This is a genomic window from Sphingopyxis sp. (assembly GCF_035998905.1).
GTDB lineage: Bacteria > Pseudomonadota > Alphaproteobacteria > Sphingomonadales > Sphingomonadaceae > Sphingopyxis.
In genome coordinates, this window is record NZ_DASYHG010000016.1 from 226,524 (window position 1) to 284,194 (window position 57,671).

Consider the following 57,671-nt stretch of genomic DNA (forward strand, 5'->3'; position numbering starts at 1 on the left):
TCGGCGAATACCATTCGGGGGTCCAGTTGAGCGCGCCGAGGATCGTCAGCACCGCGATCCTCACATTCAGGCTCTGATCGAACACACCCTCGGCGATGCCGTCCTCGAGGATGCGAATGAAGGCCCGCTCATAGCGCTGACGCTTGGCGATCGCCGCCTCGCGATAATCGTCGCCGAGAAAGCGCCACTGATGGAAGACGACGAGCGAGCGCTCGGGATTCTCGGTGACGACGATGATATGCGCGCGGATCGCATCGCGCAGCCGCATGCCCGCCGATCCCTCGGCCGCGGCGATCGGCTCGACCGCTTCGAGGAAATGATTGATCCCGGTCTCGACGATCTCGACGAGCAGCGTCTCCTTGCTGTCGATATGCGCATAGAGGCTCCCGGGCAGGACGCCGAAGGCCTTGGCGATATCGCGCATCGAGGTGCCCGTATAACCCTGGCTGCCGAACAGCCGGACGGCGATGTCGAGGATCGACGACCGCGGCGTCGATGGGGATATTGCTGGAGCCGTGCCCATGGGAAGTATCTGTTGCCTAATCCTGGTCGCGCCCCGATGTCGGAGGCACGCAATTGCCGTACATCCGTTCCGATTACTACCGAAGGCGCCCCAACGGCAAGCCGCGCGCGCAAAGCGATTTCAATCGCACCAGCGCGCGTTGGCGGCCGCCACTTCCGTGCTAGGGTGAACGGATTGCCGAAGGCCTTATTGTGTCCTCGGCCCGATCGCGCTATGCGAATAAAACAACTGTTTGTTTGAGGATCGATGACAATGGCCAGCACGAGCGAAAGCGCGACCGAGGAGCAGCATCTCGCAAGCGAGGCCGCGCGGGCCTTCCCCACCCCGGCCGAGGAGCAATATCCGCTGCCGCCAAGCGTGGTCGATGCCAAAAACTATACCGATCCGGCGCTGTTCGACCGCGAAATGAAGGCGGTCTTCCACAAGAGCTGGTTCCCCGCCTGCCCGTCGGTCGATCTCAAGGAGCCGCGCGACTATGTGGTTTGGGACCGGCTCGGCCAGTCGATCGTCATCTCGCGGCTCGACGACGGCTCGGTCTCGGCGTGGCACAATGTCTGCCAGCATCGCGGCGCGCGGCTGCTCAAGGAGTCGGGCTCGTGCAAGGGCGGCCGCTTCGCCTGCCCCTGGCACGGTTTCCAATATGATCTCAGCGGCAAGGTGAAGATGGTGCCGCTCAAGGGCTCGTTCGAGGCCGAACGGCTCGAGGACCTCCGCGCGCCCGCGGTGCGGGTCAAGGAATGGGGCAGTTTTGTGTGGATCTGCCTCTCCGACGAGGTGCCCGACCTTCTTCCCTATCTGGGGACGATCGGCGAGGAACTGAGCTTCTACGGTCTCGAGAATTTCGAGACGCGCTACCGCTTCACGCTCGAGCTCAACGCGAACTGGAAGATGGTCGTCGATGCCTTCAACGAGACCTGGCACGTCCCCTTCACCCATCCGCGCACCCTCGGCAAGCTCGTCCACTGGCGCGACGCGCATTTGCGCATAGCCAATCCCCATAGCTGGATGACGCTGCCGCTCGAAGGCTTCACCGACCGGATGGGCGATGTCGACCACCGGCTGAAGAACATCTGCCACTATCTCGCTTTCCCGAACACGATCTTCAGCTGCTTCCCGACACATTTGCAGAGCTGGAACATCTGGCCGGTCAGTGTCGACAAGACCTTGTTCACCGCCTGGGGCGTCGTCGGTCCGACCCCCGAGGGTCTGCGCGACGAGGAATGGCAGGCGCAGAATGACCGCGACTGGAAGCATTTCTGCGCGGTCTCGGCCGAAGATGCCGAGGTCCTCAACGACTGGGGCACCGTGTCGCAGTCGCTCGGCGCGAGCCAATATATGTTCAACACCGCCGAGAGCCGGCTGACCGCCTTCCATGCCGAGGTCGCGCGCCGCGTCGCCCTCGAACAGTGATGGCCGCGCGCGAGTATCGGCAATGAGCCGCATCGGCGTCGGCATTATCGGGCTCAGCGCCGGCGCAGGCTGGGCGGCGCGCTCGCATCTCCCCGCGCTGCGCGCGCTCGGCGACCGGTTCGCGATCACCGCGGTCGCGGGCTCGTCGCCCGAGCGCTCGCGCGCCGCTGCGAGCGACTATGCTATCCCCTTTGCGGCGGATTCGGCCGATGCGCTGGCCGCGCACGCCGACGTCGACCTCGTCGTCGTCGCGGTGAAGGTCCCCGAGCACCGCCGGCTCGTCGAAGCGGCGCTTGCCGCGGGCAAGGCGGTGCTGTGCGAATGGCCGCTCGCGGTCGATGCCGCCGAGGCCGATCGTCTCGCCCGCGCCGCGGCAGACGCCCGCATAAAGACCTTCGTCGGGCTCCAGGCGCGCGGCACGGCAGCGGTGCAGCGCCTTGCCCAGCTGATAGCCGACGGCGCGATCGGCGATATCCTCGCCTCGAACATCAGCGCGGCGGTCGGTGTGCCATGGGCCGGCGTCACCGACAGCAGCCGCACCTATCTCAATCGCACCGCCTCGGGTGCGACGATGCTCACCATTCCCTTCGGCCATTGTCTCGATGCCATGACCTTGGTGCTCGGCGATTATGCGCAGTGGAGCGCCGAGCTTGTCACGCGCCGCACCGAGACGCTCGTCAAGGACGAGGGGGTGATAATCCCGACCGACGTCGCCGACCAGATCATGGTCGCGGGCCGCCTCGCGAGCGGCGCCGCCGCCTCGCTCCACTACCGTGGCGGTCTGTCGGCGGCGGGCAATTTCCGCTGGGAGATCAACGGCACCAAGGGGGATATCCTCGTCACCGGCGGCGATGGCCATCTGCAATATGGGCTGGTCGAGATCGCGCTCGCAAAGACCGGCAAGGCTCTCGCGCCGCTCGCCCTTCCCGCCGACCCGCTGCCGCCGCATGCGCGCGCGATCGCCGCGCAATATCGGGCGATCCACGCCGCGCTTGCGGGCGCGCCCTCTACCGTTCCGGACTTCGCCCATGCCGCCGCGCTGCACCACAAGCTCGGCGCGATCGCCGCCAAGGGCACCGCCAGCTGACAGGAGCCGACATATGGACACCGACTTCGAGACGATGGTTCGCACCCTCTGGGACCGGCAGCAGATCCACGATTGCCTCATGACCTATTCGCGCGCGGTCGACCGTCTCGACCGCGAACTCCTGCTTTCGGTCTATCATGACGATGCGATCGACGATCATGGCGTCTTCGTCGGCAGCCCGGTCGAGTTCGCCGACTGGGTGATCGACATGCACAGCCGCGCGCATCTCTCGCATCAGCATTGCCAGTTCAATTCGACGATCGAGCTCGACGGCGACACCGCCCATGCCGAGACCTATTATATGTTCGTCGGCCTCAACCGCGCCGGCACTCCGCTTGCCAGGTCGGGCGGGCGTTATATCGACCGCCTCGAAAAGCGCGACGGCCGCTGGGCCATCGCCGCGCGCCTCTGCTTGCGCGACTGGGCGCCGCTCACCGAGATTCCGGAAACGCTCGACCAATCGACCCTGACCGTCGTCGCGCTCGACGAAGCGACGCGGGCGCGGATGCGCGCCGGACCGCAGCCGGCGCGCGATCGCTCGGACCCCAGCTACGCGCGCCCGCTCCCCATCTCGCTGCCTTGAAATTATCTGTCAGCACCGGTGTTGACGCTCCACCCAAGCCCCGTTATCAACACTCTCGTTGACTACGCGAACACAAGCTCTCGCGAGTCCCGACACGATGCCTGGAGAGAGGATCAGCGGCATGGACTGCGGAATATTTCATACCCCCTATAATTTGCCGAACCGGTCGCCCAAGCAGCTCTTCGAATGGTCGCTCGACATGGCGCGGACCGCCGACGAGGCCGGTTTTCGCGACTTCCTGATCGGCGAGCATTTCACGCTGGCCCGCGAAAATATCCCCTGCCCCGATTCGGTGATCGCGGCGGCGGCGACGATGACCGAAACGCTGCGCTTCGCGCCGATGGCGCATCTCCTGCCCTATCACGATCCCGCCACCCTCGCGGTGCGCGTCGCCTGGCTGAGCCGTGTTCTCGAGGATCGCTATTATCTCGGCGTCGCGCCGGGGGGCCACCACACCGACGCCATCCTCCACGGCTATGACGGCATCGCACCGTTGCCGCCGCGCCAGCTCGAAGCGCTCCACCTGATGGAACGCGTCTGGAAGAACGAGCCGTTCCAGGAGATCGGCGAATATTTTCAGGCGGGTTTCCCGGGACCCGACAATATGCCCGGCTATCATGTCGAGATCGCGGATTCGACGCCCTGGCCGGGCATGGAGATTGCGGTGACCGGTCTCTCGGCCAATTCGAACTCGATGAAGTTCGCGGGAGAGCGCAACTATACGCCGATCTCCTTCTTCGGCGGCACCGAGCAGATGCGCCTCCATTATGAAACCTGGGCCGCGGCGATGGAATCGAAGGGCCACACGCCCGAGCGCAAGCGTTTCTCGATCTGCCGCGAGGTCTTCGTCGCCGATACCGACGCCGAGGCAAAACGCCTCGCGCTCAAGAGCGGCATGGCCGAGAGCTGGGAGCATTATCTCTTCCCCATCTACAAGAAGTTCAATCTCTTCCCCGGCATCATCGCGGACTCGGGCAAGGATCTCTCGCCCGACGACCTCGACATGGATTTCCTTGCCGATCATGTCTGGCTCTGCGGCTCGCCCGAAACGGTGGCCGAGAAGATTGCTTGGGTGGTCGAGAAGGCCGGCAGCTTTGGCCAGCTATGCGTCAATTCGCACGACAGCATCGACGATCCCGAGCCGACCCGCGAGTCGCTCCGCCGGTTGTCGCAGGAGGTGATGCCGCTGCTCGACAAATAAGGGGGGACCCGGCGGGGCCGCGAGGTCCCCCCGCGGTTTTTGGCCCGCAAGACGGCTTGCTGCGGCAGGCCAGGTAATTGGGAGACGCCGAGATGGCAACCGAAGCACCCGCAACCGACGACCGTGCACGCACCGAACGGCCGCCGCACGTCCCGGCCGACCGGGTCTATGAGATCGACATGTACAAGCCCGACGGCATCGAGACCGAGGGCTATCTCAAATCGTGGAAGACGCTGCAGGACAAGGATTTGCCGGGCCTCGTCTGGTCGCCGTTCAACGGCGGCCACTGGGTCGCGACGCGCGGCGCGCTGATCAGCGAAATCTACAAGGATCCCGAGCGCTTTTCGAGCCAGGTTCTCTTCATCCCGAAAGCCGCTGGCGAGGCCTATTCGATGGTCCCCTCGAAGATGGATCCGCCCGAGCATCGCTCGTACCGCGAAGTCGTCGACCGCGGCCTCAACCTTCGTTCGATCCGCGAACGCGAGCCGCAGGTCCGTGCGATCGCGGTCGAGCTGCTCGATTCCTTCGCGAAGCGCGGCCATTGCGATTTCGGGAAGGACTTTTCGGACGAGTTCCCGATCCGCGTCTTCATGGCGATCGCCGACCTGCCAATGGCCGACGCCCCGAAGCTCCGCGCCTTCGCCTCGGGCATGACGCGTCCCGGCGGCAACACGCCCGAGGAAATGGCCGCCAATCTCGACCGCGCGAACAAGAGCTTCTTCGACTATGTCGAAGTGCTGATCCAGGAGCGCCGCGGCAAGGGCGGCACCGACATCATCAGCCTGTGCATCCACAGCGAAATCGACGGCAAGCCGATGCCGCACCAGAAATTGCTCGGCATGATCTCGCTGCTCCTGCTCGCAGGTCTCGATTCGGTCACCAACTTCATGAACATGATGATGGATTTCCTCGCGCGGCACCCCGGCACCGTCCGCCAGCTCGCCGACAATCCGGCCGACATCAAGCGTGCGGTGGAGGAGATGTTCCGCCGCTTCCCGCTCGTGGCCGCGGCGCGGATGATCGCGCGCGACATCGAACTCGACGGTGTCGAACTCAAGGCGGGCGAAATGGTGCTCCTGCCGACCGCGCTCTCGGGCCTCGACGAGCGGCAGAATCCCGATCCCTGGAAGCTCGACGTCAAGCGCGGCCGCCCTGCCCATTCGACCTTCGGCGAAGGACCGCACCGCTGCGCAGGCCTGCATCTCGCGCGGCTCGAGACGACGATCCTTCTCGAGGAATGGATCCAGCGCATTCCCGAATTCCGTGCGAAGGCCGGATCCGAGCCGCATTATGAATCGGGCGTCGTCGCCTCGGTCGAGAATATTCATCTCGAATGGGATGTCGCTTGACGGGCCTTCCTCCCCAGCCCGCGAACGACGATCGCTCACCCCAGCCGCGCGGCCTGCCATGAAGGCGGTGATCTGCGAGGCCTATGGCCCGCCGAGCGAGCTCAAGGTCGCCGAAATGACGCCCGCACCGCTTGCCCCCGACTGCGTGCGGGTGCGGGTCGCCGCCGCGGGCATCAATTTCCCCGACACGCTGATCATCAAGGGCGGCTACCAGCTTCGCCCCGACTTCCCCTTCGCGCCGGGGTTCGAAGTGGCGGGGAGCATCGTCGAATGCGGCGCCGACGTTCGTGACCTGGCGCCCGGCGATTATGTCGTCGGGCTTACCGCCGCAGGTTATGGCGGCTTCGCCGAATATGCCGACGTCCGCGCCGCCGAGGCGGTTCGCGTCCCCGACAGCATCGACGAGATAACTGCCGCCGCCATCTATACCGCCTATGGCACCGCCTATCACGCCCTCGTCCAACGCGGCGGCGTGAAAGCGGGCGACTGGGTGGTGGTGCTGGGCGCGACGGGCGGCGTTGGTCTCGCCGCAGTCGATATCGCCTCGGCGCTCGGCGCCAAGGTCGTCGCGGTCGGCTCTTCGGAAGAGAAGCTAGCGCTCGCCAGCAAGGCGGGGGCGTCGGCGACGCTCGTCTACCGCGAGGGACAGCTGTCTGCCGATGTCCGCGCAGCGACCGGCGGCGCCGCCGACATCTGCATCGACCTCGTCGGCGGATCGGCCTTCACCGAAATGACGCGCGCGATGGCTTGGGAGGGCCGGCTCCTCGTCATTGGCTTCACCAGCGGCGAAATCCCGTCGCTCGCGGTCAACCTGCTTCTGCTCAAGGGCTTTTCGGCGGTCGGCGTCTATTGGGGCCGGTTCGCCGAACGCGATCCCGAGGGCAACGCACGCAACTTCGCGCATCTCTGGGAGCTGCTCGCGTCCCGGCAAATCGCGCCGCACATCCATCGCGTGTTGCCGATGGAGCGGGCGGCCGAAGCGCTCGACGAGCTTCTGGCCCGCAAGGTCGCCGGCAAACTCGTCCTCGCGCCGTTTGGCACCTGACAGGTTGAAAGGCGAACTATGGCCGATCTCGACGAACTTCTCGCCAAGCAGGATATCATCGAAGTCCTGCATATGTACTGCCGCGGAGTCGATCGCCTCGACGAGGAACTCGTACGCGGTATCTACCATGAGGATGCGTATGACGATCACGGCTACTGGAAGGGCCGCGGCTGGGATTTCGCGCCCTTCGTGGTTGGCCGGCTGCGCGAGGCGAACGACTGGACGACACATTCGATCACCAATGCCCTGATCGAACTGCGCGGCGACAAGGCGCTGTGCGAGTCCCAGGTGATGGTGCATCTGAAGCGACGCGGCGCGGGTCCTGTGCTCGTGGACGTGATGGGGGCGCGCTATGTCGACCGTTTCTCGCGCCGCGACGGGGTTTGGAAGATCGACGAGCGCACCGTGGTGCTCGATTGGCACAAGGTCGAGAGCTGGGGCGCCGAGAGCGCGCCGATCCCGCTCGATGATTTCACCACGGGTCAGCGCGACCGCGGCGACGCAATTTATATCATGCAGGAAAAGTTGACGCGGCGCTGAGCAGCGGCCCACGAGGAGAGAAAGATGATCATCGGCGTCCATCACACCGCGATCTCGACACATGATATCGAGGCACTCTCGGCCTGGTATATCGAGATGTTCGGGCTCGAGAAGCTGTGCGACGACGGCTGGTCCGACGCTCCGGAACTCGACAAGATTGTCGGCCTCGACAATTCCGCGGCACGCTTCATGCTTCTGAGCGGCGGCAATCATTGCATCGAGCTGTTCGAGTTCAGTTCGCCCGAGCGCGGCGAGCACACGCCGAGCCGCCCCGTCTGCAAGCCGGGCTTCACGCACATCTGCTTCGCGGTCGACGACATCGTCGCGGAGCATGCGCGGCTCAGCGCCGCAGGCATGGAATTTTTCTCGGCTCCGACGGTAGCCGGCGGGCGTCCGCTCGTTGCGACCTACGGCCGCGACCCCGACGGAAATGTTGTCGAGCTGCTGCAAGTGATCGACGATGGTCCATTCGCGTTCCCGACGACGCAGCCGCAGTGGAAGGTCGGGCGGAAGGACTGAGAGGAAAGAGCCATGACCGCAATCCGGCCCGAAAAAGACGTCGACATCATCTTGGTGCACGGGCTGTTTATCGGCCCATGGGCATGGGACCGGGTACGCGAACATCTGCCCGACGAGTTCACCGTCCATACGCCCGAACTGCCGTTTCAATCGCTTGCCTCCGACGCCGCGCTGGTACGCGGCCAGGTCGCATCATCGGTTGCTGCCGGTCGCGCCGTCCTGCTCATCGGCCATAGCTATGGCGGGATGGTGATTTCCGAGGCCGGCCATGACGCGACCCATCTTGCGTATCTCGCCGCGCTCGCTCCTGAGCCCGGGCAGACCACCGCCGACGTCGCGGCTGGCTGCGTAACCGATCTGTGCAATGCCGCTATGATCCCGTCCGACGACGGCCAGACGATCAGCATCGACCCGGAGCAAGCGCCGGCAGCCTGGTACCATCTCAGCAGTTCCGAGGACGCGGCGGCGAGCATTGCCCGTCACCGTTCGGCGCAGGCCTCGATTTTCGGCGAGGCGGTCGCGCGCCCAGCCTGGCTCGAGCGCCCGTCGACCTATATTCAGTGCACAGAGGATCGCGCAGTCGATCCAGGATATCAGAGCAGCATGAGCCGAAGGATGGTCACCTCGGCCAGCGTGAGCGGTGACCACTCCGCTTTTATCTCGGTGCCTTCCAAGGTCGCCGCTGTCATCGAGATGCTCGCAAGGTCCTGCGGTGCGAGTAGCATCGGCCGCTCGCCGGGCCAGGAGAAGCGTCTCACTCCGCCATAAGCCCGGCATCGATCAGATGATCGCTGGCGGTGATGTAGGACGCAGCGTCTGACGCCAGGAAAAGGACGAGTTCCGATACCTCGCCCGGCTCACCGATCCGCCTGAGCATCGTCATCTGCTCGCGAAGCCCCCGCTGTGACCCCACCGCGGTAGCCATCGGCGTTTCGATAAAGCCCGGAAGCACTGCGTTGGCGCGGATCCCATGTTTCCCATATTGCCCCGCGACGAGCTTCGTCATGCCGCGCACGGCAAACTTGCTTGCGACATATGCCAGGTTGGGCGCGCCGCGCGGGACGCCCGTACCCGCAACCGAAGAGATGTTGACGATCGATCCTATGCCGGCGCGCAGCATCGAGGGTATGACGCTGCGCATACCGTAGAAGACACCCGTCTGGTTTATTGCGATGATGCGGTCCCAATCCTCGTCGGACAGGTCCGCGGTCATCGCGGAAGGACCGAGAACCCCGGCGTTGTTCACCGCTATCGTTATCGGACCGAAGCGGGCCTCGCTTTCGCCCACAACTCGGGTCCAGTCATCCCTGCTGGCGACATCATGTTTGAGAAACAAGGCGTCGCTTCCGAGCTCAGCCGCTAAAGCCTCCCCCTCGTCTTCGAGCATGTCGGTTAGGACCACCCGTGACCCCTCGGACACGAACAGGCGGGCATGCGCTGCACCCATCCCACGCGCTCCACCCGTTATGAGCGACACCTTGCCTGCCAAGCGATCCATCGAGAATACTCCTGAAACGAACATTTGTTTGTTTAAAGATGCACGTCATCGAGCCCTTACGCAAGGTCGCTCGTCTCAATTTCCTCGTGCCTTCGCGAGGCGGTACGTGCCGAACCCGACGCGCTCCAGAATGCCCTCCTCGCACATCATCGTCATGTACTGGCGGGGCACGCCGATGGCCTCAAAATCCTTCGTCCGAACTGTTAATCGGGAGGCCGCGAGTTCTGCCGCCCGGTCCCGAAGAGAGATTTGGGCCACTTTTTTTGTAACAGTTTTGGGGTCAGAAAGGAGTGATTTTTTAGACGTAACCTCTTGAAGTTCCGGGGCTTCTATATCATCTACCCAGTGGTGCCCTCTGCTATCCACCTTGGGGAGCCATTTCTTTCCAGACGCACCCGAAACGACGCCAAGGCGCAAGCCTTTCGCGTGCCGGCCGTCCAGCCCGCATATTCGCGGTCCATCCGCACCCGTATTCGAGAGGTTCCGCCGGGCGACCGATGCCGCGCCGGCGGAGGTGTTTCGGCTCAATCAGCCTTGTCGTATGAAAACTGGATTCCGGCGGTGCCGCCCGTCTCGATGAACAGGTTCATGAAGGCGGGGACGGTTTCGCTGCGTTTCCAGTCGCGCTGCAATTCGCAGAACAGCTGCGAGACCGAAATCATCTTGCCCCCCGCCTGCTCGATCCGCCGCAGCGCGGCCTCGTGCGCGGCGAGCGAGGTGCCGCCCACCGCATCGACCGGGACATAGACCTCATAGCCTTCGGCAAGCGCGTCGAGTGCGGGAAAGGTCAGGCAAGCCTCGGTCCAGAGCGCGGTCATGATCAGTTTCTTGCGCCCGGTGGCTTCGACCGCTTTCCGGAATTCGATATCTTCCCAGCTGTTGATCGTCGTGCGGTCATAGGTCGGATAGTCGCCCAGCACTTTGCGAACCTGCGGCACCGGCGGCTTGTTGAGGCCGGTTTCGACATTCACCGTCGAATGGACGATCGGCAGGTCGTAAGCGACCGCCGCGCGGGCGCAGCCGGCAATATTGTTGAGCAGCAACTGCCGGTCCATCGAGGCGATCGAATTCACCTGCACCGGTTGGTAGTCGATGATGATGAAGGCGGAATTCTGCGGCGTCAGCAGATGGTCGGCCTTCGGGTCGCGGATGGCTTCGCTTGTCATGGGTCTTCTCCTGCATAAGGGCGCGCCGAAGGGCCGGCAGAGGGCTGCCGTCGCGGCGGGGCACGCGGGTCCACCGTCAATTCATCGAGGGGAGAGAGGGACCCGGCTCCCGGGAGGTGGGGGAGGGAGCCGGGTCCGGGTCAGGCTGCGACGGGCGCGAGCCTGCCGTTGTTGAAGTCGTCGATGGCCTGCCGGATTTCAGCTTCGCTGTTCATCACGAAAGGCCCGTAGCCGACGATCGGTTCGTCGATCGGTTCGCCGGTCAGGACGAGGATCGTCGCATCGCCGTCGGCGTGGATCGCGATCGATCCCCCTTCCCGGCTCAGCAACACCATCTCGGCCTCGCCCGCTTCCTCGCTGCCGCCCACGGTGACGTGACCGGCGAGCACCACCAGCATCGCGGTGTGGCCTTCGGGCAGGTCGAGCGTCAGGTCGGCATCGCGGTTCAGCCGGACGTCCCAGACGTTGATCGGGGTGAAGGTCCGCGCCGGGCCCTTCACGCCGAGCATGTCGCCCGCGATCACCCGGCCGAGGCCGGCGCCACCGGGCAGCTCGACGGCCGGGATGTCCGCCGCCGTGATGCCCTGGTAGCCACCGGGCGCCATCTTGTCCTTCGCGGGCAGGTTGACCCACAGCTGGACCATCCGGAAGGGGCCACCCGTCTTGCCGAACGCTGGCGAATGATATTCCTCGTGCAGGATCCCGCCGGCCGCCGTCATCCACTGGACGTCGCCGGGGCCGATAATACCGCCGTTGCCCGCCGAATCCTTGTGCTCGACCTCGCCGTCATAGACGATCGTGACCGTTTCGAACCCGCGGTGCGGATGCTGGCCGACCCCGCGCCGGTCGGTCGTCGGCGCGAAATTATAGGGGCCGGCATAGTCGAGCAGCAGGAACGGGCTGACCCGGTCGCCGAGGCTGTTGTACGAAAAGAGCGAGCGGACCGGAAAGCCGTCGCCGACCCAATGCTGGTTGGGATTGCTGTAAGTGCCAAGGATCGTCTTCATCGTGCATCTCCTGCGCCTCCAGGGGGAGGCATCTGTTGAATGCACAATAATCCTTCGCCAAAGACGCCAAAAGATTGCAAAAATGGACTCACAGTCCTAAAAATAGGACAATGCAGGACCTCAACGACCTCTATCTCTTTGTGCAGGCGGTCGATCATGGCGGGTTCGCCGCGGCCGCGCGCGCACTGGGCTTACAAAAATCGAAGGTCAGCCGCCGCATCGGCCTGCTCGAAGACCGGCTGGGCGTGCGCCTGATCCAGCGCTCGACGCGGCGCTTTTCGGTGACCGAGATCGGCCAGGAATATTACCGCCGCTGCGTCGCCATGCTCGTCGAGGCCGAAGGCGCCCAAAGCGTCATCGACCAGTCGCGCGCCGAGCCGTGCGGCGTCGTGCGGCTGAGCTGCCCCACGGGCCTGCTCGCCTTCCAGTTCGGCGCGCTGTTCGGCCGCTTCATGGCGCTCTATCCCGACGTCGAGCTCCATGTCGAAAGCACCAACCGCCGCGTCGATGTCATCGGCGAAGGCTTCGACCTAGCGATCCGCGTCCGTCCGCCGCCGCTTGCCGAGAGCGAACTCGTCATGCGGCGTTTCGACGAGCGCACGATCCGGATCGTCGCCAGCCCCGACCTGCTCAAGCAACGGGCGATCACCCTGCCCGCCGACCTCGCCGGCCTGCCCAGCGTCGACTTCGGGCCGGCGGGCGGCGAGCATCGCTGGCGGCTGACCCATGCCGACGGCAGCATCGCCGAGGTGCGCCACGCGCCGCGGCTGATCACCGACGACATGGCGGTGCTGCGCGACGCCGCGCTCGCCGGGGCCGGCGCCGCGCGCCTGCCGACGCTGGTCGTTTGGGACGATCTGCAAGCCGGACGGCTGGTGACGTTGCTGCCCGACTGGAAACCGTCGAACGAAATCGTCCATGCGGTCTTTCCATCGCGGCGCGGGCTGCTTCCCTCGGTCCGGGCGCTGCTCGACTTCCTCGCCGACGAATGCGCGGCGCAGCGGCGGCGGGTGCCCGAAACCGGTCACGACTGACGCCGCCGTCCTTCATCGCGAAACATGGCTCTGCCGGGCGGCTGCGAAAAAATTTGGATTTCAGGTGTCCCGCTCGCGCGCTCGCGCGTCTACAGCCTCATGCCCATAGTTTCGCAGGACACGCCGCCTTCCCATGCAGCCCGCTAAAGACCAGCTGGACCTTGGTCGCCGTTGGCGGCCCGCGCTGCTGTCCTATTTCCTCCGGCGCGTACGCGACCATGCCGAGGCCGAGGATTTGACGCAGGAACTGATTGCGAAGCTCCTCAAGCATGAAGGCGACCAATTCGCTTCGCCCGAGGCCTATATATTCCAGATGGCGTCCAACCTGCTCGCCGACCGGTCGCGCCGGATGAAGGTGCGCGCGCAGTACCGCGAATTGCTCGGCCGCAGCGAAGACGCCGGGATCGACCCGATCGATCCGTTTCGCGTTGCCGCAGGCCGCGCCGAGCTGTCGGTGCTGGCGACGGCGTTGGCATCGCTGCCCGAGCGCACGCAGACCATCTTCATCCTCTACCGGCTCGAAAACCTGGGGCAGGACAAGATCGCCGAAACCTTCGGCATTTCGGTGAGCGCGGTCAAAAAACATGTCGCACGCGCAATGGCGGGATTGATGAAGGAAATGAGGAGCGCGCCATGAGCAGCGAAACGACTGCCATGCCCGCCGCCGACGAGGCGATCGAAGCCGCCGCGCTCTGGTGCATCGAGCTGTCCGAAGGCGCGTTGAGCGAGAGCCAATGGGCCGAGTTCGAAGCCTGGCTCGCGGTCCCCGGCCACGCCGACCTGTTCCAGGAAGCAGGCGCGCTTTGGCAGGATTCGGGCGCGGTTGCCGACTGGCCGCAGGTCATCGCGCTGCGGACGAAGGCGCTCACGCAATTCCGCAAGGCGAACCAGCGCCATTGGCTCGCGGCATCGCCGCGGCGGCTGGCCTCGATTTCCGCCCTCGCCGCCGCCCTGCTGCTTGCGGTCACGCTCGCGCTGTTCTGGCACCTCGACCGGCCGCGCGAATATGAAACCGGGATCGGCGAGCGGCAGGTCGCGGTGCTCGACGACGGATCGCGCGTATCGCTCGATGCCGTGACCGTGATGAATGTCCGCATGAAGGACGAAGCCCGCCAGGTCGAACTCGTCGGCGGCCGCGCCAAATTCGACGTCGCGAAGGATCCGCTGCGCCCGTTCACCGTGGCGGCCGGCGACAAGCTGGTGGTGGCGGTGGGGACATCGTTCAGCGTCGAGCTGATCGACGGCGAGGTGCGCGTCATCCTTTACGAAGGCCAGGTCGAAGTCCGCGACCGGTCCGACACCGCAAGCTCGGCGGCCGCGGCGCCGCAGCGGCTGATGATGCGGCCCGGCAGCGAGCTCGTCGATTCGGTCGGTTCGGCCACACCGGCGCAGGTCATCCGGCCCGACCTCACCCAATCGCTGAGCTGGGAGCAGGGCCTGATCAATTTCGACGGCGAGCCGCTGGCGAGCGCGGTCGAACGCATGAACCGCTATTCGACGAAGCAGATCCGGATATCCGACCCCGCGCTCGGCGAGATCCCGGTCGACGGCATGTTCAAGGCAGGCGACGTCGATGCGTTCGTCGAAGGCATCGCCGCGCTGCACCCGCTCCGGCCGAAAAATATCGGCGGCGAAATCATATTGGAACGCCGATGACCCTTTTTTGTCGCCGCGCCGATGTCCCTCGGGCGGCGTCGTGCGTCCTTGTCCTGTGACTGCCCGGCAAAAGCCAGGCGCAGCAGGGGGGATTATCATGCCGTTTTTCAGATCCGCACTCCGTGGCTCGATCGCCACCACCGCGCTCGTCGCATCGGCGCTCGCCGTTCCGGCGATCGCGCAGGAACGCACCTTCAGCTTTTCAATCCCGGCGCAGGACATGAAGTCGAGCCTGCGCGCGCTCGCCCGCGCATCGGGCCAGCAGATCACCTTCGACAGCGGCGCGCTCAAGGGCAAGCGGGCGCCGGCACTCCGCGGGACGTTCACGGTGCGCGACGGCGTGGCACGCCTGCTCGCCGGGTCGGGACTCGAGGCGAGCTGGGGCCGGTCGGGCGTGCTGGTCGTCCGCGCCGCATCGCGGGTCGCCGACGCATCGGGTGCGGCCTATGCCGCCGTGCCGGCGAGCGCGGCGGTGCAGGAAGCCGACCGCGACATCATCGTGACGGGCAGCCGTATCGCACGCCCGGTCGTCACCGACTCGCCCGTGCCGATCATCGGGATCAGCGAAGAGGATATCCAGGCGTCGGGGGCGACCGAACTGTCGGAAATCCTCGCCGACTATCCGGGTGTCACGCCAAGCCTGAACCTCGCCAACTCGAACAACCAGATCAATGGCGCCGGGACCTCGTCGGTCGACCTGCGCAGCCTCGGTTCGGATCGCACGCTGACGCTCATCGACGGGCGGCGGACGGTGTCGAACCGCATCACCGGCAATGCGGTCAGCCTGAGCTCGATCCCGACGATGTTCGTCGAGCGCGTCGAGGTCATCACCGGCGGCCAATCGGCAGTCTATGGCTCCGACGCGATCGCGGGCGTCATCAACATCATCACGCGCCGCAAGTTCGACGGCGTCCGGGTCGGCGGCCGTGCGGGCATTTCGAGCCAAGGCGACAGCCAGCGGCTCAACCTCGACCTCCTCGTCGGCAAGCGCTTCTTCGACGACCGCGTGTCCGTCATCCTTGGCGCGAGCTATGAAAAGGAAGACGGGATCATGGGCTATCAACGCGCCCGCTCGCTCGAATCGCTGTCCTATAGCCAGTCCGCTGACGCCAATCCGCTCAATCAGGGCGACCTTGGCATCACGCGCCCCGCGAAGAGCAGCAGCGTCCCCGGCGGACGCTTCCTGTCGAGCTCGACCACGGGCGGCGGCTATTTCTATTACGACGCCAACGGCAATCTCGCCCGCAGCGCGTCGAGTGCCGTCTATGGCTGGGAAACGCGCCCCGACCTGCAGATCAGCGGACCGCGCACCTCGTACCTCGCGGCGGGCAAGCTTTCGGTCGACCTCGGCAGCGACATCGAATTTTTCGGTCAGGTCCAATATTCGAAGGTGAAGACATCGTCCGAACGCGGCGGCGCCGAAACCGCGGCCTATGACGACGAGTTCGGCGATCCGAACAATCTCGAGACGATCGGCCGCATTCCACGCAACAGCCCCTATGTTCCCGCCGCGATCCGCGCGCTGGCCTCGTCTTCTGGCGTGCAATGGTCGCGCCGGTTCAGCGAGCTCGGCCATTATCGCGTCCTCAACGATCGCCAGACGTGGCGCGCCTGGACCGGGCTGCGGGGCACGCTCGCCGACGACTGGAAGTGGGAAATCAGCTACGGTTACGGCCGCTTCCATCAGGATCAGGATCGCGTCAACGTCCTGAACCTCAAGAACCTGCAAAATGCGATCAACACCGAGTTCGACCCCGCCGCGCCCGGCGACCTCAGCCGCGTCCGCTGCGTCAATGCGGCGGCGCGCGCTGCGGGCTGCGTCCCGGTCAACCTGTTCGGCCCCGGATCGATCACCCCGCAGGCGGCGGACTATATCCGCGCCAACCTGAACCTCGACGGCATCATGCGGCAGGACGTGGTGCAGGGTTATATGAGCGGTTCGCTTTTCGACCTGCCGGCAGGTCCCGTGTCGGTCGCGTTCGGCGGCGAATATCGCCGCGATGCGCAAAGCTCGACCACCGACGAGACAACCCGTCGCGGGTTCGGGTCGGCGTCGTTCATCGCCGAATATGAAGGCAACGTCAAAGCGAAGGAAGTCTTCGGCGAAATCAACGTTCCGCTGTTGCGCGAACAGCCGTTCGCCCATCGCCTCGCCCTCGATGCCGCAGTGCGCGTCGGCGACTATAACATCACCAACGTCGGCTCGGTGCTCAGCTACCGCGTCGGCGGCGAATGGGCGCCGATCGAGGATCTGCGTTTCCGCGCGCAATATGCCCGCGCCCAGCGCGCCCCGACCGTCACCAACCTCTATTCGCCGCCGCGCGACGACGCCGACGACGTCGTCGACCTGTGCGATGGCGTGACCGCCGCGACGGCAGGCACTGTCGCGACCAATTGCCGCTCGATCCCGGCCATCGCGGCGGCGATCGCGGCGAACGGCGTGTTCACCCAGATCACCGACAATATCGAAGGCCCCTCGGCGGGGAACCCCAACCTCAAGGAAGAAACCGCCGACACGATCACGCTCGGCGCGGTGCTCATGCCCCGCGCGCTTCCGGGGCTGTCGCTGACGGTCGATTATTTCAAGATCAAGGTGAAGGATGCCATTTCGGCGCTCGAACCCGATGAACTGCTGCGCGAATGCCTCGGCAATCCCGACGGCCTGACCGACAACTTCTTCTGCAACGAGATTACGCGCAATAACGAAGGGCAGATCACCCGCATCCTCAACCGCGATCTCAATCTCAACCAGATCGTCCGCTCGGGCGTCGATGTCGCGCTCGAATACCGCTTCGATGCGCCGCAATTCCTGTCGTCGACGGGCAAGTTCGATATCCGGCTGCTCTATTCGCGCCTGCTCGATTTCTACACCGTCTTCGACGGCGTCAACGGCGTGTCGCGGACGAACGAAAAGGGCCAGATCGGATCGTGGCTCAATACCGGGCAGGCTCAGCTCGGCTATCGCAACGGGGGCCTCCGGCTGCGCTGGAAGCTCCGTTATACGGGCAAGGCGGTCGACAGCAACCTGCGCCTCGCGGCGGCTGAAAAGGCCGGATCGAACCCGCCCTTCCTGCGGATCGGCGACCGGATACGCCATGATTTCTATGCCAGCGTCGACGTGCCGTCGGCGGGCAACGACTTCCGCGCCTATGCCGGCGTCAACAATGCCTTCAACAGCGTCAGCCCGTTCCTCCCGTCGGGAACCGCGTCGGGCAGCTCACAGAATATCTCGGGCGATTATGACGTGATCGGCCGCTATTTCTATCTCGGGTTCGAAGCCAAATTCTGACCCTCCCCCGCGCCATCGTCGCCCTTGTCGGCGACGACGGCGCGGCCCTTCTGCTGGAGTTCCCCCGATGACCCGTCGCAGGATCACCCTTTGCCTCGCCGCCCTGTCGCTGGCGCTCGCCGCCTCGCCCGCTGCGGGCCAGTCGCTCGAAGGGGTGAAGCGCCCCGAAGGCGAAGCGAAGCCCGTCGGCTATCTGCCCAAGGACAGCACCGACTATCGCCTTCTCGTCGGGCCGCCGCCCGCGCCCGGTTCGGTCCTCGACCAGCTCGACATGGCGGTGTCGCAGCGCTTTCAGGCGGAGATCGCACCCGATCGCTGGGACACCGCCGAGCTCGACAGCAAGATGGTCTATCCGCGTTTCGCCGACGCGTTCGGAAAGCCGATCGATCGCGCGAGCAGCCCGCGGCTCGTCCAGTTGCTCAACCGCGTGATGCGCGATGCCGCCGACCCGGTCTGGACCGCCAAGGATACGTTCCAGCGTCCGCGTCCCTATCAACGCTACCAGCTGACGCGCCGCTGCGGCAGCAGCCCCATCCCCGCACCCGATCGCGAACCGCGCGGCGGCTCTTCCTATCCTTCGGGCCACACCGTCTATGGCTGGGCGACCGCCCTCCTCCTTGCCGACGTGGCGCCCGGCCGCGCACCGCTGATCCTCGAACGCGGCCGCGACTATGCGCTGAGCCGGGTGATCTGCGGCTATCATTTCCCGACCGACACCGAGGCTGCGCGAACGGTTGCCGCCGCCGTCCTGACCCGGCTGCACGGCGACGAGGCCTTCCTCGCCGACCTGCGTGCCGCGCAGTCCGAATATGGCGCCAGCCCGGCCGCGCCGGTCGAAGCCGAACGGGCAAGCCCCGCCCGCGACGTCAAACCCGCCGAAGCGCAGGCCGACTGATGATCAGCGCTGGGGCGGCGCGCGATAGATGGATTGATCGAGCTCGCCTTCCCACCGCGCGACGGTCGTCGCGACGGTCAGGTTGGCGCTCGCGCTCGGCACGGTGCGCGTCATGTCGAGCAACCGGTCGAACGGCAGGACAAAGCCGACGATCAGCGCCGTTTGCTCGGGCGCGACCCCGACGGCCGATAGCACCGCCGCCAGCATGAAGAGCGACGCCGACGGCACCGGCGCGGTGCCAAAGGCGGCGAGCGCGCCGGTCAGCAGCACAATCGCAAGAACCCCCGCATCGATCGGCACGCCGAAAGCCTGAAGGCTGAAGATGCTGAGCAGCCCGACGTACATTGCGGTGCCGTCCTTGCCGATGCTCGCGCCGAGCGGCAGCACGGTCGAATAGACGCTGGACGACACGCCCAGATTCTTGCCCGCGACGGTCATCGCGACAGGCAGCGTCGCCGACGAAGAGGCGGTCGAGAAAGCGACCACCAGCGCGTCGATGATGCCGCGGAAAAAGGGGATCACCGGCAGCCGCGCCAGAAGCCGCAGGATCAGGCTGTGGACGAGGATGATCTGGATCAGCGAGCCGATAACGACGGCGAGCGCCAGCCAGCCGATATTGACGAACACCGCGGCGCCGTTCGCCGCGACGGCATTGGCGATCAACGCGAAGACGCCGATCGGGGTCATTTCCATCACCAGCCCAACGATCTTCAGCAGCACCGCCGACAGCGATTGCAACACGCCGGCAAAGGGCTTGCCCGCCTCGCCCGCGAGCACGGTGCCGACCCCGACGAGGATCGCAACGAAGATCAGCGCGAGCATGTCGCCCTTCGCCAGCGCCTCGACGATGTTGAGCGGGATGATACCGATGAGCTGGTCGTAAAGCGGCACCGGATCGCCGAGCGCCTTCGGCACCGCGTCGCCGACGGGGACGCCGACCCCGGGCTGGATAAGCAGCGCGACCGCCATGCCGACCGACACCGCGATCGCCGTCGTCAGCGCGAACAGCCCGACCGTTCGCCCGCCCAGCGGCCCGAGGCGCTTCGGATCGGCGAGCGAGGTGATCCCCGCCGCGATGGTGACGAGCACGATCGGCGCGACGAGCATCCGGATCGCACGGACGAACAGGTCGCCGAAAACCGCGACCTTCGGCGCGGCGTCGGGCCAGACCAGCGCGAGCAGGAGCCCGGCAACCAGCCCGCCTAGCACGCGCTTCCACAGCGGGACGGCAAACCACCAGCGCATCAGGACGCGGACCTCTGCGCGGCGGGCACGATTGCTGGAAGAGCGGGCCTATATGTCATCGCCCGCCAGCCTAGGCGGACAGGCTTCCCGCCCCGCATATCGATTGTGCGCGCCCCCATAACCATTTTCTATATCCCGTCGATCACCTGTGCGACCACCTTCAGGAAGTCGGTCGCGAGCGCGGTCGGCGGCCGGTTGTTCAGGTACATCGCATAGAGGTCGAAGGTCAGCGGCGGCGTCAGCGGACGGATCGCCAGCCCCGGTGCCAGCGCGGCCTGCGCGGTAAAGCTGTCGACCACCGTCAGCCCGACGCCTGCGCGCACCAGCGCGGTCGCGATGTAAAAGGTCCGGGCCGACATCGCATGGTCGAACTCGAGCCCCAGCCGGCGCTGTTCCTCGACGAACATCTGCCCGATCGGGCCGCTGGCGGCGACGCTGATGAAATGATGTTCGCGCAGGTCGCGCAGCGCGAGGCGCGGCGGCGCGCCCGGAATGTCCGCCTCGCGGTACAGTACGACCAGTTCGCCCTCGCCCAGCCAGCGGCTGCCGATCGGCGCATTTTGCGGCACTTCGACCGCGATCGCGACGTCGGTCTCGCGTTCGTGGAGTTTGCGGACGAGATCGTCGTGATGCACGGTCTGCAGGTCGAAATTCACATTGGGATGGTCGGGCAGGAAGCGCGCGACTGCCTCCGGCAGCACCCCCAGCGCCAGCGAGGGAAGCGCCGAAATGCGCAGCATCATCCCCGCACCGCGCCGCAGGTTGCGCGCGCCTTCGCGCAGCGCATGGACACGCCCCTGGATTTCGCTGACCTCGTCGAACAGCGCATGGGCGTCTTCGGTCGCGACAAGGCGGCCATTGGCGCGCTCGAACAACGGAAAGCCCAGGATCGATTCGGCGTGGCGAAGCGTCTTCGACACCGACGGCTGCGAAATGTTCAGCGCACGCGCGGCGGCGCTGACCGACCCGTTGGTATAGACGGCGTAGAATATCTCGATGTGACGCAGGTTCATCCCGGCCATCGTGACCGCCGTCCCGCTGCGCGGCAAGTCAATTTGTGCCGCATGGCGTTATCCGGGTGTGCGGAGCAGCACCCGGCCATAACGTTCGGCGGCGGGTTTGCCCTTTACCAACGCGGCGCGACCGTTGACGAAGACATAGTCCATCCCGACCGAATAGGCGTGCGGCTTTTCATAGGTCGCGGCATCGCCAACCGTCGCGGGCTCGAAGACTATCACGTCGGCGAACGCGCCGTCGCGCAGCACCCCGCGATCGGGGATCGCAAAGATCTTCGCGGGCAATCCGGTCGCGGCATAGATGGCCTTCTGCATGCTGATCACGGGCGTATCGAGCACATATTTGCGCAGCTTGCGCGGAAAGGCGCCATAGGCACGCGGATGCTCCGACGTCTCGCCAAAGGGCGGCAGGCCCCCGTCGGTCGAGGTCATCGTCCATGGCTGCCGCATGAAGGCGGCGACATCGTCGTCGCTCATGTTGAACGACACGGTCGGCGCGCCGCCGCGTTTCAGCATGTCGATCGCCGCGTCGAGCGGGTCCTTGCCCTGCAGCTTGCCGATTTCGTCGAGGCGTTTGCCCTCCAGCGCCGGTTCGGGCGGGAAGCCGCGGATCATGATCGCGTGCGGTCCCGCGCGCCGTTCGAGGTTCGGGACCATCTCGGCGCGGATCTTTGCCCGCATCGCCGGGTCTTCGAGCCGCTTGGCCAGCGCCTCGGCACCGCCCTCCTGCGCCCAGCCGGGGACGAGCGAGGCCATCAGGCTCGATCCCGAGGCGGTATAGGGATATTGATCGGCCCAGATTTGCAACCCCGACGCACGCGCCGCGTCGATCCGCGCGATGACGTCGGCCGACTTGCCCCAGACCTGCGGCCCGAGCACCTTGATGTGCGTGACGACGCCCGGAATCTTGGCCTCGCGCGCGACCGCAATCACCTCGTCGACCGCGGCGACGACACCGATGTCGTAATTGCCCTCGTCGCGGATGTGGCTGATGTAAATCGCGTCGGGGAAATGCGCTGCCGCCTTGGCGAGGCCGACGATCTCGGCGGTGTTCGAATATTTGCTCGGAATATAGAAGGGTCCGTCCGACAGGCCATAGGCGCCCGCCTGCATCGCCGCGGTGACCAGCGCTTCCATCTTGGCCTGTTCGGCGGGCGTCGCGAGGCGCGCGACATTGCCCATCGCCTCGCGCCGCACGGCGTTGTGCCCGATCAGCGGGATGACATTCACCCCCGGAACGTTCGTGCGAAGGTCGGCGATCTGCGGGCCGAGCTCGGCCGGCCCGCCGCCATCGGGGTTGATCGCCAGCGTCGTGATGCCCTGGTGCAGCATCGGCAGCGCCGCCGCGAGCTTCGCGGTCTGGATGTTCGGCGCGGCGTGCGAATGCGGATCGATAAAGCCCGGCGCGACGACCTTGCCGGTGGCATCGACCAGCGTTGTGGCCGTCGCCGTGGGCGGGACGAGCCCCACGGCGACGACGCGGTCGCCGGCGATGGCGACATCTGCAACGCGGCCCGGCGTATCGCTGCCGTCATAGACGGTGCCACCGCGGATCAGCACATCATAATGCTGCGCCCACGCGGGAGCGGTGGTGGGGAGCAGTGCGGCAAGCGATAGCAGGGCCCGTTTCATCGTCTTTCTCCCGTCACATCTTGAAGCGGACGCCGACGCGGTACGTCCGGCCGAGCAGGTCGTAGAGCGCCTGATTGGTCGCGGGCGTCGCATAGGCGCTGCCTGCCGGTCCCGGCGCAACGACGGGCGGATCCTTGTCGAACAGATTGTTCGCGCTCAGGAAGAATTGCAGCTCGCGCTCGCCGACCTCGACATCGAAGGACAGGGCGGCGTCGAGGTAGAAGGCGCCCTTAATGCGGTTATTGTCGATCGTCCGGTTGGTGACGGTCGACGCGGGGCAACCCGACGTGCATTCGACGAAGCTGTTGTCATAGACGCCGCTGCTGATGCCGCGGCCGGTCAGGTTGAAGGTGAAACCCTCGTTCGCATAGGTGCCCTGCACGCGGTAAAGCCATTTGGGCGCGCCGCCCGCGGCATTCTGCCCCACCGTATCGGTCGGCGCATCGATGCCATTGTCGAAATAATTCTTGATGTAACGCGTCGCCATTGCGCGCAGCGTCAGGTCGCCCGCCCCCACCGGAACGCGGTACGAGCTTTCGAAGTCGATGCCCTTCGCGCGCTGCGACGCGAAGTTGAACGGGCTTTCGAACACCTGCAGATTGTTGCCGAACGCGTTGGGTCCGCGGACCACCGCGCTGCAGAAGGCCTGCACGCCCTCGGCGCAGCGGTCGACGATCGTCTGCGCCGCGACCGATCCGATCGCGCCCTCGATCTTGATGTCATAATAGTCGGCCGAAAAGGCGAAGCCCGGAATGAAGCGCGGCTGCAGGACCACGCCGACGCCCCATTGGTCGGCGCGTTCGGGCTTGAGCAACGCGTTGCCGCGTGTCGTCCCCGCGAACTGTACCGAGGCGTTATTCTGCGTCGGATCGATCAGGACGTTGATGCGCGTCGACCCCGCCGTGTAGAGTTCGCCGAGGTTGGGCGCACGAATGTCGCGCGAGCGAGTGGCGCGGAAGCGGATGTCGGGGATCGGCTCATAGGTCAGCCCCGCCTTCCACGTCGTGACATAGCCCGAGGTCGAATAGTCGGTGCCGCGCACCGCGCCGTTGAAATCGAGTCCGTCGATGACGGGAACGAGCAGTTCGAGATAGGCTTCGCTGACATTATATTTGCCGAAGCTCGGCAGGAAATTGCCGACGAACCAGCCCGACTGGAATTCGGTCGGCACCTCGCCCGACACCTTCTCGCGCCGATGCTCGCCGCCGATCGCGACCGACACCGGCCCCGCGGGCAGGTCGAAGGCGTCGAACGACAGGTTGGCGGCAAGGACGTCCTGCTGGAATTTCTGCTCGCGGAACGGATTGCCGAGGACATAGTCGAGCCCCGCCTGGCTCGCGACCCCGATGCCGAGCCGGTTGTACGGGACGCAGCCGTTGGTCGGGCTGGTCAGCGACGAGCGGCAGACGATCGTGCCCGCGGGGACGCCGAGCGCATTGCCCGCGGGCGCGAACACCGCGTCCTGCGCCAGCGCGAGGCGGGCGTTGTTCGTGATATCGCGCGCCATTTCGCGCGTCTTGCTGATGCCCTTTTGATAATAGACGTCCCACCGCGCGGTCGACCCGAACAGGTCGAATTCGCCGTTCGCGCCGACGACATAGCGCTGCAATTCGCGCTTCGTGTCATTCTTGCGGATCGGCAGGTCGGCGTTCGTCGTCCCGAGCGTGAACTGGGCGACCCCGGCATTGGCGAGCTGCGTACGCAGCGGTTCGGGGATGAAGGCGTTGTCGGAGCGGATCGTCACATTCGCCTGATTGAGCTGGACACCCAGCCAGCCGAGGTTCTTCGACTTGGCGTAGGAGGCCTGGACAAACAGGTTCAGCCCCTCGGTTACCTCGAAGCTCAATCGGCCAAAGGCGCTCTTGCGATTTTCTTCGGGGTCGAGCGACTGGAAGCCGTTTACCTGCGTCGATTCCCAGTCGCCGCCGATCATCCACGGATCGCGCACCGTGCCATAGTTGAACTGGCTGACCGCGCCGCCCTGCCCGAAGACGGTGCCGCGAAACGCGGTGTTGGTGATGATCCCGCCCGGCGTTGCCTGGCTGAGCCCCGCACCCGACACGATAAGCCGTTCGGGCTGGCCGTTGCCCACGGCGTAGGCGGGATTGTTGATCATGTACCAGCCGCGGTTGTTCCAGTCGCGCGGGACGCCGTGCAAGCCTTCCTTGATCGCTATTTCGCCGCTCAGCAGCAAATGGCCGCGGCCGCCCGCAAAGCCGGTGCCCGCGGTCAGCGACGCGCGATAGCTCGGCGCGTCGCCATATTTGGTGATGCCATATTCGGCGGTGCCCTTGATCCCCGTATATTCCTTGTCGAGGATGAAGTTGACGACCCCCGACACCGCGTCCGATCCATAGGCCGCCGACGCGCCGCCCGTGACGATCTCGACGCTCTTGATCAGCCCTTGCGGAAAGGTGTTGACGTCAACGAGCCCGCCGAGCGTCGATCCGACCGACCGCTGCCCGTCGAGCAGCACGAGCGTGCGCGCCGTGCCGAGCGCGCGCAGGTTGAGCGCGTTGACGCCCGCGGTACCCGCGCTGATGTTGAGGTTCGTGCTCGCCGGCGTGTGGCTTCCGACGAGCGAGGGGATGTCGTTAACATAGTCGGCGATGTTCGCCGGCGCCGAAGTTTCGATATCCTCCGAATTGAGGACGGTGAGCGGGGTCGGCGCGCGATAGCCGTCGCGCTGGATGCGCGTGCCCGTCACGGTGATCTCGGTTGGCGCCTCGGTGACGCTCGCATCGTTGTCGGACAGGTCGTCCTGTGCAAATGCAGGCGCGCTCCAGAGCATCGCCACCGCCAGTGCCGTGGTGGATGCGATCGACGTGGATCTCGACATATCTTCCCCTTTTCCTGTTTTCATGGGCGTGAAGAACGCCCGTTGGACCCGCCTGTCGCGACGGTTTGTCCTCCTGCTCTGATTATTTGCAGCCTGTGCCGGCCGCTTTGCGCGGAAGCGGCCGGCCGCCCGCAAGCCCTGTGGGTGCACCATCTTCGATCGCCAGCGCCCCGTTGACGGTGACGAAGCGCATCCCGGTCGAGAATAAGGTCGGCCGGGCATAGTCGGCGCGCGGCGCGAAGGTCGCCGGGTCGAATGCGATCACGTCGGCAAAGGCACCGGCCTTGAGCTCGCCGCGCCCTTCGAGCCCGAACATCCGCGCCGGGGTGGCGGTGCTCTGCCGGATGAAAGTACGAAGGTCGATGACCGCCTTGTCCTTGACATAGGTCGCATATTTGCGCGCGAAGGAGGCATAATAGCGCGGGTGACCCTGCGAGGCGTCCGAACTGGTCACCACCCACGGCCGCTTCATGAAGGCGGCGATATCCGCCTCGTCCTGGTTGAAGGACGCGACGCCCGCCTCGCGCTGTTTCAGGATGAGGATCGCCGCGTCGACGGGATCGATCGCGCGATCCTTGGCGACCTGCTCAAGCGTCTTGCCCTCGAAACCCGCGGGGCCGGATGTGATCAGCAGCGACGCCGGACCACCGCGACGGCGGAGGTTCTCTGCCATTTCGGGACGCATCCGCGCCATCGCCGCGCTGTCGTCAAAGCGCTTCAGCATCGCCGCACGGCCGCCATCCTGCGCCCAGCGCGGCAGCAGCGCCGCCGACAGCCCGGTCCCCGACGCCGACCAGGGATATTGGTCGGCATGGACGATCTGCCCCGCCTTCTGCGCCGCCTCGATCTGCGCGATGATCGCCGGGGCCTGCCCGTGGACGTCGACGCCGAGCGCCTTGATGTGCGCGATATGGACCGGGATGCGGGCATCGCGCCCGACCGCCAGCGCCTCTTCGACCGCGCCCTTCAGCCCGATCGTATAACTGGATTCATCGCGAATATGGCTGTCATAGACCCCGCCGCGTGCGGCGGCCGCCTTTGCCAGCGTGACGACCTCGTCGCGCTTCGCAAAGCTCTGCGGCGCGTAGAAAAGCCCAGTCGAAAGCCCGAGCGCGCCCTGGCACATCGCGGTGTCGACCAGCGCGGTCATCTGCCCGAGTTCGGCCGGGGTCGGCGCGCGGTCGTCGGCGCCGATCACCTTCGCGCGCACCGCGCCGAGGCCGACATAGGTCGCGAAATTGATCCCGAAGTCGCGCGACGATTGCTCGAGCCCCGCGACGGCGCCCGGCACGCCCGCGCTGGTGATGCCGAAGGTGCGTGCCACATCGGGGTCGCCCGAACCGTCGACGCCGATAAAGGCGGTGGTCACCCCCTGCGTCAGGAACGGCAGGACCAGCCGCGCCGCGGGGTCGCCCGATGCGAGCGCATCGTTCACATGCGCGTGCGGGTCGATGAAGCCGGGTGCGACGATCAGCCCCGTCGCATCGATCGTCTTCGCGGCGGTGCCGGGCGCTTTCGGCCCGACATAGACGATCCGGTCGCCGAGAATGGCGACATCGCCGCGAAACGGAGCCGCATCGCCGGTGTAGATCGTGCCGCCACGGAGGACGAGATCGGCCCCGTCCTGCGGCGCGGCGGCGCCATACGGCACCGCGAGGGCTGTCGCGGACAAAAGCGCGGTCACTGCCGTCGTGGACTTGATATACCGGATCATTGCGACACCCCGTTTTTTGGTTGTTTTACAAAGACGCTAAATCGTTCCCCAAAAGCCCGCTTCCGGCGGCGTCAAGACGCCGTCCACACCCTTGACCCCGCCCGCGCGGTCGGCGGCCAGCCACAGCGGGCCATCGAGATCGACGAAGCTCGACCGCGCCGCGACGACCAGCGCCGGGGCGATCGACAGCGAGGTGGAAATCATGCTGCCCGTCATCACGCCAAGCCCCGCGGCGGCGGCGGCATCGGCGAGCGCGAGCGCGCCGGTCAGCCCGCCCGTCTTGTCGAGCTTGATGTTGATGACCTGATATTTGCTCGCAAGCGCGCCGACGTCGTCAGCGACATGCGCCGATTCATCGGCCGCGATCGGGACGAGCGACCGGAATCCCTCGAGCGCATCGTCCTCGCCCGCAGGCAGCGGCTGCTCGAGCAGGTCGATGCGCAGTTCGGCGAGCAGCGACTGCAACCCTTCGACCTCGGCAATCGTCCAGCTTTCATTGGGGTCGACGATGATCCGCGGGTTCGGCGCCGCGTCGCGCACGACGCGGATCTGCGCCGCGGGATCGGAGCGATCGACCTTGATCTTGATCAGCGGGACATCGGCGAGCGCACGCGCCGCGGCGGCCATCGCATCGAGCGTGTCGAGGCTGACCGTCATCGCGGTGGGGGTGGGCGCGATATCGGGCCGGCCGAGGCGATCGGTGACGCTGCGTCCCGTCAACCGGGTTTCGAGGTCCCACAGCGCGCAATCGACAGCGTTGCGCGCGGCGCCGGCAGGCATGAAGGTGAGGAGTTCGTCGCGCGTCGCCCCGTCGGCAATCGCGCCGCGCGCGTTCGCGATTTCATCGAGCGCGCCCGCGATCGTTTCGCCATAGCGCAGATAAGGCACCGCCTCGCCGCGCCCGGTCGCGCCATCGGCCGCGATCTCGACGGTGACGACATCGGCCACCGTCTTCACCCCCCGCGAAATGCGGAAGGGCTGCGCTAGAGGGAAAGCGTCGCTTCGCGCGACGATGGTTCGAAGCATGCATTGATCCTGTCGATGATGGGGTCCACGCCATGGGCAAAGGGGTCGGTGCACGGCAGTCCGAGCAGATCGGCGGTTTCGGCGCAGAGGCGCACCGCTTCTTCGGGCGAAAGCTTCGAGGTGTTGAGCGCGACGCCGACGGCCTGCACCTGCGGGCTGGTCAGCCGGGCGACCTGCAGGTTCGCTTCCAGCGTCTCCTTGAGACCCGGCATCGGATAATGCGGCAGGCCGCGCATGTGCGGACGCACCGGATCGTGACACAGCAGCAGCGCGTCGGGCTGCGCACCGTGCAGCAGGCCGGTCGACACGCCCGCGAACGACGGGTGGAACAACGAGCCCTGCCCTTCGATCAGGTCCCAGCCGTCATCGTCGCGGGCGGGCGAAATCTGTTCGATCGCGCCCGAGATGAAGTCGGCGATCACCGCGTCGAGCGGCACGCCGCTACCCGCGATCAAAATGCCCGTCTGGCCGGTCGCACGGAAATCGGCCTTCATACCGCGCGCGCGCATCCCCTTTTCGAGGCACAAGGTCGCGTACATCTTGCCGACCGAACAATCGGTGCCGACCGCCAGCAACCGCTTGCCGGCGCGCGGCTTGCCATTGCCGATGGGAATGTCGGGGCGCGGGTCGCGCACGTCGTGGAGCTGGCGGCCATGGCGCGCCGCGGCTTCGACCAGCGCCGGTTCGTCGCGCAGCCGGTTGTGCAGCCCCGATGCGACGTCGAGTCCGGCTTCGACCGCGGCCAGCGCATCGCGCACCAGCGCGTCGCCCATTTTACCACCGGGATTGGCAATGCCGAGGACGAGCGTCTTCGCACCCGCGGCGACCGCTTCGGCAAAGCCCATGCGCGGCAGTCCGAGCGTCAGCTCGCAATCGTCGTGGCGGAATTCGCCGACGCATTCGTCGGGGCGGAACACCGCCAGACCGCGCGAAGTCTTGATACCGACTTCGTCGTTCACATGGCCGAGGTAGAGAAGATAGGGGCTCGCGATCATGAAGTGCCTCTCTGGTGGGGGACAAGGGCATCATGCGAGAAGTTCGGGATCGATGCGCCTTCAAAGACGATGCGAAGCTATAGCCGAAAGTTATACGAAGAAGCCGACGATCGTCGCCGCGCTTGACGCGCCGCCCCGCCTTGCAGAAGGTCGCGCGCTTGACGTCGGCATAGACAAGATCGGGGCAAACGGGTCGATGAGAGGGTTTCTTCGCCGCACATTCGCGGCGCTGTTGCAGCAAGGCATGGTTCACGACGATCGTCCGGTCGCGTGCGGAGCGAGCGCGTGACCGCGTCGGCAATCGACGCGAACGCCGTGACCAGCGCCCTTCCAGTCGATTGGGAGCATCAGCCGCCCGCCAAGCCATCGGCGCGGCGCCTGCTCGGACTCTACCTGCTGCTCGGCTTTGCCGCCGGCCTGCCCTTTTACATGTTCAACGCGGTGCTCGCACTCCGCCTGTCGAAACATGGCGTCGACATCGTCATCATCGGTTTCTTCGCGTGGATCGCGCTGCTGCCGACGTTCAAATTCGCTTGGGCGCCGCTGATCGAGCGCTATGACGTGCCGGGCTTTGCGCGCTTCTGGGGGCGACGGCGCGGCTGGATCATGCTGTCGCAGCTCGGCATCTTTACCGCAATGGTCGCGATGGCCTTCACGTCCAGCGACAAAAGCCTGCCACTGACCGCGTTGTTCGCGATCCTGCTGGCCTTCTGGACGACGACATTGGAGGTCGCCGCCGACGGCTGGCGCATCGAACTCGCCCCCACGCAGGCCGAACAGGCGCCGATCGTCGCGGCCAACCTGTGGGGCTATCGCAGCGCGATGGTCGCGGCGGGCAGCGGCGCGGTCCTGGTTGCCGCCTGGGCCGACTGGACGGTCGCCTATCTGGTCGTCGCCGTGGCGGCCTTCGCACCCTTCCCGATCCTCGCCGCGATGCGGCCCGCGCGCGAAGGCGCGAACGGCCGCGTCACGGCGCTCCTCACGGGTCTGGGCGCCAGCCTCGTCATCCTGCTCGCGGCGACGCTCGTCACGGCAGGCATCGGTTGGCTCCTCCTGTCGGCGGCACAGGGGGCGGGCATTTCGGCGAAGACCAATGTCACCCCCATCGTTCTCGCCGTCGCCCTGCTCCCCTTCGTCCTGCTCGGCCTCGCCCTCCCCCGTATCAACCGCCTGAGCGCCGACGCGATCGCCCGCAAATCGGGTTTCGCCGCGCCTTATGTCGAGCTGTTCTGGCGTTACGGCTATGCCGTGCTCGCGGTGCTTGCCTTCGTGTCGCTCTACCGCATGGGCGACGTGCTGACCTTGACGCTCTCGCAAGTGCTGATGAACGATCGCGGGTACAGCCTGCACCAGATCGGCGTCGCGCAGGGGGTGGTCGCGCTGTCGGCGAGCATGGCGGGCGTCGCGCTCGGCGGTTTTCTGTCGACACGGCTGTCGCTCGGCTGGGCGCTCGGCATCGGCGCGGTGACCGCCGCCGTCGGCAACTGGATCTATGTCTGGCTGGCGTACAGCGCGCCCTCGGATTTCGTCCTCTACACCTCGGTCGCGATCGACCAGTTCGGCAATGGCTTCGCGGGCACCGTGTTCGTCATCTATCTCTCGATGCTCGTCAGCCCGACGCATCCTGCGGCGCAATATGCCCTGCTGTCGGGTTTCGCCTTCCTGCTCCCGCGCCTGCTCGCGGGCGCGTCGGGGTCGATGCAGACGCAGATCGGCTATGACGGATTTTTCCTGCTATCGGGCGCGCTCAGCTTCGCGGCGATCTTCCTGCTACCCGTGATCGCGCGGGTGAAGGGGCGCATCGCGGCATGACGATCGAGACGATTTGCGAACAGGGCTTCGCGCCCGCGCTCGCTGCGGTCGAAAGCGGCCGCATCCGCGGCGCGGCGCTCGGCGTCGTGGGCGCCGACGGCCAAAGCGCCGTGCGCCTCGCCGGAATGGCCGCACTCGTCCCCGAACGCGAGACGCTGACCCGCGACCATTGGTTCGACCTCGCCTCGCTCAGCAAGGTGATCGCGACGACGGTGATGATCCTGAGGCTCGCCGAACAGGGACGCCTCGATCTCGACCGGCCGCTGACCGACGCGATCCCCGACCTCCGCCAATATGACGTCGCGAACGCCGCCGAACGCCGGCTGACCTTTCGCGACTGCCTGATGCACCGCAGCTTCCTACCCGCGGTCGAGCCCCTCTATACCTATGGCGGCGATCCCGCGCGGCTGCGCGCGTTCGTCCTCCAGCGCGAATGGCGGCACGGACCGCCGGTCTATTCGGACATCAACTTCATCCTGCTCGGCATCGCGATCGAGCGCCTGACCGGCGCACCGCTCTCGGACTGGCCGCTCGGCGACGGGCTCGGCTTCGGCCCGCCCCCCGGCCCGGCCGTCGCGACCGAGCATTGCAGCTGGCGCGGCCGCGTCCTGAAGGGCGAAGTGCACGACGAAAATGCCTTCGCACTCGGCGGGGCGCCGGGCCACGCCGGGTTGTTCGGCACCGTCGACGGCGTGCTCGGCTTCGCGCGCGCGCTGATGGCCGGCGAAATCCTGTCGCCGGCGATGCTCGCCGAAATCCGCACCGCGGGCGAGCGCCATCGCACCTGCGGCTGGGAGCGGGCCTTTGCCGGATGGCACGGCGGCGACGCCTGCTCGGCCGATAGCATCGGACATACCGGCTTTACCGGCACGGGCCTGTGGATCGATTTCGAGCGCGGCCTTGCATGGACCCTGCTCACCAACCGGGTCCACCCGACCCGCCACGCCGACAGCGGCATCGCGACGCTCCGCCCTGCCGTGGGCGAGCACGTCATTTCAGCTTGGGACGAACGGACATAATATGACGACATCGATTGGACGCTTCGCCCTCGCATCGGCGCTCGCACTGTCGCTTTCCCTGGCTTCGGCCCATGCCCGGACAGCCCCGGCGCCCGTCCCGCTCCAGACCCTGGTCGAACAGAAGCTGGCCGAAGCCCCCCCGGGTTCGCGCTTCGGCATGCTCGTCACGACGCTCGACGGCGAGATACTGGTGTCGATCGCCCCCGACCAGCGCTTCATCCCCGCATCGAACACCAAGATGTTCACGACCGCGATCGCCTATGCCGAACTGCCTTTGCTCCAGCAGACGGCGAAAGGCGCCGGCGTCCGCCTCGAAGCCGCAGGAAACGGCGCGACCGATGTCGTGCTGCACGGACGCGGCGACGCGGTGCTTTCGAGCGCCGACGACTGCAAGAGCGATTGCCTGCAGACGCTCGCCGACGCGGTCGCCGCAAAAACGCGCCATGTCCGCAACATCGTCGGCGACGACAGCTGGTTCCCCGACGAGCGCTGGAGCCCCGGGATGAGCTGGAACAATATCCAGTCGCGCTACGGCACCGGCGTGTCGGCGCTGACGCTCGACGACAATGAGCTGGTCTTGAAGCTGGCGCCGGGAGCGGTCGGCGCCGCGCCGGCTATTCAGGCGCCGGGCTATTATGCCATCGAAAACCGGATCGTCACCGTCGCGGGCAAGGAAGAGGCGATCGAGGCCGACCGCATGCCGAACAGCCGCATCCTTCGCCTGACCGGCACGGTCGGCGCCGATGTCGCGCCGATGACGCTTCGCTACGGCATCGACGACCCGGCGCATTATGCCGCATGGCGGATGCGCGAGCTGCTCCGCGCGCGCGGCGTCACCGTCGATGGCGAGCCGATGGTCCGCCACCGCCCGCTGACCGCCGCCGACGACCCCGAAAACCGCAAGGGCGCAGCCCCCACCCTGCCCGCCGAGCCCGCGATGCTCGCCGAGCTGCCCGCCCCGTCGCTCGCCGACAATATGGTGCGCATCAACAAGGAGAGCCAGAATCTCCACACCGAGCTGATGCTGCGCCGCGTCGCGCGGCACGCGGGCAGCGGCTCGATCGCCGACGGGCAGGCGGTGATGCACAGGGTGATGACCGAGGCGGGACTCCCCCGGACCAGCTATGACTTTTCGGACGGGTCGGGCATGTCGAGCTACAACCGTATCAGCCCGCGCGCCGCGGTCGGCCTGCTCGGTTGGATCACGCGCCAGTCGTGGAACATGGCATGGCGCGCGACGCTGCCCATCGCGGGGCACGACGGCACGCTGCAGAACCGGTTCAAGGGCACGATCCTCGAGGGCAAGCTGTTCGCCAAGACGGGATCGCTCAACGCATCGCGCGCGCTGTCGGGCTATCTGACGACGCGGAGCGGCAAGACGCTGATCTTCTCGGCGCTCGCCAACGACATGCCCGACGATGACGCCGCGCAGGCCACCGCCGCGGTCGACCGCGCGCTCGTCGCGATCGCCGAAGCGCTCTAGGTCAGTCGGCGGCGGGCGTCAGGGTGAGCCGCGACGCGGCATACCGCTCGACCGCCGCCTTGCTGAACCACAGGGGCTGCATCGCTCCCGCAAGCCACTTGGGATAGAAATCCCGATAGTGCGGTGAGCGCGGATCGGCCGACTGGCCGGGCAGCAGCAGGAAGCGGCTGTTGTCCCACGCGCCGACATCGGCAACGAAGAGATAGCTCGCGCCGTGCGATACGTCGAAGCTGCGTTTGGGGTTGAAACCGCGCGCCATCGGCGTCGTTCCGTCGCCGCCCGACCGGCCGCCCGCGATATTCGGGAAGGCGGCGGCGATTGCGCGGTGCGACGCAGACAGCGGATGCGCGATCGTCACGCGGTGGAGGTCGCCCCATTTCCATCCTGCGGGATCGGCACCGCCGAGTTCGACCGCTTTCTTCCATCCCGCGGCCAGCGCTCCGTCGACCAGCCCATCGCGCGCCGCTGCGGGATCGTCGCCCAGCCTTTTGTCGAGCGAGGCGAGGATGCGCAGCATCTCGGAGAGGTTCACCGAAGGGATCAGGTCGCGCGCCGCGGCGGGCACGATCCGGTCGTAAAAGGCCGTCGATAGCGCCGGCATCACCATTTCATAGAGCAGCGCCGCGGCGCTGTCGGCCTCGATCCCGCAATCCCACCGCCGGAGCAAAGCGGCCGCCGGCGCGGCGTCGGCCGAGGGGCTGGCGGGCAGCAGCTTCAGCAGCGCGCGCGCCGGAAGCGACTGGACGTCGTGCTGGAGCGCGACGCTGTCCTCGATCCGGTGCTTCGGCTGATTGCGCAGCACCTCGGCGATGCGGTCGTAGCGGAAGGGGTCGCTCCAGCTGAAGCTGATGATCCGCTCGCGATACGGATATCCCGCCGGCAGGTTCATCTGGTTCGCCGACGCGAACCAGCCTTCGCGCGGGTTATAGACATGCGGCATATCCTCGACCGGCAAGATACCCGTCCAGTCGAAATCGCCGTCGCCCGGCGCCGGGAACAGCCCGTCGTGCTTCGGCCGGCGCGGCGTGAAACCGATCGTCTGCCAGCCGGTGTTGCCGTCGATGTCGGCATAATGGAGGTTGGTCGGCGACACGTGCAGCTTGCACGACTGCCGCAGCGAGGCCCAGTCTTTCGACAGGTTGATCGCGATGATCGCGAAGCGCTGGTTGGCGCCGGGCAACATGCTGACCGTGGCAAAGGCGACCGCGCGGTTTCGGGCGGCGTCCTGCGACACGATCGGGCGGCCCGCGGCATAGCGCAGCGTAACGCGCTCGCTCGGCGCGCCCTTGACGAGGATTTCGTCCTCGAAGGTCTCGAACGCCTTCCACTCGCCCTTGTGCCAATAGCGACCGGCATCGCCCTCCTTGGTGCGCAGGATAAACAGGTCGGTCTGGTCGATGTGGAAATTGGTGCGCCCGAAGGCGAAGCGATCGGTGTGCCCCTGCATGATGCCGGGCAGCCCCGGCGCGCCCGCCCCGATGACATCGAGCCCCGGCGCCGAGAGGTGGCACATATGACGCGGGCTCGCGCGCCCGATGCCGAGATGGGGGTCGTTGGCGAGGATCGGCCGCCCGGTCGCGCTGCGCGACGGCGAAATGGTCCAGGCATTGCTGCCCAGCGCGAAGCGGTCGGCGCGGCGCCCTTCGGCGTCGAATTGCGCCTCCTGAATGGGGTCGAAAGCGGTCGGACGATTTGCCGGATCGAGGACGCCAAGGTCGGCCTCGCTCACCGCCGCACAGTCGAGCCCTTCGGGAATGGTGAAGGACCATGCGGGGCGCAGCGGCGACATCAACTCGTCGGCTTCGAGAAGCCCGCGCGCCTGGAGCTGCGCCCGGCGCACCTCGTCGTCGGCGTCGCCCATGCCGATCCCGCGGTTGCGCACGAAGTCGGCGATATCCCAGCGCAGCGGGCTGATCCCGAGGATGCCATATTCGAGCGGCAGCGCTGCGGGATCGGCCGCCAGTTCGTCGATCCGCGCGTTCACCCCGGCGACATAACCACGCGCGCATTCGAGCACGTCGGGCGGAAGCGCCGCCAGTTCGGCCTCGACGTCGCCGCGATACAGGAACAGCCGCGCCGCCTTGTCGGCGGCGACGAAACGCGGTCCGAAGGCTTCGGCCATCCGCCCCATGTCGCGGCGATGTTCCATGTCGATCTGGAACAGCCGGTCGCGCGCGACCAGATAGCCCTGCCCGAAGAACGCATCGTGCAGCGACGCCGCGCGGACGTGCGGCACGCCCAGCTCGTCTTCGATCACCTCGACCGGCGCGCGCGCGCCCGACAACCGGGCGGTGCGCGTCGCACCCTTGACCCTCGGTTTCGCCAAAAGGCTTCCGGGCATCGCAACGAGCGCGGCGGAAGCCAGCAGGAACGCACGGCGCTGGATCAACATGTCTCTCCGACAAGGAATGGGGATGGACGAAAGTCCAGCCTATCGCACGGCAGGGCGGCCATGCCATAACAAGCACGCAGCGCCCTATAACTGCAAGCTATCTGCGCGCGGCTCAACGCGTTTCGGCGACATCATTCCCTTGAGCTATATATCCATATATTCAGGTTATTAGCCTAGCTGTTGACCTGCTGCCGCCACCCTGTAACCTCGCTGTCATGGAACCGGCTGTCCGCGCGCCTTGGCCGTCGCGATAGCAGGGCCGTACGAACGGATATCATAGAACATAAGAAGGCGGAGCGAGACATCCGCCGGAACAGTCAGGTGGGACAATAGGGTAAGCCGACCCGGCGCTGCGCCGGGACACGCCTCGGGCGGCGTGCGGCTCATCCCTTGGAAATAAAAAGGGGACTGCATAACATGCGTAATCGTGAACAAATTCGCCTGCCGCTGAGCCGAAAGGCTCGCCTCGGCGCCGCCATGACCGCCATCGCGCTGGTCCATAGCGCCCCGGCGCTGGCGCAGGACGCGGCGACCGCCACGACCGAGAATGTCGAAGCGGCGCCGGGCGACCAGATCATCGTCACCGGATCGCGCGTCGCGCGCGACGGCTTCCAGGCCCCGACCCCGCTCGTCGTGCTGACGCAGCAGGATATTCAGAATACGTCGCCGTCGAACAATATCGCCGACTTCGTCAACCAGATGCCGCAACTCGCCGGCTCGACGCGGCCCGCCAACTCGCGCCTCAACATCTCGAACGGCTCGGCGGGCATCAACGCGCTCAACATGCGCAACCTCGGTGAAAGCCGCGTACTCGTCCTCGTCGATGGCCGCCGCTCGGTCGGTTCGACGATCTTCGGCTGGGTCGACATCAACACGATCCCGCAGGCTCTCGTCGATCGCGTCGAGGTCGTTACGGGCGGCGCATCGTCGGCCTATGGCTCCGACGCCGTCACCGGCGTCGTCAACTTCGTCCTCAACAAGAAGATGGAGGGGCTGCGCATCACCGGCGACATCGGCGTCACCGACAAGGGCGACGGTTTCAACTATTCGGGCAGCGTCGCGGGCGGCCTGTCGTTCGCCGATGGTCGCGGCCACGCCATCTTCAACGCCGAGATCGCGCATCAGGACGGCATCTACGAGATCGATCCGAAGGACCGGCCGTGGAACCATCGCGGCTATCTGGCCTTCGCGAACCCGGCCTATGTCGTGACGAACGGCGTCGGCAACGGCCAGCCGGCCTTCATCACCTTCCGCCAGAACGCCGGCCAGACCAACCAGGCGCCGGGCGGTTTCATCACGGGTTCGGCGGGCAACAACAACGGGCTGCGCGGCCTCTATTTCGGCGACAATGGCCAGGTCAACCAGTTCAACTATGGCTCGTTCAACTCGCCGGCGCTGAACAGCGGCTCTGCAGTGACGCGCACCGTCGGCGGCGACTGGCGCCTCAATGATTCGGGCCGCCGCATCGGCCTCGCGCCCAAGGACGATCGCTGGGGCGTCTTTGGCCGCCTCAGCTACGAGGTCGCCGACGGTGTCGAAATCTTCGCCGAAGGGTCGTACAACAAGCAGGAAGTCTTCTTCAACGCCGGCCCCAACCTCGGTTCGGCCACGCTCGGCACGGTCGGCTGTACCGTCGTCCCCGTCCCCACGACCTGCAACGCCTTCGCGCTGCAAACGCTGGGTGCCGCGCGCCTCGCGGGCGTCAACAGCATCAGCATCACGACGACCGCGGCGGACCTGCCGTTCCGCGGCATCAACAACAAGCGCGCGGTGCAGCGCTACGTCGTTGGCGCCGAGGGCGAGTTCGACGCGTTCGACAAGCCGGCGCGCTGGGACGTTTATGGCCAATATGGCCGCTCGGACCTTCGCGAACAGCTCCGCAACATCATGCACGTCGCGCGCATGACCGCGGCGTCGGACGCCGCCTTCGCCCCCGCCGGTAACGCGGGTGGCTATGCTGCGGGCTCGATCCAGTGCCTGATCAACGTCGACGCCAGCACGACCAACAATGATCCGAACTGCGTCCCGCTCAATCGCCTCGGCATCGGCGTCGCCAATCCGGCGGCGATCGACTATGTGCTCGGCGATCCGTATCGCAAGCAAGTGCTGGAACAGTTCGTCACCGGCGCCAACCTGTCGCTGACGCCCTTCGCTACCTGGGCGGGCGACGTCAGCATCGCGATCGGCGCCGAGTATCGCAAGGAGAAGATCCGCGGCAGCGTTCCGCAGGAATTCCAGCCGATCGCGACGGTCGACGGCACCGGGCGGCCCGGCTTCCGCAACGCCTGGTCGGTCGGCAACTATCTGCCCTTCAAGGGCAGCTACAATGTGAAGGAAGCCTATCTCGAGACCGTGGTCCCGTTGGGCTTTGGCCTCGAGTTCAACGGCGCGGTGCGCGCGACCGATTATTCGACCTCGGGCTATGTCACCACTTGGAAACTCGGCGCGACCTGGGCGCCGATCGAGGATATCCGCTTCCGCGTGACGCGGTCGCGCGACATTCGCGCGCCCAACCTGAACGAGCTGTTCCAGGCGGGTACCGCGAACAGCGATTCGGTACGCAACCCCAAATTCGTCGCGGGCGACCCGACCAGCGGACCGCAATTCTTCCCCTATTCGGGCCTCACGACCGGCAACCCCGACCTGAAGCCTGAAAAGGCGGATTCGTGGAATATCGGCGCGGTGATCACCCCGCGTTTCCTGCCCGGCTTCTCGGCGTCGGTCGATTATTTCCGCATCGATCTCGACGATGCGATCGACACGATCACAGCGCAGGAAATCGTCAACCGCTGCGACGAGGGGCGGCAGGAATATTGCGCTGCGATCACCGAGGATCCGGCGCGTGCGCAGCCCGGCCCGCCGCGCGTGCCGTACCTGCTGATCCGCAGCCAGCCGTTCAACTTCGTCAAAAAGCTGGTGCGCGGCATCGACTTCGACGCCGCCTATCGCCTGCCGGTCGGCGGGGACAGCAGCGTCACGCTGCGCGGCACCGCGACGCGCTATATCGAGAATCTCTCGGACACCGGCATCACCGGCGTCACGCCGGTCAACACCGTCGGCGCGAACGGCGGGCAGGCCAGCACGCCGAAGTGGATTTTCCGCACCAGCCTCAACTACGAGACGCCGACCTTCTCCGGCACCCTCGTCGGCCGCGGGGTCAGCTCGGGTAAATATCTGGCCAATGCGATCGAATGCACGTCAGCGTGCCCGACTTCGACCAGCCAGGCACCGACCTATGACAACAACCACGTCAAGGGGACGTTCTACGTCGACCTCAACCTGACCCAGAAGGTCGCCGTCAAGAGCGGCTCGGAGGCGGAGATCTTCTTCAACGTCACCAATTTGTTCGACGCCGATCCGCTGCTGCTGCCCGAAACCGGCCTCGCCGCGAACAGCACCTTCTCGGACCTGCTCGGCCGTACCTTCCGCCTCGGCGTGCGCTTCAAGATGAAGTGACAAAGCCCCGCTGCGGCGTTGACGTGCAACGCCGCAGCGGGTCGTTCCTTATCGGACGGCTGCCAGCCGCATCGCAGCGCCACCGCCCGGAGCGAGCCACAGCTTGTAGGTGTCGCCCTTCTTCACCTTGATTGTCTCATAGGCGATCCGGTGCCGCGCCTCGGTCAGATAGGTCGCGCCTTCACCGTCCCGGTAAATCGTGGCCGTGTAGGTCATGCCCGGTTCGAGGAAATCGAAGCCGAGCGTCAGCGTGCGTTCGGTGCCGTCATTGACCCCGCCGACATACCAGTCGGCGCCCGCGCGGTCCTTGCGTGCGAAGATGGCATAATCGCCGACCGCGCCCGCGATCAGCTTGCTCTCGGCCCAGTCAGCGGGCACCCGCTTGATGAACTCGAGCTCGCGCGGATATTTCTCCAGCGTCTCGGGAAAATCGGCTGCCATCTGGATCGGCGAATAGATGGCGAGGTAAAGCCCGAGCTGCTTGGCGAGCGTCGAGGCGAGCGGCGCCTTGTTCGCGCCCTCAAGGCTCAGCACCCCGGGGGTGAAGTCCATCGGCCCCGACAGCATCCGCGTATAGACGAGCGTCGGGTCATGCTCGGGGCCGTTCGCGAAGGCGCCCCATGCATTATACTCCATCCCGCGCGCGCCTTCGCGCGCGACCCAATTGGGATAGGTGCGGCGCAGCCCCGTGTCCTTGACGGGTTCGTGCGCGTTGACCGCGACATGATATTTCGCCGCGGTCTCGACGACCTTCAGATGGTGCTGCACCTGACGCTGGCCGTCGTGCCATTCCATCCGCGTCTCCCCCGGTGCGTCGCCCGGCGCTATGATCCCGCCCGCATCGGCGACATAGCCCGTCTTGACCGTCCCGACGCCGAGCCGGCCGTATAGCTTCATCGCATCGTCGAGCTGTGCTTCATAAACCGCAATATTGCCGCCGGTCTCGTGATGCCCGATCAGCTGGACGCGCTTCTTACGTGCATAATCGGTGACCGCCTTCAGGTCGAAATCGGGGGTCGCCTCGGTGAAGCTATATTCGTCGCCATGGCCGAACCAGTTGCCATTCCAGCCCTTGTTCCACCCTTCGACCAGCACCCCGCCGAAGCCGTGCTTCGCCGCGAAATCGATCGTCGCCATGGTGCGCTCGGTCGTCGCGCCATGCTTCGGCCCTTCGGCCCAGCTCCAGTCGCCGCGGATCATGCCCCACCAGATGCCGACATATTTCATCGGCTTGAACCAGCTGACATCGCCGAGCTTGTTCGGTTCGTTGAGGTTGAGCTCAAGATCGCTTTCGACCAGTCCCGCTGCGTCGTCGGCGATGCGGATCGTACGCCAGGGCGTCGCGAACGGCAGGTCGCGAATAACACGCGGCCCGCGCGACGAGGGCGACAGCGTCGCGCGGAACTTCTGCCCATCGGCGCGTTTCAGCCACATGCCCGAATAGTCGACGAGCGCCGCCTCGTGGAACGCAAGGTGCGTGCCGTCGTCGAGCCGCATCGTGATCGGCGTGTGCGCGGTCGCGACCGCGTCGATCGGGGTTTCCTGATAGACCTGCTCGTAGCGGTTCCATTCGCCGCCGGGTATCCACCAGGCGGTGCCCTTCGGCGCGATGTCGAATTCGGTGAATTCGTCGGCGATCTTCGCGGTCTTCAGCCCCGGCTGCTCGGGCAGTTCGTAGCGAAAGCCGATGCCGTCGTCGAACAGGCGGAAGCGGACATTCATCAGATGCCCGCCCCAGCTTTCATTCTGGCGGAAACGGACGAGCAACTCGTTATGATGGTCGCGGACGAAGCGGCGTTCGCCCCACGGCAATTCCCACCGCGCGTCGCCCTTCGCGCGCTCGACGCTTTCGATCGCGAAACCGCGCTGAAGGCCGATCCGGTCGGCGAGGATGAAGCCGAGCTTCGACGGCGCGATCAGCAACTTGCCCTTGCGCGACAGCGACCAGGTTGGGCGCTGGTCGTTGTCGGTCGCGACGGTGAGCGTGATCGACCCGTCGGGCGAGGTCGCGGTCGGCGGCGCTTCCTGCGCCGCGGCGGGGGCCGCGACGGCGGCGGCGAGGAGCAACAGGTTACGCATTTTTCGTTTCTTTCATATCGAGCCACAGCGCACCCGCCGGCGGCAATTCTTCCATGTCAGCGCCGTTCACCGTCAGCATCGGCGCGCCGCCCGCCGTGTGCGCGGCGACCGCCACCGGTGCGGCGCCGAAATTGAAGAGGCAGCGGATATGCTGGCCGCCGGCCACCCGGTCGAAGCCGAGCAGGTCGCCCTCGGTTACCCAACGCGCATTCGCGCCGTGCCGCAGCGCCGGGTTCGCATCGCGCAGCGCGATCAGGCGCCGTGTGAGCGCGAGCATCGATTGCGGGTCGGCGTCCTGCCGGTCGACCGCGAGCGCGGCGTGGTCGGCGCCGAGCGGCAGCCAGGGCGCGGCATCGGAGAAACCGGCATGCGCCGCGCCCGCGACCCACGGCAGCGGCGTGCGCGCGCCGTCGCGCGACAGCGTGAGCGGCCAGTTCTTGAGCGCTTCGGGGTCCTTCACCAGCTCGAACGGGATATCGACCTGCCCCAGCCCCAGCTCTTCTCCATTATAGAGGATGATGCTGCCGCGCAGCGCGCAGAGCAGCGCCATCTTCATCCGCGCAAAGGCTTGGCGGTCGACGCCCTCCGGGGTCCAGCGCGACACCGCGCGCGGCGCATCGTGATTCTCGAACGCCCAGCTCGGCCAGCCCGTACCCGGCGTATCGGGCCAGGCATCGGCGGCCTCGCGCACCAGCTTCGGCGTGAGGCGGTCGGCGTAGAGGAAGTTGAAGCCATAAGCGCTGTTGAGCCGCCCTTCGCCCTCGGTGAAGCTCTTCATCTCGCGCAGCGCATCGTCGCCGCCGACTTCGGCGACGGTGAAACGGCCGGGATATTCGTCGGTCAGCGCGCGGATACGTTCGAGGAACAGTGGGATGTCGGGGTGCGACTGATTGTAGATTTTCTGCTGGAAGTCGAACGGCCGCGTGCGCACCTTGTTCGACGGCGGTGCCGGCGGATTGTCGCGGAGTTCGGGGTCGTGCATCGAAAAGTTGATCGCATCGATGCGGAAGCCGTCGACGCCGCGGTCGAGCCAGAAGCGCACGACCCCCAGCAACGCATCCTGCACCGCGCGGTTGTGGACGTTGAGCTGCGGCTGGCTGGCGAGGAAATTGTGCAGATAATATTGGCCGCGCCGCGCGTCCCACGTCCATGCCGGGCCGCCGAACACCGACTGCCAGTTGGTCGGGGGCGAGCCGTCGGGCTTCGCGTCGGCCCAGACATACCAGTCGGCCTTGTCGCCATGCTTGCCCGCACGGCTTTCGGCGAACCATTGGTGCTGGTCGGACGTGTGCGCAAACACGAGGTCGGTCGTGACCTTCAGCCCCAGCCTGTGGGCTTTCTCCACCAGCGCGTCGAAATCGGCGAGCGTCCCGAAAATCGGATCGACCCCGCAATAATCGGCGATGTCGTATCCGAAATCGTCCATCGGTGAGGGGTAGAAGGGCGACAGCCAGATCGCGTCGACGCCGAGCGAGGCGATATGGCCGAGCCGCGCGGTGATGCCCGCGAGGTCGCCGACGCCGTCGCCGTTCGAATCGGCAAAGCTGCGCGGATAGACCTGATAGATCGCCGCGCCCTTCCACCACGGGGCGGCGGGGCTGGTTGCGATCTGGTCCTGAACGAGGGGGCTGGTCGTGGTCACGCGTACTTTCGCTTATTCGCTGGCCTGGCAGATGGCGGTGCCAAAGGCGGGGATGGAAAGATGGATGCTGCCCGGCGCGGCAGGGCTTACCGGGCAATCGCCATGGAGCGCGGTAAAGCCCGCGCTTTTCATATCGATGGCAATATTCGCCGACAGCGACGCCGCCGACGTATTGAACGCGAGCAGCACTTCGCGCCCGGTGTCGGGATCGAAACGCGACACCGCAAGCAATCCGGGCTTGTCGGAGAAAGCGCGAACCTTCGTCGCCCCGCGCGTCAGCGCGGGGGTCTTACGCCGGATTTCGGACAGCGCCGCGATGTGGCGATAGAGCGGATGCGCGGGATCGAAATTGGCGGTCGCCGTCGTCGCATCGCTGCCGATCAGGTCATTGTCGTTATAGGCTGCGACCTGTGACGCGAACATATCCTCGCGCGCGAGCTGGTCCTTGTCGTCGGAGACGAAGCCCTGCTCGTCGCCATAATAGATGGTCGGCACCCCGCGCAGCGTCAGCAGCATCGAATGGCCGAGCATCACCCGATGAAGCAGTTCGGGTTCGCTCGCCCCCAGGTTCGCCTGCTTAACAAACATCGCAAAACGGCCCATGTCATGGTTGCCGAGGAAGGTCGGAAGCTCCTGCGCCCCGCCTGCTCCGCCCTTGTAGAGCGCATCGCCGTCGAACAGCTTCGCGAACTGTTCTGTGCCTTTCGTCCCGCTCACCGCATCGATCGCCGCGCGCGCGAAACCGAAGTCGAGAACCGCCGGGAGGCCCGCTGCATGCGTGTACCAGGCGAGCGCGCCCGGATCGACGGCATCGACATAGACTTCGCCGAAGATGTGGAAATTCGGAATGCCGCGCGCCTTCGCGCGCGCCAGCATCGCGGGCACGAACGCCTGCCAGAATTCGGGGTTCACATGCTTCGCGGTATCGATGCGGAAACCGTCGATCCCGAATTCGTCGATCCAGCGGCCGTAGATGTCGATGAAGCCCTCGACGACGCGCGGATTCTCGGTCGCAAGGTCGTCGAGCCCGGCGAAGTCGCCATAGAGCGATGATTCGCCGACCCAGTCGCTGTTGCCGCGATTATGGTAGTAAATCGGGTCGTTGAGCCAGGCGGGGACCTTCACCTTCTCCTCGCCCTTCGGCACGACGGGCGTATAGGCAAACGCCGGATCGGTCAGTTTCTGCCAGTTGCCGGCGTCGGCGACATGGTCGCCCGCGAAACCCGGATTGATCGGCGCGCCGTTCACGCCGCCGCGCCGCGAAGCGGGATAATCGGCGAGGCTGCGATAGCGGAAGCCTTCCCCCGCGCCCTCCTTATAGGTGATGACGTCGGCGGTGTGGTTGGCGATGATGTCCATATAGACCTTCATCCCCCGCGCGTGCGCCGCATCGACGAACGTCTTGAATTCCGCATTGGTGCCGAAATGCGGATCGACCTGTGTGAAGTCGGTCACCCAATAGCCGTGATAGCCCGCGCTCTCGTCGCCTTTCGCTCCCTGCACCGGCTTGTTCTTGAAGATCGGCGCGAACCAGATCGCGGTGACCCCCAGGCCCTCGATATAATCGAGCCGTTTCGTGAGCCCCGCAAGGTCGCCGCCGTGGAAGAAGCCCTTGGCCGAAGGGTCGTAACCGGTCGCGAGCCGGTCGCCCTTGAGCCCACCCCGGTCATTCTTCGGATCGCCATTCTCGAAACGGTCGGGAAGGACGAAATAGATCACCTCGTCTTCGGGCGGCCGCTGGCGGAAATCGCTGGCCGGTCCCGCGGCGCCGAGGGTCATTGCGAGTATCGATGCCAAAAGGCTCATGCGGGCACTCCTGCCGCGCAATGCTGCGCGATAAAATCCTCGTGGGCGGGTAGCTGCGACGCAGTGCGCGCGACGATCGTTTCCACATCGGCGAAAAAACCCGCCAGCTCGTCGCGCGTCAGCTGGTCGGCCATCGGGTGATAGCCGCGCGGCACGATATTCTGGCCGGTCAGGACCTGGAACCAACCGATTTCGACGAACAGCTCGTCGGCTTCGCGGACGATCTGGCCCTGACTGCGGAACAGCGCGATCTTCTGCGCCAGCGTATCGGGGATCGCCATCTCGCGGCAGCGGATCCAGAAGGGCGAGTCGGTGCGCTCGTTCGCGTGATAGTGGAGAATGACGAAGTCGCGGACGCGCTCGTAGTCGAAGCGGACGCGCCGGTTATAGGCATCGATATTGGCGGCGTCGAAATCGCGGTCGGGAAAATGCGCGAGCAGCTTGGCGATGCCGTTCTGGATCAGGTGGATGCTCGTCGATTCAAGCGGCTCGAGAAAACCCGAAGCGAGGCCGAGCGCGACGACATTGGCGTTCCACGCCTGCTTGCGCATGCCCGTCCTGAAGCGCAACGTCCGCGGGTCGGCGAGCGGGCGGCCTTCGATATTGGCGAGCAGGGTTGCGGTCGCTTCATCCTCGCTGATGAAATCGCTGCAAAAGACATGCCCGTTGCCGGTCCGGTGCTGGAGCGGGATGCGCCACTGCCAGCCGGCCTTGTGCGCAATCGCCCGCGTATAGGGCCGCGCCGGGCCGACATTTTCGCTCGGCACCGCGATCGCGCGGTCGCAGGGGAGCCACTGCGTCCAATCCTCGAACCCGGTTTCGAGCGCACCTTCGATCAGCAGCGCGCGAAAGCCCGAACAGTCGATGAAAAGCTCGCCTTCGATCGCGGAGCCATTTTCCAGCACGACGGCTTCGACATGGCCGCTTTCGCCGCCCCGCCGGACGCTGGCAATCTTGCCTTCGGTGCGTTCGACCCCGGCCGCCTCGGACACCTTGCGCAGATAGGCCGCATAGAGCGCGGCGTCGAAATGAAAGGCGTAGGCGATGCCGTCGAGGCTGGTGTTCGGGATTTGCGGCAGCCGTGCAAAGCGGTTCTGCCGCCCTGCGGTTTCGTTCAGCGAATAATCGCCGAGCCGACCCGCGGCACCCTCATTCCGGCCGCGAAGCCAATATTGCTGGAACGGCAGCATGCCGAGGCTGCGGCCGATCTGGCCGAAGGCGTGCGTATAGACGTCGCCGATCCGGCCCCAATCGTGAAACTGGATGCCGAGCTTGAACGTCCCGCCCGTTTCGCGGATGAACTCATTCTCGTCGATGCCGATCAGCGCGTTGAACAGGCGGATCGCGGGGATCGTCGCCTCGCCGACCCCGACGGTGCCGATCTCGTCGCTTTCGACCAGGTGGATCGACAGATTGTCCATCGTTCGCGACAGCGCCGCGGCGGCCATCCAGCCCGCGGTTCCGCCGCCGACGATGACGACCTTCGTGATGCGGCTGTCGCCCACCCTGTTCCTTCCCTTTCGTCCGGAAGCGGGCCGGACTTGCCGGCCGGCCCGCCGATCCCGTCAGAACTTATAGGTGATGCCGGCCATGAAGTTGCGACCATAATTCTGATAGTCGCGGATCTGGCGCGGGTCGTTGTTGTAATAGGTCACGAACGGCTCGTTGGTCAGGTTCGACGCCTGGAACAGGATGCCCAGCCCTTCGAGCGCGCCGCTCTGGAAGGTATAGCCGATCTGCGCGTCGACGACGAATTCGCTCTTTGCCATGAACATGTCGCGCGCGAGGCTGATCGTCGACACCTCGGCAAGGAACTTCGAACGATAACGACCCGACGCCCGCACTTGGAAGCCGTCCTTTTCGAAATAGGCGGTTCCGTTGATGACCCATTTCGACAGGCCGGGCATCGAGATCGGATCCTCGCCACCTTCGCGCACGCGGCTCTTGGTATAGGAGGCGCTGCCGAGCACGCCGAAGCCGTCGAGCGACTGGGTGAAATTGGCGAAGGGCAACGAGAAGGAGGCTTCGGCGCCATAGATGCGCCCGGCGTTGCCGTTCAGCCACTGCTTGCTGAGGCCGGCGCGCGTGCCGACCGTTCCGCCATCGGGGACCTCGAAATCGGTGAAGTCGAACGGATTGACCTGCCGATAGATGTAATTTTCGAGATATTTGTAAAAGCCGCCGATCGAGACATAGCCGCCCTGCCCGAAATATTTCTCGAGCCCGATATCGACCGTGTCGGCCATCAGCGGACGCAGCCGTGCGTTGCCGAGGTCGAGCGACCAGGGCGAGGCGTTGACGTCGGTGTTGTTGCGCTTCGACGTGTCGAAATTGACGCCGCCGCCGGGCTTCAGCTGATCCATGCGCGCACGTGCCAGCACGCGGGCGGCGCCGAAGCGCAGGAAAGTGTTGTCGGCAAATTCGACCGACAGGTTCAGGCTCGGCAGGATGTCGGTATATTTGGTACCGTCGGTGACGGGGGTCGACTGGGTCACGCCGCCGACGACCTGCGCATAGAAGCTCGATCCCGTCTGGTCCGAGTGGACGATCTGGACGCCGACATTGCCGCGGATCGGCGTACTGCCCGCATCGGCGTCGAAATTCGCCTGCACGAAGCCGGTGAGCACCTTTTCGCGGATCGTATAGTCGTTGAACACACGCGCCGGATCGAAGCCCGCGCCGTCGGTCAGCGTATAATTGCCGTCGTTATAGTAACGCCAGCTGTCGAACGCGACCATGCCCGGGATGCCGATGAAGTCGAGCGACACCGGATCATAGAGATAGTCGGCGGGTACGGCGGTATTCGCGGGATAATTTTCGCTGGTCAGCACGAAACCGCGGTCGTCGAGGCTCTTCTTGCGGTCCGAATAATTGGCGCCGACACGGATGCTGCTGAGCACGCCGTCCAGTTCCTGCGTCGCCTGCACGCGCAGCGATTTCAGTTCGTCCTTGATACGCGGCGTGTTGACGAAACCGTCCTGGCAGTTGGGCACCGCGCCGCCGCAGCTGTTCCAGCCCTGCGGGTCGGTGATCACGAACAGATTGGGGTCGGAATAGTCGAGCGACGGGTCGAACATGATGCCGCCCTTGCGGCGCATCTCGAAGCCCAGCGCGGTTTCGCGTGCACCGACGCCTGCGCCGCGGCCGGTGCCGAGATAGATTTCGAGATTTTCCTCGGTCTTCTTGACCCGCGAATAGCCAAGATCGAGTTCGAGCGTCAGCTTCTCGTTCGGTTTGAACTGCGTGTTCCAGCCGCCGGCGATTATCGTCGAGTTGCGGTGGACGACGTCGTTGCGCATCACCGCCTCGGTGCCCGTCCACACACCCTTCGTCACGAGCCCGTCCTCGATCGTGAAGCCCGGCTGGAGCGTCGAATTGCCCCAGAAAAGCGGGAATTCGATGCCGCGCAGGCGCTGCTCGTCCTTGAACTTCGACCAATAGCCGTCGATCGTCGTGTGAAACTTGTCGCTCGGCTGCCATTCGACGACCGCCATCACGCCGTCGCGCTTGAGCTCGTTCGATTTCACATAGGGCTTGGCGCCGCCGATGATGAAGCCGGTGTTCGTGCCATCGGTCGCCTCGGGGTAGCCCCACGCGTTGAAACGCTCTTCGGCGGTCGGCGACTGCATGCGTGCATAGCCGATCGCCCAGCCGAGCGTGCCGTCGGCATTCTGGTCGATGTACGAGATATTGGCGCGGTAGCCCTTGTTCGAAATATCGGGGTTGAGCTTGCCGAGGTCGTTGATTTCGAAGCGCGCCCCGGCCGCGATCGCGCGCTTGCCATAGGCGAGCGGACGCACCGTGCGCATGTCGATCGTGCCGCCGATCGCCTGCCCGATCAGCGACGCGTCGGGGGTCTTGTAAACGATGGCGCCGTTGAGCAGTTCGGACGGATATTGGTCGAGCTCGACGCCGCGGTTGTTGTTCGCCGAAACCTGTTCGCGGCCGTTGAGCAGCGTCGTGGTAAAATCGGGGGCGAGGCCGCGGATCGACACGACATTGGCGCGGCCATCGAGGCGCTGCGTCGCGAGGCCCGGCAGGCGCGAGAGCGATTCGGCGATCGAGAGGTCGGGCAGCTTGCCGATATCTTCGGCCGAGACGACCTCAACGATCGAGGTGCTGTTCTTCTTCGCCTGGACCGAATTGTTGATCGCGCTGCGGATGCCGCTGACGACGATCTCGCCTTCGGCCGGCGCCTCATCGACGGGGGCCGTGCCGGCGTCTTGCGCCATCGCGGCGCCGGGCATGAAAGCGGTCAAGGCAAGGCCGAGCGCGATGGCGCTGGCACCGCGGCGAAGATTGGTCGGCATGGTCATAGTGGCTCCCCTGGCACGGACGGGCGGTCTTGACCCATGCACCGGGAGGGGGGCCGCAAGGCGTCCGTCAGGCTCCTCTCCGGCACGTGGGCTTTACCCATCTTGAGCCTCGCAATTGAAACCAATCACGCCGCGCCGCCATAGGGTATACGTATACGCATAATATGCAGTGGGGTACCGTGTCGCCGAAATGTCACGCTTTTGCGCCTGTCGCCGCGGCATCGGGGCCCATGCAAATTCTTGGCATCGACCGGACCAATCGCTAGGCTCGCAGCAAGGCAGCCGCCAGCGACAAGGCCGCCATGACCGGGAGACGAGCATGGGGCGCCAGCCCTCCGCCAAGCCGACGAGCTTCGATATCGCCTATCTGGCGGGCGTCTCGCAGCCCACCGTGTCGCGTGCGCTGCGCGGCAGCAAATCGGTGAGCGCGGCGACGCGCGCGAACATCGAACGCATCGCGCGCGAACTCAACTACACCGTCGACAAGAACGCCTCGAGCCTGCGCTCGCAGCGCACGCACACGCTTGCCCTGCTCTTCTTCGAGGACCCGACTCCCGACCAGTCGATGATCAACCCCTTCTTCCTGTCGATGCTCGGATCGATCACGCGCCAATGCGCGCTGCGCGGCTATGACCTGCTCATCAGTTTCCAGCAGATGCACAACGACTGGCACGTCGCCTATCAGGACAGCCACCGCTCCGACGGCATCATCCTCCTCGGCTACGGCGACTATCAACTCTATCGTTCAAAGCTCGAGCATCTGGTCGAAATGGACACCAAGTTCGTGCGCTGGGGATCGGTGTCGGACGACAGCATCGGGCTGACCGTCGGGTCGGACAATGTCGGCGCGGGGGTGCAGGCGGGCCGGCACCTGATCGAGATCGGGCGGCGCACCATCGCCTTCCTCGGCGATGCGTCGGACCATGCGCCCGAATTCCAGGACCGCTACGCCGGGCTGTGCCGGGCGATGAAGGCGGCGGGGCTGTCGCCCGACCCCGCGTTGCAGCGCGACGCGGTATCGTCCGAGGAATCGGGCCACGCCGCGGCGCGCGCGCTGCTCGCGAGCGGGCGGTCTTTCGACGCCATTTTCGCGGCAAGCGACCTGATCGCGATCGGCGCGATGCGCGCGCTGACCGAAGCGGGACTTCGCTTGCCGCACGATGTTGCGATCATCGGCTTCGACGACATCCCGGCCGCCAACCTCACCTCGCCGACGCTGACCACCGTGATGCAGGATATGAAGAGCGCTGGCGAACTGCTTGTCGACGCGCTGCTCCGCCGCCTCGACGACCTCCCCGTCGAGCGCGCAGTCCTGCCCACACGATTGATCAAGCGGCAGAGCACCGCGGTTTAACGTATTCGTATACGCACCCGCCGCGCGGCTTGCCCTCGCTCCCCCGCGCTGCAATCTTCGCGGCGCGCGAGCCGCATCAGCCGCCGCCGGGGAGAGTGAGATGGAAAAGCCGCGGCAGGGCTTTCGGGGCCTGTGGAACATCAGCTTCGGTTTTCTGGGAATCCAGATCGGCTTCGCGCTGCAAAATGCGAACATGAGCCGCATCTTCCAGACGCTCGGCGCCGAACTCGAATCGCTGCCCGCGCTGTGGATCGCCGCGCCGCTCACCGGCCTGCTCGTCCAGCCGGTCATCGGCCATATGTCCGACCGCACCTGGCTCGGACGCCTCGGGCGCCGCCGCCCCTATTTCCTCGCCGGCGCGATCCTCGCCGCGCTCGCGCTGTTCATCATGCCCGAATCCTCGGTGCTCTGGTTCTCGGTGCTGATGCTCTGGGTGCTCGATGCGTCGATCAATGTTTCGATGGAGCCGTTTCGCGCCTTTGTCGGCGACATGCTGCGCCGCGACCAGCACAGCATCGGCTATGCGGTACAGACCTTCTTCATCGGCGTCGGCGCGGTCGCAGGATCGGCCTTTCCCTGGCTGCTCGACCAGTTCGGCATCGCCAACACCGCGCCGCCGGGGTCGATCCCCGACACGGTGCGCTACAGCTTCTGGGCCGGCGGCCTCGCTTTCTTCCTTTCGGTGCTGTGGACCGTTCTCACGACGCGCGAATATTCGCCCGAAGACATGGCGGCCTTCGCCGAGAGCGATACCGTCGCCGACAGCCCCGACACCCTCCGCCTGCTCGCTGCGCGCGGCTTCACCGGCAGCGCGATTTGGGCGGCCGCCGGCCTTGCCATTGCCTTCCTTGTCGCCGAGTTCCGCCTCGAAAAGGAAATGTATCTGCTCGCCACGCTCGTCGCGGGCTATGGCCTCGCCAGCGCGACCGCGATCGCGCTCGCGCGTGCGGGGCGCAGCAACAACATGCTCGCGCATATCGTCGGCGATTTCGCGGGCATGCCGCCGGTGATGAAGAAACTCGCGCTGGTGCAATTCTTCAGCTGGTCGGCGCTGTTCATCATGTGGATCAACACCACGCCGGTGGTCGCGCAATATATGTTCGGCAGCAGCGATCCCGCGTCGCCCGCCTACCAGGCAGGGGGAAACTGGGTCGGCGTCCTGTTCGCCGCCTATAACGCCGTTGCGGCGATCGCCGCGCTCACCCTCCTCCCCTGGCTGTCGCGGCGCGTCGGGCAGGCGCGCACGCACATGATCTGCCTGCTCGTCGGCGCGGCGGGGTTCGCGAGCTTCCTTTTCCTGCGCGACCCGCAAGCGCTGCTCGTGTCCGAAATCGCGATCGGCATCGCCTGGGCGTCGATCCTCGCCATGCCCTATGCGATCCTCGCCTCGAACCTGCCGCAGGCCAAGCTCGGCATTTATATGGGACTGTTCAACATCTTCGTCGTCGTGCCGCAGCTGCTGGTCGCGACGGTGATGGGGCAGGTCATGAAAGCGCTCTTCCCCGGCGAGCCTGTCTACACGATGGGTTTCGCGGCGGCGGCATGGGTGATCGCGGCCATCGCGATGCTGCGCATCGTCCCGATGGTTCCCCACGGGAACAGCGCAGTCACGGCCCCGCGTTGAATTCGGCCACCAGATCGAAACGGTCGCCGCGGAACAATTGCCGGACATGCGTGACGACGCGGCCCGCGCGCCACGTCGTGCGGTCGAGTTCGAGGCACGCCGCGCCGGGACCGATCCCCAGCAGCGCCGCCTCCTTTCGCACCGGGTTCACCGCCCGGATGACGTGCCGCGCCTGCGTCCAGGGGATATGACCGAGCAGCCAGGTTCCCGGCGCCTCCTTCGCGAAGTCCGCCCCCGCCGCCGCGGGCACTTCACCGAGCGCGATGAAGCGGCGTTCGAGCGCGAAGGGCTCGCCCGCCGCCCGGTGCACGCCCTCGATCCGCAACGCCGGTCCGGCAAACAGGTCGTCAGCCGCGTCCGCAGCTTCGAGCGACGCCAACTCCCAGCAATAGGCCTCGCCGCGCGCCGCGATCAGCTCGGCAAGGTCGGGCACCGTCATCACCGCCGAATGGACTGGCGGATGCGCCACGAAAGTCCCCGCCTTGCGGCGCCGCTCGACCAGCCCCGAGGCGGCGAGTTCGCCGAGCGCCTTGCTCACCGTCGCGCGCGCGCAGCCATAGCGCGCCGCGAGTTCCTGTTCGGTGGGCACGCGGTCGCCGGGGCGCCACTCGCCCGACTGGATCGAGGCGGCGATCTCTTCGCGGATGCGCCGTGCGGGGTTCACGCGAGCAACCGCGCGACGCACGCGCGATAGGCGGCGGCGATGGGTTCGGCATCGACATGACGACCCTTCTCGACGCATTTGACGCCCGCGCGCCACACGCCGTCGATCGCGCCTGCGCGCGCGGCGAAAATCCAGCGATCGAGTAAGGTCGCATCGTCGGTCCCGGCAAAGGCGGGATGATCGAGGTCGAGCGACACGATGTCGGCGGCATGGCCGACGGCGAGACCCGCGGACACGCCGAGCGCGTGCGCGCCCCCCGTCACCGCATGTCCGAACAGGTTCGCCCCGACGAACGGCGCGTCCTCGCGCGCCAGCAACGCGCGTGCGCGCTGCGCCAGCCGCTGCGAATATTCGAGCGCGCGCAGTTCCTGCGCCGCGTCGACGAGGATGTTGCTGTCGGTGCCGATCCCGAAACGCCCGCTCGCAGCGAGGTAATCGACCGCCGGGAAGATGCCGTCGCCCAGATTGCCTTCGGTGATCGGGCACAGCCCCGCGACCGCGCCGCTCGCGGCGAGCCGCACCACTTCGCGCTCGTCGAGATGCGTCGAATGGATCAGGCACCAGCGTTCGTCGACCCCGGTGTTGTCGAGCAGCCATTCGACCGGCCGCGCGCCGCTCCACGCGACGCAATCGGCGACCTCCTTCACCTGCTCGGCGGCGTGGATATGCACCGGCCCCGTCGGCGACATGGTCAGCAATGCGGTCAGTTCTTCGGGCGTCACCGCGCGCAGCGAGTGCGGCGCGACCCCCAAATTCGCGTCGCCCGACAGCTTCGACCGCGAAGCGCCGAGAAGCTTGGCAAAGCCGTCGATGTCATTGAGGAAGCGCCGCTGGCCGGGGCTCGGCGCCGCGGCGCCGAAGTTGCCGTGCGCATAGAAAACGGGAAGCAGCGTCAGCCCGATCCCCGTCGCCGCGCTCGCCTGCGCAATCGCCCCCGCCATCTCGGCCGGGTCGGCATAGGCCGCGCCTGCCGGATCGTGATGCAGGTAATGAAACTCGCCGACGCGCGTGAAGCCCGTTTCGAGCATCTCGGCATAGGCCTGCGCGGTGATCGCCGCGACATCCTCGGGCGTCAGCCGGTCGAGGAAGCGGTACATGATCTCGCGCCAGCTCCAGAAATTGTCGTCGGGACGGCTGCGGCGCTCCGAAAGCCCCGCCATCCCGCGCTGGAAGCCGTGGCTGTGGACGTTGCATAGCCCCGGCAGGCCGACGCGGTGACGATCGTCGCCCTCGGCCGCCTCGACCCCGACCTCGACCTTCGCAATCCGGCCGTCGGCGATGTGCAGGCGCACGTCCTTTTTCCAATCGTTGCGAAGCCACGCGCGTTCGAACCAGAGAGAAGTCATCGTCCGTCCTCATATTATGTCTAGACATAATGGCGCATTCGAACGACACTGTCCAGATGGAGCAGATCTGGATCAACGCCCGACTCGCAACGATGGCCGACGACGCACTCGGCCTGATCGACGATGGCGTCGTGGCGGCAGCGAATGGCCGGATCGTCTACGCTGGCCCCGCCGACGGCGCCCCGGCGACCGCGCAAAAGGTCGTCGACTGCGAAGGCCGGCTGATCACCCCGGGCCTGATCGACTGCCACACGCACCTCGTCCACGGCGGCAACCGCGCGAACGAATGGGCGATGCGCCTCGAAGGCGCGAGCTATGAAGAGATTGCCCGTGCGGGCGGCGGCATCGTCTCGACAATGCGCGCGACGCGCGAAGCTAGCGAAGATGATCTTATCGCAAGCGCCCTGCCCCGCCTCGACGCATTGATCGCCGAGGGCGTCACGACGATCGAAATCAAGTCGGGCTACGGGCTTTCGACCGACGACGAGCTCAAGATGCTGCGCGCCGCGCGCGCGCTCGGCGAGCACCGCAACATCCGCGTCGAGCCGACCTTCCTCGGCGCCCATGCGCTGCCCCCCGAACATAAGGGCGACAGCGACGCCTATATCGACCTCGTCGTCGGCGAGATGATCCCCGCCGCCGCGCCGCTCGCGACCGCGGTCGACGCCTTTTGCGAAGGCATCGGCTTCTCGCCCGCGCAATGCGAGCGCGTGATCGAGGCGGCCAAGGCGCACGGCCTCGCGGTCAAGCTCCACGCCGAACAATTGTCGGCGCTCCACGGCAGCGCACTCGCCGCGCGGCACGGCGCGCTCTCAGCCGACCATCTCGAACATGCGACCGACGACGATGTCCGCGCGATGGCCGCGGCGGGCACCGTCGCGGTGCTGCTTCCCGGCGCCTATTATTTCATGCGCGAGACCAAATTGCCGCCGATCGACGCGATGCGCCGCCACGGGACGCGCATCGCGCTCGCGACCGACAACAACCCCGGCACCTCGCCGACGACTTCGCTGCTGCTGATGCTCAACATGGGCGCGACCTTGTTCGGGCTGACGGTGGTCGAAGCGCTGCGCGGCGTCACGGTCAACGCCGCCGCCGCGCTCGGCCTGTCCGCCGAAACCGGCACGCTCGAGCCCGGCAAGGCGTGCGACCTCGCGATCTGGGACGTCACCGACCCCGCCGAGCTGGTCTACCGCATCGGCTTCAACCCGCTTCACCAACGCATCAAGGACGGACAATGATCATCACCCCCGGCGCCATGACGCTCGCCGACTGGCGCGAAATCTATGAGGGCGCGAGCGCCGAATTGAGCGACGGCGCATGGGACGCGATCGACGCGAGCGCCGCCGCGGTCGCGCGCATCGTCGCGAAGGGCGCGCCCGTCTACGGCATCAACACCGGCTTCGGAAAGCTCGCGAGCGTCCGCATCGCCGACGACGAGCTGTCGACGCTCCAGCGCAATATTGTGCTCAGCCACGCCGCGGGCACCGGCGCGCCGTCGCCCGCCCCCATCGTGCGGCTGATGATGGCGCTCAAGCTCGCGAGCTTCGGCATGGGCGCCTCGGGCGTGCGCCGCGAGACGGTCGCGATGATCGAAGCGATGCTCGAACTGGGCCTCACTCCCGTCGTCCCGTCGCAGGGTTCGGTCGGCGCGAGCGGCGACCTCGCGCCGCTGTCGCACATGGCCGCGGCGATGATCGGCGTCGGCGAAATCGAGGTCGGCGGCCAGACCCTGCCCGCCGCCGACGCGCTGGCGCAGGCTGGCCTCGTCTCGCTCGACCTCGGCCCCAAGGAAGGGCTCGCGCTGCTCAACGGCACGCAATTCTCGACCGCCAACGCGCTCGCCGGCCTGTTCCGCGCCGAAACCATCTTCCGCTCGGCGCTGATTACCGGCGCGCTCTCGACCGAGGCGGCCAAAGGCTCCGACGCACCCTTCGACGCGCGCATCCATGCGCTGCGCGGCCATGCCGGGCAGCGCGAGGTCGGCGATACGTTGCGCACGCTGATGGCGGGATCAGCGATCCGTGCCTCGCACGCTATCGACGATCCGCGCGTGCAGGACCCCTATTGCCTCCGCTGCCAGCCGCAGGTGATGGGCGCCGCCCTCGACCTGCTCCGGCAGGCCGGCACGACACTGGGCATCGAGGCCAACGGCGTGTCGGACAACCCGCTGATCTTCGCCGACACCGACGAGGCGCTGTCGGGCGGCAATTTCCACGCTGAGCCCGTCGCCTTCGCCGCCGACATGATCGCGATGGCATTGTGCGAGATCGGGTCGATTTCGGAGCGCCGCATCGCGATGCTCGTCGACCCCGCGCTCTCGGGTCTCCCCGCCTTCCTCACCCCGCGCCCCGGCCTCAATTCGGGCTTCATGATCCCGCAGGTTACCGCCGCCGCGCTCGTCAGCGAGAACAAGCAGCGCGCCTATCCCGCGAGCGTCGACTCGATCCCGACCTCGGCAAATCAGGAAGACCATGTCTCGATGGCCGCGCACGGCGCGCGCCGCCTGCTCGACATGGCCGACAATGCCAGCGCGGTGATCGGCATCGAACTGCTCGCGGCGTGCCAGGGGATCGATTTCCACGCGCCGCTGAAATCGAGCGACGCGCTCGAAGCCGCGCACCGGCACCTCCGCGCCGCGGTCCCGACGCTCGAAGACGACCGGCATTTCCATCCCGACATGGAAGCCGCGACCGCATTGATCCGCACGGGCAGCCTCGTCGTCGCGGTTCCCGCGCGCCTGCCGGGACTCGCCTGATGGACTGGCTGCGCGTCCATCGCGGCGACGCGCCGCTCATCCTCGCCTTCCCGCACGGCGGCACCGAGCTCGCCGGGCTCGACGACCAGTTCGTTTCGCCCTGGCGCGCACAGCTCGACACCGACTGGTGGATTGCCGAACTTTACGCCTTCGCCGCCGACCTCGGCGCAACATTGGTCGCGACCGACATCTCGCGCAGTGTGATCGACATGAACCGCGACCCGTCGGGCGTGTCGCTCTATCCCGGACAGGCGACAACCGAGCTGTGCCCGACCACGACCTTCGACGGCGAGCCGCTCTATCGCTTCGGCGGCCCCGACGAGACCGAGATCACGCAGCGCCTCCACCTTTATCACCGGCCGTATCACGAAGCGCTCGCGGGCGAGATCGACCGGCTGAAGGCGCAGCATGGCCGCATCGTCCTCTACGACGCGCACTCGATCCGCAGCCATGTGCCGCGCCTGTTCGACGGCGAGCTCCCGCAATTCAACATCGGCAGCAACGATAGCGCGACCTGCGCCCCCGAACTCGAAACCGTGATCGCGAACATCTGCGCGGCGAGCGGCCACAGCCATGTCGTCAACGGCCGCTTCAAGGGCGGCTGGACGACGCGCCACTATGGCCGCCCCGAAGAAGGCGTGCACGCGATCC

The 57,671-nt window shown here is 66.2% G+C and carries 43 protein-coding genes (2 of these 43 cut by a window edge); 23 read left to right on the forward strand and 20 right to left on the reverse strand.

Features of this window, described 5'->3' with window-relative positions; translation table 11 throughout:
* Positions 1–523: the 5' portion of a TetR/AcrR family transcriptional regulator gene (locus tag VGN62_RS08440; RefSeq protein ID WP_067185499.1), read on the reverse strand. It extends 77 nt beyond the left edge of the window; 523 of the gene's 600 nt are visible here — the first part of the coding sequence; it begins with the start codon at positions 521–523; its stop codon lies off the left edge, out of view.
* Between the two features lie 252 nt (positions 524–775).
* Between VGN62_RS08440 and VGN62_RS08445 the strand changes: the two genes are divergently transcribed.
* From VGN62_RS08445 to VGN62_RS08485, 9 genes are all read left to right on the forward strand, one after another.
* Positions 776–1,933 (forward strand): aromatic ring-hydroxylating oxygenase subunit alpha, encoded by a 1,158-nt coding sequence (locus VGN62_RS08445; protein WP_234180748.1) that lies wholly within the window; start codon positions 776–778, stop codon positions 1,931–1,933.
* Between the two features lie 22 nt (positions 1,934–1,955).
* Positions 1,956–3,020: a Gfo/Idh/MocA family protein gene (locus VGN62_RS08450; protein WP_067185502.1), complete on the forward strand. Its 1,065-nt coding sequence runs from the start codon at positions 1,956–1,958 to the stop codon at positions 3,018–3,020.
* A gap of 13 nt (positions 3,021–3,033) precedes the next feature.
* Complete coding sequence (locus VGN62_RS08455; protein WP_067185504.1) at positions 3,034–3,603, forward strand: nuclear transport factor 2 family protein; 570 nt, start codon at positions 3,034–3,036, stop codon at positions 3,601–3,603.
* 121 nt (positions 3,604–3,724) lie between these two features.
* Positions 3,725–4,804, forward strand: a complete 1,080-nt coding sequence (locus VGN62_RS08460) for an LLM class flavin-dependent oxidoreductase (RefSeq protein WP_067185506.1) — start codon at positions 3,725–3,727, stop codon at positions 4,802–4,804.
* A 92-nt stretch (positions 4,805–4,896) separates the two neighbouring features.
* A complete protein-coding gene (locus tag VGN62_RS08465; RefSeq protein ID WP_067185508.1) occupies positions 4,897–6,153 on the forward strand; it encodes a cytochrome P450 in 1,257 nt (418 codons plus the stop codon).
* 58 nt (positions 6,154–6,211) lie between these two features.
* Positions 6,212–7,198: an NADPH:quinone oxidoreductase family protein gene (locus VGN62_RS08470; protein WP_067185509.1), complete on the forward strand. Its 987-nt coding sequence runs from the start codon at positions 6,212–6,214 to the stop codon at positions 7,196–7,198.
* A gap of 18 nt (positions 7,199–7,216) precedes the next feature.
* Positions 7,217–7,738 carry a nuclear transport factor 2 family protein gene (locus tag VGN62_RS08475; RefSeq protein ID WP_067185511.1) on the forward strand — a complete coding sequence of 174 codons (522 nt, stop codon included), beginning with the start codon at positions 7,217–7,219 and terminating at the stop codon, positions 7,736–7,738.
* A gap of 24 nt (positions 7,739–7,762) precedes the next feature.
* The gene (locus tag VGN62_RS08480; RefSeq protein WP_067185513.1) at positions 7,763–8,257 is read left to right on the forward strand and encodes a VOC family protein; all 495 of its coding nucleotides are present in this window, start codon (positions 7,763–7,765) and stop codon (positions 8,255–8,257) included.
* A gap of 12 nt (positions 8,258–8,269) precedes the next feature.
* Positions 8,270–9,025, forward strand: coding sequence for an alpha/beta hydrolase (locus VGN62_RS08485; RefSeq protein ID WP_067185515.1), 756 nt, complete (start codon positions 8,270–8,272; stop codon positions 9,023–9,025).
* Here the strand turns inward: VGN62_RS08485 and VGN62_RS08490 are convergent.
* The 4 genes from VGN62_RS08490 to VGN62_RS08505 all read right to left on the reverse strand — a co-directional run bounded on the left by VGN62_RS08490 (position 9,012) and on the right by VGN62_RS08505 (position 11,928).
* Complete coding sequence (locus tag VGN62_RS08490) at positions 9,012–9,755, reverse strand: SDR family NAD(P)-dependent oxidoreductase (RefSeq protein WP_082737316.1); 744 nt, start codon at positions 9,753–9,755, stop codon at positions 9,012–9,014. The genes VGN62_RS08485 and VGN62_RS08490 overlap by 14 nt on opposite strands.
* A 75-nt stretch (positions 9,756–9,830) precedes the next feature.
* Positions 9,831–10,121, reverse strand: a complete 291-nt coding sequence (locus tag VGN62_RS21355; protein WP_237233546.1) for a type IV toxin-antitoxin system AbiEi family antitoxin domain-containing protein — start codon at positions 10,119–10,121, stop codon at positions 9,831–9,833.
* A gap of 158 nt (positions 10,122–10,279) precedes the next feature.
* Positions 10,280–10,921, reverse strand: a complete 642-nt coding sequence (locus tag VGN62_RS08500; protein WP_327452692.1) for a hydrolase — start codon at positions 10,919–10,921, stop codon at positions 10,280–10,282.
* Positions 10,922–11,061: 140 nt separating this feature from the next.
* Complete coding sequence (locus VGN62_RS08505; protein WP_327452694.1) at positions 11,062–11,928, reverse strand: pirin family protein; 867 nt, start codon at positions 11,926–11,928, stop codon at positions 11,062–11,064.
* A 110-nt stretch (positions 11,929–12,038) separates the two neighbouring features.
* Here VGN62_RS08505 and VGN62_RS08510 point away from each other — a divergent pair, with 110 nt between their 5' ends.
* From VGN62_RS08510 to VGN62_RS08530, 5 genes are all read left to right on the forward strand, one after another.
* Positions 12,039–12,962 carry a LysR substrate-binding domain-containing protein gene (locus VGN62_RS08510; protein WP_327452696.1) on the forward strand — a complete coding sequence of 308 codons (924 nt, stop codon included), beginning with the start codon at positions 12,039–12,041 and terminating at the stop codon, positions 12,960–12,962.
* Positions 12,963–13,095: 133 nt separating this feature from the next.
* A complete protein-coding gene (locus VGN62_RS08515) occupies positions 13,096–13,599 on the forward strand; it encodes an RNA polymerase sigma factor (RefSeq protein WP_327452698.1) in 504 nt (167 codons plus the stop codon).
* Positions 13,596–14,618, forward strand: coding sequence for a FecR family protein (locus VGN62_RS08520; protein ID WP_327452700.1), 1,023 nt, complete (start codon positions 13,596–13,598; stop codon positions 14,616–14,618). Before VGN62_RS08515 ends, VGN62_RS08520 begins: the two co-directional genes overlap by 4 nt.
* A 97-nt stretch (positions 14,619–14,715) precedes the next feature.
* Positions 14,716–17,907: a TonB-dependent receptor gene (locus VGN62_RS08525; RefSeq protein ID WP_327452702.1), complete on the forward strand. Its 3,192-nt coding sequence runs from the start codon at positions 14,716–14,718 to the stop codon at positions 17,905–17,907.
* Between the two features lie 67 nt (positions 17,908–17,974).
* Positions 17,975–18,802 carry a phosphatase PAP2 family protein gene (locus VGN62_RS08530; RefSeq protein WP_327452704.1) on the forward strand — a complete coding sequence of 276 codons (828 nt, stop codon included), beginning with the start codon at positions 17,975–17,977 and terminating at the stop codon, positions 18,800–18,802.
* Between the two features lie 3 nt (positions 18,803–18,805).
* Here the strand turns inward: VGN62_RS08530 and VGN62_RS08535 are convergent, their stop codons facing one another.
* The 7 genes from VGN62_RS08535 to dgcN form a co-directional block, all read right to left on the reverse strand.
* Entirely contained in the window at positions 18,806–20,047 is a 1,242-nt protein-coding gene (locus VGN62_RS08535) for a dicarboxylate/amino acid:cation symporter (protein WP_327452706.1), read from the reverse strand.
* A gap of 128 nt (positions 20,048–20,175) precedes the next feature.
* Positions 20,176–21,060 carry a LysR family transcriptional regulator gene (locus tag VGN62_RS08540; protein ID WP_349256064.1) on the reverse strand — a complete coding sequence of 295 codons (885 nt, stop codon included), beginning with the start codon at positions 21,058–21,060 and terminating at the stop codon, positions 20,176–20,178.
* Positions 21,061–21,117: 57 nt separating this feature from the next.
* Positions 21,118–22,695: an N-acyl-D-amino-acid deacylase family protein gene (locus tag VGN62_RS08545; protein WP_327452710.1), complete on the reverse strand. Its 1,578-nt coding sequence runs from the start codon at positions 22,693–22,695 to the stop codon at positions 21,118–21,120.
* Positions 22,696–22,708: 13 nt separating this feature from the next.
* A complete protein-coding gene (locus tag VGN62_RS08550) occupies positions 22,709–25,534 on the reverse strand; it encodes a TonB-dependent receptor domain-containing protein (RefSeq protein ID WP_327452712.1) in 2,826 nt (941 codons plus the stop codon).
* Positions 25,535–25,616: 82 nt separating this feature from the next.
* Entirely contained in the window at positions 25,617–27,248 is a 1,632-nt protein-coding gene (locus VGN62_RS08555; protein ID WP_327452714.1) for an N-acyl-D-amino-acid deacylase family protein, read from the reverse strand.
* 36 nt (positions 27,249–27,284) lie between these two features.
* Positions 27,285–28,274, reverse strand: coding sequence for an N-acetyl-D-Glu racemase DgcA (gene dgcA, locus VGN62_RS08560; protein WP_327452716.1), 990 nt, complete (start codon positions 28,272–28,274; stop codon positions 27,285–27,287).
* A complete protein-coding gene (gene dgcN, locus VGN62_RS08565) occupies positions 28,232–29,269 on the reverse strand; it encodes an N-acetyltransferase DgcN (RefSeq protein ID WP_327452718.1) in 1,038 nt (345 codons plus the stop codon). The genes dgcA and dgcN overlap by 43 nt, the downstream gene beginning before the upstream one ends.
* Before the next feature lie 285 nt (positions 29,270–29,554).
* Here dgcN and VGN62_RS08570 point away from each other — a divergent pair, with 285 nt between their 5' ends.
* From VGN62_RS08570 to dacB, 3 genes are read left to right on the forward strand one after another with little or no spacing between them, the layout of a single operon-like run.
* The gene (locus tag VGN62_RS08570; protein ID WP_327452720.1) at positions 29,555–31,081 is read left to right on the forward strand and encodes a permease; all 1,527 of its coding nucleotides are present in this window, start codon (positions 29,555–29,557) and stop codon (positions 31,079–31,081) included.
* Positions 31,078–32,100 (forward strand): serine hydrolase domain-containing protein, encoded by a 1,023-nt coding sequence (locus VGN62_RS08575; RefSeq protein ID WP_327452722.1) that lies wholly within the window; start codon positions 31,078–31,080, stop codon positions 32,098–32,100. Before VGN62_RS08570 ends, VGN62_RS08575 begins: the two co-directional genes overlap by 4 nt.
* 1 nt (position 32,101) lies before the next feature.
* The gene (dacB, locus tag VGN62_RS08580; protein ID WP_327452724.1) at positions 32,102–33,583 is read left to right on the forward strand and encodes a D-alanyl-D-alanine carboxypeptidase/D-alanyl-D-alanine endopeptidase; all 1,482 of its coding nucleotides are present in this window, start codon (positions 32,102–32,104) and stop codon (positions 33,581–33,583) included.
* 1 nt (position 33,584) lies between these two features.
* Here the strand turns inward: dacB and VGN62_RS08585 are convergent, their stop codons facing one another.
* The gene (locus VGN62_RS08585) at positions 33,585–35,975 is read right to left on the reverse strand and encodes a penicillin acylase family protein (RefSeq protein WP_327452725.1); all 2,391 of its coding nucleotides are present in this window, start codon (positions 35,973–35,975) and stop codon (positions 33,585–33,587) included.
* 417 nt (positions 35,976–36,392) lie between these two features.
* Here VGN62_RS08585 and VGN62_RS08590 point away from each other — a divergent pair, with 417 nt between their 5' ends.
* Positions 36,393–39,431 carry a TonB-dependent receptor plug domain-containing protein gene (locus tag VGN62_RS08590; protein WP_327452727.1) on the forward strand — a complete coding sequence of 1,013 codons (3,039 nt, stop codon included), beginning with the start codon at positions 36,393–36,395 and terminating at the stop codon, positions 39,429–39,431.
* A gap of 48 nt (positions 39,432–39,479) precedes the next feature.
* On the opposite strand, the gene VGN62_RS08595 is transcribed toward VGN62_RS08590, so the two are convergent.
* The 5 genes from VGN62_RS08595 to VGN62_RS08615 are packed head-to-tail and all read right to left on the reverse strand — an operon-like array spanning position 39,480 to position 49,274.
* Positions 39,480–41,510 carry a glycoside hydrolase family 97 protein gene (locus tag VGN62_RS08595; RefSeq protein WP_327452729.1) on the reverse strand — a complete coding sequence of 677 codons (2,031 nt, stop codon included), beginning with the start codon at positions 41,508–41,510 and terminating at the stop codon, positions 39,480–39,482.
* Entirely contained in the window at positions 41,503–43,152 is a 1,650-nt protein-coding gene (locus tag VGN62_RS08600) for an alpha-amylase family glycosyl hydrolase (protein ID WP_327452731.1), read from the reverse strand. Before VGN62_RS08600 ends, VGN62_RS08595 begins: the two co-directional genes overlap by 8 nt.
* Positions 43,153–43,164: 12 nt before the next feature.
* Entirely contained in the window at positions 43,165–44,958 is a 1,794-nt protein-coding gene (locus tag VGN62_RS08605; protein ID WP_414713260.1) for an alpha-amylase family glycosyl hydrolase, read from the reverse strand.
* On the reverse strand, positions 44,955–46,463 hold the full coding sequence (locus tag VGN62_RS08610; protein WP_327452733.1) for a tryptophan halogenase family protein: 1,509 nt from the start codon (positions 46,461–46,463) through the stop codon (positions 44,955–44,957). Before VGN62_RS08610 ends, VGN62_RS08605 begins: the two co-directional genes overlap by 4 nt.
* A 60-nt stretch (positions 46,464–46,523) precedes the next feature.
* Entirely contained in the window at positions 46,524–49,274 is a 2,751-nt protein-coding gene (locus tag VGN62_RS08615) for a TonB-dependent receptor (protein WP_327452735.1), read from the reverse strand.
* Positions 49,275–49,593: 319 nt separating this feature from the next.
* On the opposite strand from VGN62_RS08615, the gene VGN62_RS08620 reads away from it, so the two are divergent.
* Entirely contained in the window at positions 49,594–50,628 is a 1,035-nt protein-coding gene (locus tag VGN62_RS08620; protein ID WP_327452737.1) for a LacI family DNA-binding transcriptional regulator, read from the forward strand.
* Positions 50,629–50,728: 100 nt separating this feature from the next.
* Positions 50,729–52,252: an MFS transporter gene (locus VGN62_RS08625; RefSeq protein WP_327452740.1), complete on the forward strand. Its 1,524-nt coding sequence runs from the start codon at positions 50,729–50,731 to the stop codon at positions 52,250–52,252.
* Here the strand turns inward: VGN62_RS08625 and VGN62_RS08630 are convergent.
* Complete coding sequence (locus VGN62_RS08630; RefSeq protein WP_327452742.1) at positions 52,236–52,916, reverse strand: UTRA domain-containing protein; 681 nt, start codon at positions 52,914–52,916, stop codon at positions 52,236–52,238. The genes VGN62_RS08625 and VGN62_RS08630 overlap by 17 nt on opposite strands.
* The gene (locus VGN62_RS08635; RefSeq protein WP_327452744.1) at positions 52,913–54,262 is read right to left on the reverse strand and encodes a formimidoylglutamate deiminase; all 1,350 of its coding nucleotides are present in this window, start codon (positions 54,260–54,262) and stop codon (positions 52,913–52,915) included. Before VGN62_RS08635 ends, VGN62_RS08630 begins: the two co-directional genes overlap by 4 nt.
* 29 nt (positions 54,263–54,291) lie before the next feature.
* On the opposite strand from VGN62_RS08635, the gene hutI reads away from it, so the two are divergent.
* The 3 genes in view from hutI to hutG are tightly spaced (each overlapping or abutting the next) and all read left to right on the forward strand, a layout consistent with a single transcriptional unit that may run on beyond the window.
* Positions 54,292–55,503 carry an imidazolonepropionase gene (gene hutI, locus VGN62_RS08640; RefSeq protein WP_327452746.1) on the forward strand — a complete coding sequence of 404 codons (1,212 nt, stop codon included), beginning with the start codon at positions 54,292–54,294 and terminating at the stop codon, positions 55,501–55,503.
* Positions 55,500–57,020, forward strand: coding sequence for a histidine ammonia-lyase (hutH, locus tag VGN62_RS08645; protein WP_327452748.1), 1,521 nt, complete (start codon positions 55,500–55,502; stop codon positions 57,018–57,020). The genes hutI and hutH overlap by 4 nt, the downstream gene beginning before the upstream one ends.
* On the forward strand, positions 57,020–57,671 hold the 5' portion of the coding sequence (gene hutG / locus VGN62_RS08650; RefSeq protein WP_327452750.1) for an N-formylglutamate deformylase. Its footprint extends 143 nt past the window's final position; 652 of the gene's 795 nt are visible here — the first part of the coding sequence; it begins with the start codon at positions 57,020–57,022; its stop codon lies off the right edge, out of view. The genes hutH and hutG overlap by 1 nt, the downstream gene beginning before the upstream one ends.

What these genes read in the sequence shown, in the direction of transcription:
- VGN62_RS08585 (WP_327452725.1), bottom strand. Translation starts at nt 35,975, where the DNA reads ATGTTGATCCAGCGCCGTGCGTTCCTGCTGGCTTCCGCCGCGCTCGTT.
- VGN62_RS08635 (WP_327452744.1), bottom strand. Translation starts at nt 54,262, where the DNA reads ATGACTTCTCTCTGGTTCGAACGCGCGTGGCTTCGCAACGATTGGAAA.
- hutH (WP_327452748.1), top strand. Translation starts at nt 55,500, where the DNA reads ATGATCATCACCCCCGGCGCCATGACGCTCGCCGACTGGCGCGAAATC.
- VGN62_RS08465 (WP_067185508.1), top strand. Translation starts at nt 4,897, where the DNA reads ATGGCAACCGAAGCACCCGCAACCGACGACCGTGCACGCACCGAACGG.
- VGN62_RS08500 (WP_327452692.1), bottom strand. Translation starts at nt 10,921, where the DNA reads ATGACAAGCGAAGCCATCCGCGACCCGAAGGCCGACCATCTGCTGACG.
- VGN62_RS08515 (WP_327452698.1), top strand. Translation starts at nt 13,096, where the DNA reads ATGCAGCCCGCTAAAGACCAGCTGGACCTTGGTCGCCGTTGGCGGCCC.
- VGN62_RS08595 (WP_327452729.1), bottom strand. Translation starts at nt 41,510, where the DNA reads ATGCGTAACCTGTTGCTCCTCGCCGCCGCCGTCGCGGCCCCCGCCGCG.
- VGN62_RS08575 (WP_327452722.1), top strand. Translation starts at nt 31,078, where the DNA reads ATGACGATCGAGACGATTTGCGAACAGGGCTTCGCGCCCGCGCTCGCT.
- VGN62_RS08590 (WP_327452727.1), top strand. Translation starts at nt 36,393, where the DNA reads ATGCGTAATCGTGAACAAATTCGCCTGCCGCTGAGCCGAAAGGCTCGC.
- VGN62_RS08490 (WP_082737316.1), bottom strand. Translation starts at nt 9,755, where the DNA reads ATGGATCGCTTGGCAGGCAAGGTGTCGCTCATAACGGGTGGAGCGCGT.
- VGN62_RS08470 (WP_067185509.1), top strand. Translation starts at nt 6,212, where the DNA reads ATGAAGGCGGTGATCTGCGAGGCCTATGGCCCGCCGAGCGAGCTCAAG.
- VGN62_RS08505 (WP_327452694.1), bottom strand. Translation starts at nt 11,928, where the DNA reads ATGAAGACGATCCTTGGCACTTACAGCAATCCCAACCAGCATTGGGTC.
- VGN62_RS08455 (WP_067185504.1), top strand. Translation starts at nt 3,034, where the DNA reads ATGGACACCGACTTCGAGACGATGGTTCGCACCCTCTGGGACCGGCAG.
- VGN62_RS08625 (WP_327452740.1), top strand. Translation starts at nt 50,729, where the DNA reads ATGGAAAAGCCGCGGCAGGGCTTTCGGGGCCTGTGGAACATCAGCTTC.
- VGN62_RS08550 (WP_327452712.1), bottom strand. Translation starts at nt 25,534, where the DNA reads ATGTCGAGATCCACGTCGATCGCATCCACCACGGCACTGGCGGTGGCG.
- dacB (WP_327452724.1), top strand. Translation starts at nt 32,102, where the DNA reads ATGACGACATCGATTGGACGCTTCGCCCTCGCATCGGCGCTCGCACTG.
- VGN62_RS08530 (WP_327452704.1), top strand. Translation starts at nt 17,975, where the DNA reads ATGACCCGTCGCAGGATCACCCTTTGCCTCGCCGCCCTGTCGCTGGCG.
- VGN62_RS08605 (WP_414713260.1), bottom strand. Translation starts at nt 44,958, where the DNA reads ATGAGCCTTTTGGCATCGATACTCGCAATGACCCTCGGCGCCGCGGGA.
- VGN62_RS08615 (WP_327452735.1), bottom strand. Translation starts at nt 49,274, where the DNA reads ATGACCATGCCGACCAATCTTCGCCGCGGTGCCAGCGCCATCGCGCTC.
- VGN62_RS08535 (WP_327452706.1), bottom strand. Translation starts at nt 20,047, where the DNA reads ATGCGCTGGTGGTTTGCCGTCCCGCTGTGGAAGCGCGTGCTAGGCGGG.
- VGN62_RS08510 (WP_327452696.1), top strand. Translation starts at nt 12,039, where the DNA reads ATGCAGGACCTCAACGACCTCTATCTCTTTGTGCAGGCGGTCGATCAT.
- VGN62_RS08525 (WP_327452702.1), top strand. Translation starts at nt 14,716, where the DNA reads ATGCCGTTTTTCAGATCCGCACTCCGTGGCTCGATCGCCACCACCGCG.
- VGN62_RS08540 (WP_349256064.1), bottom strand. Translation starts at nt 21,060, where the DNA reads ATGAACCTGCGTCACATCGAGATATTCTACGCCGTCTATACCAACGGG.
- VGN62_RS08450 (WP_067185502.1), top strand. Translation starts at nt 1,956, where the DNA reads ATGAGCCGCATCGGCGTCGGCATTATCGGGCTCAGCGCCGGCGCAGGC.
- dgcN (WP_327452718.1), bottom strand. Translation starts at nt 29,269, where the DNA reads ATGATCGCGAGCCCCTATCTTCTCTACCTCGGCCATGTGAACGACGAA.
- VGN62_RS08485 (WP_067185515.1), top strand. Translation starts at nt 8,270, where the DNA reads ATGACCGCAATCCGGCCCGAAAAAGACGTCGACATCATCTTGGTGCAC.
- VGN62_RS08555 (WP_327452714.1), bottom strand. Translation starts at nt 27,248, where the DNA reads ATGATCCGGTATATCAAGTCCACGACGGCAGTGACCGCGCTTTTGTCC.
- VGN62_RS08445 (WP_234180748.1), top strand. Translation starts at nt 776, where the DNA reads ATGGCCAGCACGAGCGAAAGCGCGACCGAGGAGCAGCATCTCGCAAGC.
- VGN62_RS08520 (WP_327452700.1), top strand. Translation starts at nt 13,596, where the DNA reads ATGAGCAGCGAAACGACTGCCATGCCCGCCGCCGACGAGGCGATCGAA.
- hutI (WP_327452746.1), top strand. Translation starts at nt 54,292, where the DNA reads ATGGCGCATTCGAACGACACTGTCCAGATGGAGCAGATCTGGATCAAC.
- VGN62_RS08480 (WP_067185513.1), top strand. Translation starts at nt 7,763, where the DNA reads ATGATCATCGGCGTCCATCACACCGCGATCTCGACACATGATATCGAG.
- VGN62_RS08460 (WP_067185506.1), top strand. Translation starts at nt 3,725, where the DNA reads ATGGACTGCGGAATATTTCATACCCCCTATAATTTGCCGAACCGGTCG.
- VGN62_RS08545 (WP_327452710.1), bottom strand. Translation starts at nt 22,695, where the DNA reads ATGAAACGGGCCCTGCTATCGCTTGCCGCACTGCTCCCCACCACCGCT.
- dgcA (WP_327452716.1), bottom strand. Translation starts at nt 28,274, where the DNA reads ATGCTTCGAACCATCGTCGCGCGAAGCGACGCTTTCCCTCTAGCGCAG.
- VGN62_RS08475 (WP_067185511.1), top strand. Translation starts at nt 7,217, where the DNA reads ATGGCCGATCTCGACGAACTTCTCGCCAAGCAGGATATCATCGAAGTC.
- VGN62_RS08620 (WP_327452737.1), top strand. Translation starts at nt 49,594, where the DNA reads ATGGGGCGCCAGCCCTCCGCCAAGCCGACGAGCTTCGATATCGCCTAT.